Raw genomic sequence first — 57,671 nt, forward strand, 5'->3', positions numbered from 1 at the left:
CCAGTGAGAAATTCTTATAATTGATTGTATTCGTCAGGCCACCCACCCAGTCAGGGTTACGGTCACCAATACTTTGAAGAGTAGATTGTACCTGCGGATAGCCGTTATTAGCCAGTAGCAATTGGCCGGCAGTATTCCGCTTCCATACATTGCCATTAATGCCAAACAAACTACCATACAGGAAGGCGGCGCCTTGCGCTACGTTACCTGCTGCCCAGGCGTCGGACAACTCCACACGGTCCAATGCACCCGGCAATGACTCTACCGTAGCTGTATTCTTCGCAAAATTCAGGTCTACCGTCCAGGTAAGATCTTTATTCTTAATAGGCGTTCCGTTGATCATCAGCTCCACGCCCTTATTCCTAATGGATCCTCCATTCAGGTAAGCCAGGAAAGAACCGGAAGAAGGTGGCGTGCGGGTGGCCAGTATCTGGTCGTCGGAGAGCGTTCTGTAATACGTGAAATCAAGACCCAGCCGGTTATCCAGGAATCGTACCTCACCACCCAGCTCAAGGGAATTGGTGAACTCAGGACGCAGGGTAGGGTTACCAAAATAATCATTCGAGTTCAGGATAAATCCGCGTGGGTTGATCGTAAATGTATTGGTTACATTTGATAGGGTAGTGGCCAGCACATGGGGTGGCGCATCTTTACCTACCCTGGCCCAGGAGGCCCTGATCTTACCATATGACAGTACCTTACCCGTAACGGTTGAACCCAGTTCTTCCAGCAGGTCGGTCACTACAACAGAGGCACTGAATGCGGGATAAAAGAATGACCGCGCATTCACAGGCAGGGTAGACGACCAGTCATTCCGGCCGCGTACATTCACATAAGCAATGCCTTTCCAGTCGGCACTGAAATCACCAAACACACCAACGATCCTGCGCTGCTGGATGCTTTGTGAAACTGTTCTATCTGTTGTCAGCGTATTATTAATACTGGGGAAAGTAGGGTTGATGAAATTACGGCCGTACCAGAATTCTGTTTGCGATTTATATACTTCCACATTATTGCCCAACGTAAGGCTCAGGTTAATATCATTAATAGCGTGCTTGCCGGTTACCAGCAGCGTGGAAGTAGTGATCTGGTTGTTGCGGGTACTCTGGGAGATGGCTCCTCTTTCTTCCCCGATAATCGTAGTGCCAGCAGCACGCACACTGGAAAAATTATCCGTGTAATAATCTGTTCCCAGCCGGTAAGTAATATTCAGGAACTTGAAGGGGTCATAAATGGCATTACCTACAAAAATAAACCGGTCCACATCATCTGTGATAGGATTGTTTTCAATACCCCAATAGGGATTATCTGTCCCTACAATTGTTCTTTGTGTACCGTCCGGCTTCAGGTAATTGCGCATATCGTCATTCTTTGGCCAGAAGATCACGCCCAGCATCGTACCACCGCCACTCGTCGTGGTGGAGGTTGCTTCAGCAACACCTTTTCCCTGCAATACATAACGCCGGTCGGTCCTTGCATAACTGGCGCTGCCACCTACTTTAAATTTATCACTCACCCTTGTATCGGCCGATACACGGAATGATTTACGGGTGAAGTCGGTATTTTTCACAATACCATCCTGGTCAAAGAAAGAACCCGATGCATAAAAAGTAGTCTTATCATTGCCGCCGCTCACCGAAACATCATGCCGCTGGGTAAAGCCTGATTGAAAGAAATTACCCAGGTTATCATAAATGGGCTCTCCGGCAGTAAATGCCGGTCCCCAGGAACCGGTAGAAGCGGGGTTAAAAACACCTTGCTCTCCTTGTTTATACGTGCTTTGCATATCGGGCAACCGGCTCACATGATCAAAGGAGGCTGTACCTGAATAACTAATAACTGCTTTTCCGGCAACACCTTTCTTGGTAGTGATGACCACAGCGCCGGAGGCAGCGCGCAGGCCGTACAGGGCGGCCGCGGCCGGTCCTTTCAATACAGTAATGCTCTGTATATCTTCCGGGTTGAGGTCAATGGCGCGGTTGGAAGGAGGAGCCGACTGACCTACCAGGTTAGTGCCCTGGGTCACGGCCGTGCTGTTATCCATCGGGATGCCATCAATTATATACAGCGGCTGGTTATTACTGCTTAAGGAAGTACCACCCCTGATCAACATAATGGCCGAAGCGCCGGGAGCGCCGCCGGAATTGGTGATCTGTACACCGGCCACCTTGCCCTGCAGGGCATTCACCAGGTTGCTCTGGTGCGATTCTGTTAGTGCCTGTGCTTTCACTTCCTGCACGGAATAACCCAATGCCCGTTTTTGTTGTGTTACGCCAAAAGCAGTTACCACCACAGCAGTTTCTGTTTTCCCATCGTCTCCCTGCAACTGGATCGTTACCGTGGCAGGGCTATTGGCATTTACAGTCACAGATTCGGTGGTCATGGGATAACCTACATACGATACTTCCAGTGTGTACGTGCCGGCATTTACTTGGCTGAACGTGAACCTGCCGTCCTTGTTCGTAACAGTGCCCCGGCTGCCGGGTCTTAAAAAGACGGAAGCGCCCTCTACAGGCGCATTCTTTTCATCGAGAACAGTTCCGGTAATGTTTTGTGCTGCTGCATGCAGCATTCCTGCTAACAGGAAAATAGCGGTCATGCGCATAATCCGGAGCAGCCTTCTTTTTCCGGACCGTGCATAAGCATGCGGGCGTGTGTGGCAATTTTGCATACCTGAGTGATAGTTTTTGGTTAACAATAGAAACGGTGGTTTATACAAACCATCCTTTTCAGAACGGCCTGTCTGTTATAAACGCGTTAGTCCTTATATCAATGCCGGTTTTTGCAGTGGTTGCAATGGGTGTCGGTTCTTTTAGCTTTTCAGCCTGCAGGGTTGTGCAATTGTTTGTACGGCATTAGGCAGGGGGAATGCTTGTCAGGCTGAGCCTGTCGAAGCCGGATTGGTATACAATCTATTGTAAGACGAAAGTTACGTATAGATTGCTGCACCGGGAAGGGCAGCTTTTTATGGTTTACTCCTGCGGATAAACCAGCAACGTATGCTGGCTGGCTGTATGCAGATCGCGCCATACACGGTTGATCGCTGTGGAAGGATTGGCAGCGGTAAGGCCACAGAAAGGATACAAGGCATCTACCTGTTGCCGGGCAATCGTGGCCAGGCGCCGGCTGGTATGGCTCATCTCCTGTAATAAAATATCAGTTACAGTTTGTTGGGAAAACATCATTGCCCAGGACCGGGTAATGGCTGTATAGAATTGTGTTCTTGCCTGTTGAAGTGTTGCTGTTGCTTCCTGCAGCATAGCTGTCAAAGGCGGGAGGGGAGTGCTGCCATTGGGGTGGTTTATCTTCTCTGCAAATAAATCATGGCAAAGGTCCAGGAAACGTATGGCCATACCGGAATAATTAACGGCCAGCGTGGCTTCGGCAAACTGCAGGAAAGGAAAATGATAAACAGGGTCGGTTAAAACAGCCCGGCCTGGTTGAAGCACAAAACTTCTGTTGGCAGGAACGGTCAGCCTGTTTACGGCAAACCCATTACTGGCAGTAGCGATCATACCGGTAGGCTGCCAGTTTTCCCGGATCGTCACTTCTTCCCGGTGAAACCAGAAAGACTGCACCAGCGGACCACCTGCCAGGTCCTGCAGGGTAATGCCATCCTTTTCTATCACACAATTGGCAGTAAATACGGTGGCATGGGGTGTGCCGGTAGCATAGTTCCATTCGCCGGTGATCTCATAACCATGGGCGGTAACTTTGGCAACACCCGAAGCCTTGCCGCTTCCTGCCAGGCATACCTTACTGTTGTTATATACTTCCTGCGCTGCCGATGGTTCAAGGAAGCCGACAAACCAGTTGGCCCCGCTGCACAGGGTTACCGTCCATCCCGTGCTGCCATCTGTCCATGCCAGTGCTTCTTCTATGCGCAGGGCTTCCGGCAGGGGGAGAGCCAGTCCGCCATAGGCGGCAGGTACAAATAAATTAAACCAGCGCTGTGCATAAATAATCGCCAGTTGTTCATCATGCAGCCGGCCGGCCTTTTCTGCTTCGGCAGATAAATCACGGATGGCCTGTACCACTTCAGGAACTATAACAACAGATGGATGTGATGGTGTGCTCATAATAAATACAAAAATGTGAAACGTTAAACCTGTAGCCTCAAACGCGAAACCCTCAAACCTCTGCACTCAGGCTCCTGGCTTCCGGATGCTGAATCCTGGATTCTTTCTTCAATATCTTACTCCACTTCCTATATCCCAGTATCGCTACAATAAACAGGAAGGTAGTCAGCGCCGCATACAAAGGCAATTGTTTGTGCAGTAATAGGGGCACAGCAAAGGCATTTGATATATTCAGTAATATCCAGTTCTCGATCTTCCGTTTGGCCAGTAACCACATGCCTGCCCAGGCGGTACAGGTTACCCAGGCATCCCAAAAGGGTACTGTAGAACCGGTGAGGTGTTTCAGGGAGAGGGAAAACACCACAAAGCCAACCAGCACGATCAGCAATACGATCATCCATTCACGCCGGTTACAGCGCGAGATCTTTACCGGCGGTAAATGTTTCTTTTTCACCCAGTGCCACCAGCCATACACGCTCATCACAATATAATAGCCATTCAGCAGGCATTCGGCGTACAGACCGGCTTCAAACAAAATAAAAATAGAGAGGCTGGTAGCTGCAATACCGGTAGGGTACAGCCAGATCTTATTGGCTTTGGCAAAAAGTACTTCTGATACGCCAAGCGCCAGGGCCAGCCATTGTATAAAGGGAGTAGCGGCTAATTGTTGTCCCAGTAAAGTGAACCATTCTGATACGTTCATACAAAACAATTAAATAGTATGAACCCAAAGGGAGATGGTATGCGCATTAAACGCATTAGTAAGTATTATTCCTCATCCCTACGCCGGTATTATCCGGATCAGGTGTCTGAAAGAAGCATTGCTTCTTTCAATGGGTATAATCTCAGCCTTTCTTTCAGCCTCCCGTTTGTACCGCGAAGCAAGGCACCCCTTGAGTCGTAAGGGGGCAAAGATAAGGCTAAAAAGAAAAAATGGATTTTCTTTTATGGATTTAACCATGCTGTGCATCACAGCTCCCAATCAATACCCGGTGATATTTAAACCAATCGAATTATGATCTGTAAACCTGTTGTATCCTGTGTGATCAGTTTGTGTATGGCGCTTACCGTGATGGCGCAACCTTCCGCCCTTGACAAAAACAAAGTACAGAACCTTTTCGAGGAGCAGCAATACGAAGAGGCCATCAGCTACCTGCAGCCTGTTATCGGCAGTGATTCTGCCAATGCACAGGCCCTGCGCCTGTTGAGCTATGCCTATTATATGAATGAGGATATCCTACGGGCGCAGCAGTGTTATTGGAAGCTTTTTGATCTTGATTCTAACAATATTACTGCCAATCATTATCTCGCTACCATCTATTACAACAGGGATCCGGATATAGCCATGAACTTCCTGGGCCGCCTTATCCGGCTGCAGCCGGATAAGGCCCAGTACCATCGCGGACTGGGCGAGCTGCTCAGTCGTGCCAAAATGAAAGATTCCGCTTTACTATACCTGAATCAGGCCTATGCACTGGCGCCGGGTGATTACAAGAACCTTGTGTCATTGGCGGAAACACTCATTGATATTAAAAACTATACGAAGGCAGATAGTCTCCTCGAAATAGGACTGGCGCGCGACTCTTTGAATATGTCCGTGCTGAAATCCCGGATCAGGAGCGCCTATGAAGCCAAAGACTACAAAAGCATTCCGGTGCCGGGCGAAAGGTTAATACGGCTTCAGGAAGTAAGCTTAAACACCCTTACCAAAGTGGTGCTGGGCTACTACAACCTGCAGCAGTATGAAGATTGCATTCGTGTATGCGAGTACATGTTCAGCATGGAACTGAACGTGGAAGCTGTTTATTACTATGAGGCAAAAGCATTGGCCAAATTAAAAGACTATAAGAAGAGCAATGAGATGCTGGAAATATGCCTCGGGAAAGCCATCTCCAAAAATGCGGAAATGTATTATTTCGATCTCGGGCAAAACCATGAAGCCACCCGGCAATTCAAAAAAGCAGTGGCTGCCTATGATACCGCCTTCTATCTCTTTAAAGCACCGCTGGCGTTATACAATTGCGGCCGTATCTATGAGGCGGAACTCAAAAATGAAGCCCTCGCACGCCAGTACTATACCCGCTATCTGGCTCTCGCTAAGCCCGAAGCCCCCGACGAAAAAAGAGCCTATGCCTACGTAAAGGAACGGTGGGGCAAAAAGAAGCCGAAGAAATAATTTACCACCCACTTTGCCGCCCACTTATGCTTACCAGGAATTTTATTAAGTATTCATAATATGCTCATTTATACATTAATAGGTCTTGTGTGTAGGCAGGCGCCACAGTTTTTTACCACCCACTTTACCACCCAAGATCATGTTGTTGGTGGCGGTATTTGATTGATTAGCCACTTGCCCGATTTGTCTGATCCTTCTCTTGTAAGAAGGCCTAAGTTGCGCAATTTGGTAATATGATTATCTACAGAGGTCTTTCCTTGTCCAATTACATTTGATAATTGGGGTTTGGTAATTCTTTCCTGTTCTTGAATTGCCAGTAATATCTTAATAAGCGGAGTGTTTAAATGCAAACTCCAGCCTTCTAACCATTTTTCAAAGGCAACCGGGCGATAGAAAATGACGGTGAAAAAGCCGCCTATTTGAAAGGTAGGTTCTATCAGATTAACTTCTTTCATCGTATCCCGCATGCGCTTAATACCCGATCCTACTTTTTCAACCAGGGCAATCCGCTGCATTAACCCAAAAATTAACGGGTTTCTGGAAAAGCTTTTTGTCCCAAACTCCTCTGGTGTAATTGTACTTACTAACCCTCCCGGATTACTGATTTCCACCCTGTCGTCATATATCTCTACCATTGTTACACCTCCCTTATCATAATAGCTTCTATGGCAAAGTGCATTTGCCAACGCTTCTCTGAAAGCCGTTTCAGGAATTTCAAGTATTTCTTTGCGCGGGCCGCCGTCCTCGCTTTCTATATCGTATCGCAGGTTTAATTTTGAAATGATATATTTCAATGCCTCCTCATATTGCACTACAAGGTTGCCTGTAATCTCTTTACTATCGAGAATATATCGTTTGTCTGTCCCTTTGAAAAGAACACATCGGAGAATAGCATGGTCAATATGGTCTTGTACGTTTTTGGCAAAAAACAATACAGCAGCATTCGTGAACTTTTTATCAGGGGTAATAAGTTTCAGGTTTTCCAGTAATCTATGCTCATGAATATTAGTTGTAATGCCAGCTTTTTCGGTAAACTCTTTAAAATAATCAGAATCGAAATCCTCAGTATACCTGAAGGATGTACAGGGAGCTGTATCAAAAAATATACTATCAGAATGTTGAAAAAACTTTCGCATCTGTTCAATGGAAATTATTCTTTCAGAGTTCGGGCCATTGCGAACATAAATACTTCCCGATACAGCATAGGGTTTTTGTTCCCCGGCGGGACAATCAAAACAGAGTATAGTCTTGCCATTTACTGGTCGTTCCCACACCTTTATAGGAATAGCAGGATCGATTAAATTAATCACACCCTGTATCCTTGAGCGTTGCGTGTTATCCAGTGTAACACCTGTGATTTGCTGTTTGTCATTTACTCCTACGAGCAATACGCCTCCTGCGGCGTTGGCAAAAGCACATAACTCAGTTGCTAATTCACTAAGTTTGGAAGGAAATGATTGCTTATACTCAATAGTGTAGCCTTCTTTCTCTTGTATTAGTAATTCCAGTTCCCGTGATGTCATAATTATAAGCGTATGTGATGCTGCACTTATATCAGTACAGCCTGAGTTGTTATACCCGGTTTATAAAAGTATAGTTTATTAAAAAAAGATAGGGCTTACGCAGTGTGAGATCGTTATGCTAATAGACGATAGTGGAAATATCCAAATTACGAAAGTAACTTTTCCGGGAATAATTCTTTAGGTGGAATACTACATATCAACCCTGCTCCAATAAAAGGTACTTGAACACGCGTCACAGTTAAAAACCAGCGGCCCGCTTTTAAGCGGCCCGCTGTTTTTTAATATATACCCGGCAGAATCCTGCACGACAGCAAACGATTGCGTTAATTTATTATAAAGACTGTCTTTCCCTCCCATCCTGTTATATATTGCGTACTTTTCTGTAAATGAACCCTCTAGCAATGAAGAAATATATTCTCTTATCTTTTGCATCACTGCTGGCCGCTTATTCATGGGCGCAGCAAGCCAAATATGTAGTATTGATTACCATTGATGGCTTTCGTCCGGATTTTTATATGGATGCTTCCTGGGGTACGCCCAACCTGCGTATGATGAAAGACAGTGGTGTTTGCGCCCGGGGTGTGAACAGTGTTTTCCCCTCCGTTACCTATCCCAACCACACCACCATCATCACCGGCGCTACGCCTGCCCGGCATGGTGTGTATTACAATGCTCCTTTTGAGCCCAATGGAGCCAGCGGACAGTGGTACTTTAATTACGATGCAATCAAAACACCTACACTCTTTGATGCAGTACATAAGGCAGGTCGCAAATCGGCCAACGTAATATGGCCCGTAACAGTAGGAGGGCCTATTGATTACAATGTACCCGATGTATGGTCGCCCAAAATAAAGACCGACCGCCGGGAGATCACGGCCGCCAATACCACACCTGCCGGCCTGTGGCAGGAACTACAGGAAAAAGCTACCGGTGTATTGGAAGCTGCAGACTTTAATATGGTAAAGGAAGAAATGGTCATGGATGAGAATGTAGCCCGCATGGGCGCCTACATCATCAGAACCTACAAACCAGCGCTCACTGCCCTGCACTTCGCCTGTACAGATCACTACGAGCATGCACAGGGCCGGGATGGTTACCTCGTACGGCGTGCAGTAGCCGGGGCCGACAGGGCGCTGGGCACCATTATAGAGGCATTGGAGCGTGCCGGTATTAAAGACAGTACGGCCATCATCGTTACCGGTGATCATGGTTTTGTAAACATCAATACGGCTTTCAATCCCAATGTGCTGCTGGCGCAGAATGGCCTTATGAAAGATGTTAAGAAAGACGACTGGAAAGCGCAGTTCTATCCTTCAGGAGGCTCCGCCTTCCTGCACCTGAAAGATAAGAATGATGTGCAAACGCTTAACCAGGTGCGTCAATTGCTCAACAGTTTGCCGCAGGAACAAAAGGAGCTATTCAAAATAATAGAGCGCAAGCAACTGGATCAGGTGGGCGCCGATCCGCATGCGGCCCTGGCTATTGCAGCTGTAGGGAATGTTACCATTGGCGGCGCTGCCACAGGCGCCATCGTAAAACCTGCCAAGGGTGGCACGCATGGTTATTATCCCGATTTTAAAGAAATACAGACAGGCTTTGTGGCGTATGGCCCCGGTTTGTCAAAGGGAGTCATCATCAATGAAATGAACCTTACTGATATTGCCCCGGTGGTAGCACAACTGCTGGGCCTTGACTTCACTACTTCCTCCAAAGCCCCTGCCGGTATCCTGAAAAAGAATTAATCGTTTCAATCATAGTAAAAAGGTGGGTCGCCCTCCAAAGGTGGCTCACCTTTTTCGTTGTACATCTTTTTCCCCGCAGAGTCTCCCGCAGGGGACTCTGCGGCTATCGAAGCAAACGACCCGCAGCCCGAGCTCACAACTTCTCTTGTACATCTCATCGTTTCTCTTGTTAATACCCGGAAAGGGCCTCCTGCTATCAAAAAATCAAGGTAAATTTATCAGGTAAATCGCCGCACATGGAAGAATCTGACAAACTAAAAAGGGTAGTGGAAGCACGCATGAAACTCAAAGCCCGCTTTGAGGACAAAATACAATCAACTCCTTCTGTGGCAGATGATAGGCCCCTGGGGTCTGGTAAGCCCAATCGCCATGGCATGCCGGTGGTACCCATCGGGCAGGTCGTAACCAAAAAATGGCCCGTGCTCGACCTCGGCATTCAACCCGATATACCCTTACACGAATGGCGGCTCACACTGGACGGAGAGGTGGAACATCCTGTTCAACTAAACTGGGATGAATTCATGGCACTCCCCCAAACCGATGATACTTCCGACTTCCATTGCGTGACTACCTGGTCCAAACTGGACATGAACTGGCGAGGCGTGCGCCTGCTTGATCTGGCCGCCCTGGTACAACCCAAAGAAACAGCCACCCATATTTTATGTTATGGCTATGATGATTATACTACCAACGTTTCGCTCGAAGAAGCCCTGAAGCCTGATGTATTGCTGGCACATACTGTGGAAGGAAACCCATTACCCAAAGAACATGGCGGACCTGTACGCATGATCACACCGCAACTCTATGCCTGGAAGGGTTCCAAATGGATCAGCCGCATACAATTTCTGTCCCACAATGTATTGGGCTTTTGGGAAGAAAGAGGCTATTCCAATACAGCCTATCCCTGGCGCAATGACCGTTATAGTTAACTAATACCTGCTGGAATATTGACTAAAATCATTTAATCGGCCTGCTTCGTTTCCCTGTTAGCTTCATACTGCGTCAATTCTATCATATGTGCGTAAAAACAGTGGTTCTACGTTTGTATGTATTGTATTATACGCTTATATTAGTGTTGTAATTCTTCTGCTCTGTTAGTACAACCCCCTTATCCCATTCCCTCAATGAAAATAGATGTCACCATATCCTTTGTAAATGCGTTCATAGCATTTGCACGGGGAGCCTGTTAGCACAAGAGGACTGTTAACTACTAAACATCTATGTCCATCAACGACGTTATTAATGTATTCCTGACTGCCACCTTGCTTGTCATAAGCATAACGGCAAGCTTCATCCTGCTCATGAAGTACATAAAGAAAAACAAGAACAGCGCTGCACAGCAGGAGCTATATATTGGGAATGAAAAGGAAACACAATTGCTCAAAACCCAACTGGAGTTACAGGAACAAACTATTCAGAACATCAGCCAGGAAATTCATGACAACATCGGGCAGGCGCTGACCTTTGTGAAGCTCAACATCAATACCATTGACCTGCATAAGGTGGAGGAAACGCAGAATAAACTGGCCGAATCAAAAGAGCTCATCTCCAAAGCCATCATGGACCTGCGTCACCTTGCCAAAGCGCTCAACACCGATTTTATTAAAGAGGCCGGGCTGGCAGCCTGCATAGAATACCAGCTTCATTTCCTGGAGAAAACAGGATTATATACCACCCGCTTTCACATGTCAGAATCCTGGTGTAAGAGCCAGCCGGAAACAGAGCTGGTGTTGTTCCGGGTAGTGCAGGAATTGCTCAATAATATTGTAAAACATGCTGAAGCCTCTGTTATTGAGGTGGGTATGGATTGCCGGAAAGACAAATTGCTCGTTACCGTAACTGATAACGGGAAAGGCTTTGAGCAATCTGCCGCATCGCTAACCAGTGGCGACAAGGGGATGGGGCTGGGCAATATGAAAAAACGCATTGCCATCATACAGGGCAATATATCCATAGATAGCGCGCCGGGCAGGGGCACCAGCGTGTTCATAGAAGTTCCGCAGAAAACCTACAGTGCCAATAGTCAGCATACAGCCAACAAAAGCAGTGATATATACAACTATTTACCTGCCTGACCCGTATATCTTTGTGTTCGGATAGTTTTCTTTATTGATTACATAAATTTTCCTGTATGTCAGCAGAAGAACACATCGTGAAAATATTGGCGGCTGAATTTGTTACCCACAACGTACGACGCTTTACCCTGGAGAAACCTGTTGGCTATCGCTTTGAACCGGGACAGGCCACTGAAATAAGCATCAATAAGCCGGATTGGAAAAACGAGCGCCGGCCATTTACCTTTACCAGCCTCAATGAATGGGAGCATCTTGAGTTTACCATCAAAATATATTCCGATCGCCAGGGGGTGACCAATGAGCTGGGCAAGCTACAGCCCGATGATGAGCTTATCCTGCACGATGTGTGGGGTACCATTCACTACGAGGGGCCTGGCACCTTCATTGCCGGTGGGGCAGGGGTAACGCCTTTTATAGCCATCCTGCGGCAACTGTACAATACAGGCAAGCTGGGCAATAACCAGCTCATCTTTTCCAACCGTACTGAAAAAGACATCATCCTGAAAGAGGAGTTCACGGCCATGCTGGGCGATCGTTTCATCAACACCCTTACACAGGAGAAGACCACTCAATACGATAACCATAAAATTGATGCTGCCTATCTGCAGGAAGTAGTAAAAGACTTTAACCAATATTTCTACATCTGCGGCCCTGATGCTATGGTAGATGAACTGGAACAAACGCTTATCGGGCTGGGCGTGCCAAAGGAGAAAGTGGTGCGGGAGCAGTTTTGAGAAAGATGATAATTAACTCGATATTCAGGTAGTGTATTAAGCTGAATGCTTGTATTGATATGGCTTTAGCTTTAGCCGCTTTACCTTCTTCTCCGCCTGCTCCAGATCATAACTGGCCTGTAATCTCAACCATATATCTGCCGTACCACCAAAAACGGTAGCAAATCGTACAGCAAATTCAGGGGTAACTGCTGCCTTTTCATTTAACACGTTAGAAACAGCAACACGGGATAAACCCATTGCTTTTGCAATTTCCGTAATAGTCAATCCCCGTTCTTCAACCAATTCACTCTTTAAGATTTCTCCAGGATGAGTATGTGGTAAACCTCTTTTTAACATGTTGCAAAATTAGTGATAATCAATATAGTCCACATCATTAACATTAGTGCCATCCCACGTAAATATTATTCTCCAGTTCTCTTTAACAGTCAAAGACCAGTAACCTTTTAAATTCCCTACAAGTGGATGTATCCTGAACATTTGTAGGGATGTAAAATCTTGCGGAATAACCTTTGCCTCATCAAGAAGTTTCAAAATTTGAGATATCCGCTTTAGCTGATCTTTGGGCAATTTCGCCGTTTTTCCTTCTTCCCATAATTGTCGCAGGGCCTTGTGCCTGATACTTTTTATCATTTCTTCCGGTGTAAAGTTACGCTTTACAGCTTAAATATTTGTCTTTTTCATTTTCGGAAAAACTATCCAGTTTTTTCTGCCAATAGGCATGGTATCCCTTTAAAGTTTATATTGGTTAACCATGCCATTACGTAATCCATCCTTAAGGGAGATGTTGTATACCATGAGTTCGAGCATATAATATAATTTATTTAAAACTAATGAATAATGTATTGCCAGACAATACCTTGAAATGGGTATAAGTACGGAAAGAGGCTTGTTGCTGTTTTCTAACTGCAGGATGTAGTAAAACACTATAACCAGTATTTCTACATTTGTGGTCCCGATGTCATCATAGTGGATGAACTGGAACAACGCTTACCGAGCTGGGTGTGCCGAAGGAGAAAGCGGTGAGGGAGCAGTTTTTGGACCGGTACATTAATTTCTCTCCCAGGTTACCTTTCCTCTAAGAGCCAGAAGCTGTTTTTTCTTCATCCAAGCTACATAGTTTTTCAATGCTTCCTGCACTACCTCTTTTTTAGTCCTCAACTTGCTGAGCTTAATGGCCTGCTGAACAAGGGCATCATCTAATTCAATATTTGTTCGCATAAAACATTATTTAGGTGTAATGCCTATAAAAATCATAAACATTCGGAGTTCCCCTGAAGACATGCTGAGGAACTGGAACAAACGTTTACCGGGCTGGGCGTGCCAAAGGAGAAAGTGGTGCGGGAGCAGTTTTAAAAAGGATAAGCAATAAAGGGCAGTGGTAAGTAGTCCGTTTCCGGGGATACAATAGATTACTTCACTCTTTTTGTCTTCCTGTTTTGCTGTATCAGGTACGCAGCTTCTGTCAGGCTTTCCACATGCTCATACAGGAAAAGCAGGTTGCTGCGACTGCGGGCCGTTGTATAAGCGCCTTGATCATTAGTGAGGCCGGCTGTTAGCCATTCCCACAGTACTTCCCGGACTTCATTCAAGTGATAGGTATCAAAAAATGTATCCAGTACAGAGAGGGGATCTTCCTGCTCTTGCTTCGTTAGCCGTACAGGCTGGTTAGGCACTGCAACCTTTTTGTTGGTTTTTCTCATAGCTATTGTTTTTTAAAGTGATAATCTAAGATAAGAAAGATATTTCATAAATCATCCTTATAAGGATGATTTATTTATAAGATAATTCAGCACCTTATCTTTAATAGAAGATGGAGCCTGAAAAGTTAACATACCACTTAATGAGGTTTGGTCAACGCATGCGTGAAATTCGCAAGCACAAAAAGTTGACCCTTCAGGACTTGGAGGCCACTACTGGAATGCAGAATAGTAAAATCAGCAGAATTGAGAATGGGTTGACCAATGTGGAGTTTTTTACTATTGTACGTATGGCAGAAGCGCTGGACGTAGAAATTATGGATCTCTTCGATTACGACGGCCCGCTCCCCAAAAGCAAATAACTACTTAAAGCAGATGATGTCCAAACGATAGTGCTATTGTGTTGGTTCTTCAGACAGGTTGGGTGACTGCAGGTCAATTTCAGTAGGTAGCGTTGGTTCTTTTTGGACAAGAGGTTCAGGAGGGGGCAGTTCTTGTATATCCATAACAGTGTAGTGTGAAGCAACGTCTTGTTCAATCTGGTCAAGTATTTCCTTCTCCCGTTGTTCATTTCCGTTTGCATCCCTTTTGGCCATATATTTCAATCGGGCCATCTCATAGGCAAAAGATTTTTTCTGATTCTCCTGGATAACTTTTAAATCTTTACGGATATCATGCAATAATTCATATCTACCCTTATCCTCTTTTACAGCTTGGTCCTCCTCCTGTGGTTTTACATATGGAGGCATATCTTCCAAAATGTGCGCATATCTTCTTTTTACCGCATCAAGCAAAGTCTCGCTCTGCTTTGCAGGATCTTTCTCAGACTTTTGATTCTTAATGTGATTGTATCCCAACCCAGTGTCCTTAGCGATCTGGATCATAAAAATTCCATGGGCCCGTAATTGCCGAATTATATGATCAAGTTCGTTAACTGGTTCTGACTTAGCCACTAAAAAATAATTACAAAATGTTACAAAAAATGACAAAACATGTCTTATTTGCCCTATATTTGCCTTGTTATTAGCCTTTGACCGATCCAATACCATAGCCTCAATAAGGCTTGATAAGACTTTTTTTGTCCAAACAAACACACCCGGTACGGCGTAAACCTTCCCGCTGTATTGCAGTGTACAGAACAAACCATCTCCGTTACATCCGTAAAAACGAGTATAACGGCCCTCACCACTATGGTGAGCGGTTAATCTTGTCTGTATTATGACAAAGCTAACTTATGAAGAAATATCGGAAAAAAGACACTTCTGAGAAGTCGTAGCGGTAGGCACATAAAAAAAGCCGGTAGTTAACCGGCTCCTTTTTTGACATCTAATGGCTCACAGTTACCAGGATAATGATGTCAAGTGTAATACGAACACATTGTAGAATTACCGTGATGATCCGTAAAGTCTCGCGTGACTTGGCGGTTGTTTTCAGCGGTTCTGGTTCCATAGTAATCAAGCTGGCGCTTTTACAGAGGCGAACCTTCTCCCTGTGCCAGTATCTTTAGCTACTGCATAATCTAAGGACAAAACAATCCCATACCGGGCCATACATGGCATGTATAGCTCAATAGCATTCCTATGCCTGCTCAGGCATGGGATCTCTGTCTTTTATCACGTCGGGAAAATCAGCACTATGGGGATGCTGCTTGGAAGTACTTTTCTTTTATCACTAACAGGAGAGAGAAACAAAAAACATTGTTCTCAGGTAAATACACCAGCAAGATAAATAAAAAGCCATAAAAAAACGGCTCTTGGTGAGTCTTTTTTGACAGCCAGCCAAAAGACTGAAAAGGGAAAGTCATATTCGACCGGTCATTATAGGACATTACCGGACATAATAGGTCATATCAGGTCACTTCCGGACATTACTTTTTGAAAGACCTGCCTTCCTCTTCTTATGTTTGTGATGTCAATGCATCTCAAATAAGGGGAGATTGGATATATAGAGTGTATGGATAGTGTATGGATGGTGTATAGATGGTGTATGGATGGTGTATGGATAGTGTATGAAAATAGCACAAAAACAAAATCAGCGGTTTTGAATACAAATCAGTATTGGTTTACCATGTCAGGCTATACAATTCCGGCATTCCGTACAAGAAGCCGTCATCATAAATCAGTTCTTTGTCAGGCAGAACATATTCTCCACATGCAGGTATTAACATTTTCCGCCTTCCCGGCCTAAATCTCAAAATATTTCCTCCTTTGGTCACATTTTTGCTGATTGAGGTGTCTTACAAGGATTACTTTAAAAATGTCTGTTGTGAAGGATTATCAGCGTACTTTATTCTCTTATGCCTACAATATCCTTGGTTCTTCGGAAGATGCCAAAGATGCCATCCAGGATGTGCTCGTTAAATACATATCGGGTCCCAAAAAAGACCTGGAGAATGAAAAAGCCTACCTTATCCGGGGTGTCATCAACCAATCCATCAACCTCAAAAAGAAGAAACAACGCATAGCCGGCGATCCTATGTGGCTGCCCGAACCGGTAGCCACCGAAAAAGCCGATGCCGGCATCAACCGGGAGGAGATCATCTCTTACTCCATGATGGTACTGCTGGAAAACCTCAATCCCAAAGAAAGAGCAGCCTTCATCCTCAAGGAAGCCTACGACTATTCGCATGAAGACATTGCCCAGGCCCTTTCTATCACCGTAGAGAACTCCCGCAAGCTGCTCAGTCGCGCCAAAAATAAATTAGCTACACCGGCAAAATCAATGGAAGAAACCTCCTTGCAGGCGCCTGTCTACCTTGAAAATTACATAGCTGTCATAAAAAGCGGGGACATCAAATCCCTCGAAAAAATGCTGGCGCAGGATGTATCTGTAGCAACCGATGGCGGCGGGAAGATCAAGATCGTCCGGGAACTCACGGAAGGCTTCCAGGCTACTGCCGAACTCATCTTGTATGTATATCATCATTATCAGCAGCAACACAACATCAGGCTGTCCTTTGTGAATCACCAGCCTGCCCTGCTGTTTTATGATAAGGAGAAGATCTTTAACTGCCAGGTTTTTGAAATAGACCCCGCCACGGGGAAGATAACCCATATCTGGTCGATGGTAGATCCGGAAAAACTAAAAAATCTTTCATTGGGTTAAAGAATGGGTCACGTTTCACGGCGTCTTGCTGTTTTATTGATAGAAAATAGTAAACAATAAAACAAACGTTATGAAACAGACACCAGGTATGATCAGCGTAAAAGTAACTTACACCGTAAAGCCAGGATTTGCAGCAAAGAACAAGGAAAACATTCAACAGTTTATGAACGACTTCAAAACACTGGGCAATGATTTCCGGTATACCATATTTACCAGTGCGGATGGCCATACCTTCATTCACCTGTCGCAATACAAAAATGAAGACATTCAGAAAAAGCTCCTCGACGTGCCCTCTTTCAAATCATTCCAGCAGCAAAGGGATGACAGTGGCCTCGTAGTAGCGCCACAGATAGAGGTACTTACCTTCGTAGAAGCTTCACATAATAGCTTTTAAGTCGTCCGTAAAACGAACGGTCCACGTATCAAAACCGGACATCAGCATTGGCTGGACCATCTTTGCCCTGGCTGGATCGCTGGCTATTTTAATAGCCCTGGTAACCGTCAGTTTCCAATCCATCAAAGCTGCCCTTGCCAACCCGGTGAAGAGCTTGAGAGCGGAGTAGTTGGCTATTTCGTATATGTAATGAAGCGATGATACTGATCTTGTATCTCATTGCTTGTCAATTAAATAAACGAGTATGGGAAGTGGGTGGTTTTTTGTAAATTTGCTTAAATTCATTGTGTATATGATTGGCATTAATCTACCGCTTAATAACGTTCAGATGGAGCTTATGAAGCTTTTTAGTACCGGTTTAAGCGATAAAGATCTTACCGAATTGAAAAAGGTATTGGCAAAATTTTATAGTGACAAAGCTGTTGCCCAGGCAAACGAAATCTGGGATCAAAAGGGGCTTACCGATGAGGATATGGACAAATGGTTAAATCAAAAATCATAGCCTTTGCTGGCCGTCATAGACACAAATGTTCTTTTAGTCTCTATATCTGAACGATCAAAGTATCATTGGCTTTACAAAGCAATTGTTGAAAACCGCTATTCAATAGCGATTACCCATGATATTCTCATTGAATACGAAGAAAAAATAGGGCAACACTGGCATCCTGATGTTGCTGCAAATGTTATCCGTACACTTCTTGAACTTCCCAATGTAAAGCTGGCAACTTCTTATTTCTCCCTCAACATCATAACGGCAGACCCGGACGACAATAAATTCGTTGATTGTGCTTTTGCTTCAAATGCCGATTACATAGTTACAAATGATAGTGATTTTAATGCACTAAAAAAGATCAATTTTCCTGTGATCAAGGTGGTAAATATGGATGCTTTCAAAGATATAGTACAGCAGTTGTAATTATTTAATAGGATAATCGGTTTATTTCCGATTATCCTATTATTTTTTACATTTTTGGTGTGAATATTAATACAATCATCGAATGAGGATAACCGTCCCTGCCACAATCAGCAGGGCGCCGGCAATTGTTTTCCAGTCAACAGATTCTTTCAATAGCAAAACAGATAACCCGATCGCAATGGGTACGCTCAGCTTGTCAATGGGCGCTACTTTCGATACGGGGCCGGTTTCCAGGGCCTTGAAATAAAAGATCCAGGAAAGCCCCGTGGCTACACCGGATAAGATCAAGAACAGCAGGTTATGCCGGCTCAGGTTCTTTACTTCTCGCATCTGTCCGGCGGCCAGCACAATACCCCAGGATATAAATAAGATCACTACCGTACGTACGGCAGTGGCCAGGTTGCCACTGATACCTTTCAGGCCCATCTTCGCCAGGATGGCGGTAAGGCCGGCAAAGAAAGCCGACAGAACCGCATAGTACTTCCACATACTGTTATTATTTGGTTAAGGAACTATACCCCTACATACCTATAAGTTAACACAAATCAAGTACAGGATACTAAAGAAACTTTGAAGTAGTTGATAATCATCTCGCACACTTGCTGCATACGGTAATTAAGTTAAAAAGCGTATTGCCTGCACCGGTTTCCCCTTCAGTTTTTCTATAGAATCACGTTAGAGGTTTGTTGAGGAGGTTTCCCGTTTTTAGTCCTTCCCCTTACCACAAACAACAACCATGTTTAAATCGCCTACGCACCTCTTGCCTGTATTATTATTGGCCACGTTCTGCACGTATGGCCAGTCGTTGGATTCCACAAAAAACATATTGCCCGGGAAAGATACACTACCTGTTGCCGTAATAAGGTCCGTACAGCCGGTAAAAAGATCATTCCCGGTGAGTATGCTCATCATACCGGCTGCCTGCATTTCCTATGGCATTACTTCCCTGGAAAGTGATGGATTAAAATCAGTAAATGAGGGAATAAGGGAAGAATTGTGGGAAGAGGAAGAGCCGCATCCAAAAACAAAGATTGACAACTATTTGCAGTGGACCCCTGCTGCTGCTGTATATGTGCTGAATGCATTCGGTATAAAAGGAGCACATGATTTTGGTGACCGCACCATCATCTATGGACTTTCCACGGCGATTATGGGCGCCACCGTATATGTCACCAAAGACCTCAGTAAACAATGGCGGCCTGACATTTCCGACCGGCATTCTTTCCCTTCCGGCCATACGGCCACTGCTTTTGCGGCAGCAGAATTCCTGCGCAAAGAATACTGGCAGGTTTCGCCCTGGTATGGCATAGCGGGTTATGCGGTGGCTGCTACTACGGGTTACCTGCGTATGTACAACAACAAGCACTGGTTTAGCGATGTGGTGGCCGGTGCAGGCATCGGCATCCTGTCTACCGACCTCGCTTATTACCTGTATCCTACTGTTAAAAAACTGTTCGTTAAAAAGGGGAAGGGAACTACCGTAGCGGCTCCTTTTTATCAACAAGGGGCTATGGGGCTGTCCCTTGTACACCGGTTTTAATGGTCACCCCTCCACAAATTCCCAGGCGCTTTGCCAGGCATTCCGCTGCTCGGCATACGTAATAAAGTCGGCATAAAAGGGTAGCTGGGAAAGGGTGGCGCTGTCGCCAATGACTACCAGCTTTTTCCGTGCCCTTGTCATCGCTACATTCATGCGCCGTATATCGGAGAGGAAACCGATCTTACTGTCTGCATTACTGCGGGTCATACCGATATACACAATATCCCGCTCCTGTCCCTGGAAGCTGTCAATCGTATTCACGGAGATATTGCCATTATACCCCAGCAGGGTGGGGGAGTGCTGCAATTGTTCTTTTAGCAATTCCACCTGTTGTTTATAAGGAGAGATCACGGCAATAGTAGGAAAGGCGGCAGGCTCATACCGGGTAGACAATTCGGCTACCAGTTGTGTGAGGTGTTTAAACAGGAAAGCTGCTTCTTCGGGATTGGTGGTGCTGGTGCCATCCTGCTTTTCATCAAAGCCACAACCGGCCGTATCTATAAAAGTCAGTGGCTTGTCTGCATCAAACAATAAATGCCCCGCTACTGAGGCATGGGCCTTTAACCTGTTTTCATAAAATACACCGGAAGAATAACCCATGATCATTTCGTGCATACGGTATTGCTCTTCCAGTAAGGTTACTGTTTCCGGATGCAGTTGTACACACTTCTCCAGCAAGGTGGTGGCCAATCCTTTGTTTGCTGCTTCATTTGACTTGATAGTGGGGGGCAACTGGCAATGGTCGCCGGCCAGTATTACCTTTCTTGCTTTCAGAATAGGTATCCAGCACGCAGGTTCCAATGCCTGACCGGCCTCATCAATCACCACTGTTTTATACTTCAGGTGGCGTACCGTATAATGATTGGCGCCTACCAGCGTAGCGGTGATCACCTGCGCCCGCGCCAGCAGATCATTCACAATATATTGCTCCGTATTCTCCACCTCCTTCATGATCTTATGCGCTTCATCAAACAGTGCCTTGCGCTGTTCCCTTTCTGCCTTACCAAAATTCCGCTTGTACTTATGCGCCATATCTTTATAGGAGGCCGCCTGTTTTTTCAATCGCTTTATTTCCTTCATGCTGGGATGCTCTGATGCTTTGCTGTCCAGTGTGAGCGACATCAGCTTCTCCGATACACGGGCAGGGTTACCCACCCGTAATACATTCAGTCCTTCATCCGACAGCTTTTCACTCAGCAGGTCAACAGCAGTATTGCTCGGCGCTACTACCAGTATTTGCTGCGGCTCCTGTTTGATCAATGCTTTAATGGCCTGCACCAGCGTGGTGGTTTTGCCGGTACCCGGAGGGCCATGTACAATGGCCAGGTCATTGGCCGATAGTATTTTATGGACCGCTGCCTGCTGGGAAGCATTTAACCGGGGGATATTATACTGGAAAATATCGGACTCAAAAGTGGGGGACTGACCGCCGGTGAGTATTTGTATCAAACGTCCTTCTTCCTTTTTCTCACTGCGGGTAATGGCCAGTTTAAGGGCCTGTTGCATCTCCTCATAGCTGTTATCGTCAAACAGCAGGTCAATGCCCAACTTGCCATCACGTGCCCAGTCGGGCAGCTCATCGGTGCGTAAAGTGATCTTCAGCTTATTGCCTCCCTGGAAAGTGACGACGCCTTCTACACGGTCGTGCCGGGGATCATGGTTGGAGAACAGGGCGGCAGAAGCGCCAAACCGCAACTGGTGCACAACGTCCTGGTGGGTGGAGCGTTCCACCTCTACGGAAAGATAATCTCCCCGGGTCATTTCTGTATCCCGGATGGCGATGGGATACCAGGTAAGTCCATAGGCCCGGCGCTCAGATACCGACAGTGTTTCAGCCTGTTGCTGATACAGCTTCTTATCTTCTTCCTGCTCAATCTTCAGCAACTCCTGCAGCTTTTTGAAATATTCCATGCCTGCAAAGGTAATTATAGCGGGTCAATTGTTCCCTGCCTGTTAAAACGAAAAAAAGCCCGCCCGTGTTACCGGGAAGGCTTTCTGATAACCCTAACCTCGCCTTTATGAGAAGTGAAACGTATGTTTAAATGGTTAGTTATTGCATGGTGGTGAAGAAAGATACTTCGCCACTCATGTCTACCTGCAATACGATATCTTTAGTGCCTTGCTGCAATTCTACAAAGTAATTGTCTTCGTCGTCAAACTGGTGATTGTACAGCAGCATGTCTGTTTCATTGATCTCATTGTCATTAAACAGGATCACTTTCCCTACATGAGCATCTTTATATTTTTTGTTGATAAATTGCTGTGCTGTAGCCGGCAGGTTGGTAAATGACTTTACTTGCGTAGTTCCCACCAGTTCATTTTTGTAGTCATAAAAAGCGGTCATCTTTTGTCCGTCCTGAACAAAAGTGGCTTCATCGAAATACTTGGTACGCTTCCAGTGAACATCGGACGCTTTATCAAAGTCATCTTCAAAATGCTCCCTGGATTGATAGCTCGGTTGCGGACCTTCCAGCTTTCTCAGTGCCTTTCTTTCTTCTCTTTTTTCCTTTTTCGTAATGCCTCCTTCCTTATTGGCTTTTGCTACATCTTGTTTAACAGAAGCATATTCTTCCTGGGCTTGTATAGCGGCAGCTGAGAGTAAAATTGCCAGAGAGGCGATTATCAGCGTTTTCATTGTTAACTATTTTTAATGGTTATGAATTATTTGCTGATGTAAAGCTACCTCGTGTAAAAGCTTCCGTCAACAGCGTGTCGGCCAACAGGCAAAAATGATCGTTGGCCGGGCATAGGTGATACGTGTACTTATGGCAGGATGACTATAATGTAGTATAAAAATGGCGGGCTTCTTTCAGTGCGGGAATACAAATGTGCTGCACGGCGGTAATATTATTCCAGAGGGCTTCTTCATCCGTATCTATTTGCTCAAGCATATCCAGGTAAGGTTGCAGTTTCTCTGTAAGTCCCATTACGGATACGGATGTCTTCATATTGTGGGCCAGCACCCTTATCATAATAAAATCTTTTCTCCGCCAGGCAAGTTCCAGGCTCTTCAGGTCTTCCGGTATCATTTCCAGGAATTGCTCTGTTACTGTCTTTTCATATTCTTTATTGCCATTGCTAACTTCCTGCATATACCCCAGGTCAATATGCCGGTAGTTGCCGGGCGTGGGTTGATAGACAGGTTTTTGCAGCGGGACTGCCAACTGCTGATGACCGGTCAGTTTGCTGATCAGCCGGTATAATTCTTCTTCCTGTATGGGTTTGGATATATATTCATTCATGCCGGCGCTGAGGCATTTCTCCCGTTCACCTGCCAGCGCATGGGCTGTCATAGCAATAACAGGCGTATTCAGGTGCAGGGTATGTCTTATCTGTGCGGTAGCGGTATACCCATCCATGCCGGGCATCTGGATATCCATCAGGATCAGGTCGTAATGTTGGTCCTGCAGTTTAGTGATCGCTTCCTTGCCATTTCCCGCAAGATCAAATGATAGTTTCCAATAACTGAGAAGATGCTTCATCAGTTGCTGGTTGATCTCATTGTCTTCCACTACCAGTATCCGGATATGGTCAGGCACTGTATTTTTCAGCGCAGGACTATTCCACCGGGTCTGACTGTTAATCGCCTCATTGGTGATTTTATAGGGGATCGTCAGGCGGAACGTGCTGCCTTTATCAGGTTCGCTCATTACCTGTATAGTGCCACCCTGTAGCTCCACCAGGTCTTTTACGATCGAAAGACCAAGTCCGGTGCCACCGTACTTGCGGGTAATGGAATCTTCCGCCTGCCGGAACCGTTCAAAAATATCGGATAGTTTATCACTTTCAATACCGATACCGGTATCGCTTACCGTGATGGCCAGCAGGATCGTTTTTTCTTTAATGCCTTCATTGTTGACGATTACCGTAATGGCGCCCTGCTGGGTAAACTTCGCCGCATTGCCGATCAGGTTTACCAATACCTGGGTGAGCCGGGTTGCATCGCCGTTAAGGGTATCAGGAACGGTATCTTCTACCGTTGTGATCAATTGCAATCCTTTTTCTTTGATCTTTTCGAGGAACATGGTTTCAACTGAATAAAACAGTTCCCGCACACTGAAAGGAGTAGGCTCTATGCGCATCATGCCTGCTTCTATCTTGGAAAGATCGAGGATATCGTTAATGATCGTAAGCAGATTGTCGCCTGATCGTTGTATGGCCTGTACATAACCTTTGGATACTGTATCCATCTCGTGCTTTTGCAGCAGGCTGGTAAAGCCCAGGATGGCATTCATGGGTGTGCGTATTTCATGGCTCATATTGGCCATGAAGTTTTCTTTGATCCGGGCCGCCTCCCGCACCTTTTTCTCTGAGGCATCGAGGCGATGGATCAGTTGGTTTTGCTGTCCGATCCTGTTGATGATAAACCAGAATAACACAGCACCGCTGACCAATACCAGCATGATCAGCACCATTCCTGCCGTGCGGGCCTCGCGGCCATTTCTATCTACCTCATCGGTAAGTGTGGCCAGCAATTGCTGCCGGCTGCTGTCTATCTTCCGGGCTGTAGTGGAGATATCGAGGGTAAGCTGCCTGTTTTGTGTGGTGGCAAATAGCCTGGCGGCAGACGCCTTTCCGCGGTGGTGAAAAGTATCCAGTACCTGGTGGCTGAGTATCAGCTTTTGGTGCACCAGTGTATCCAGTTCATCAATGAACTTCACCGAGCTGTCGTCATCATTGATCTTTTGAAGCATACCCAGGTCTCTTTCCACTTCCGTTACCTGGCGCTCTATGCCTTCAATATCAACGGTATCTTTTGTAGTGATCGTGTGCAGTACCCCGTTTTCTATGGCCTGTACGCCCTTCTCCAATGCCCGTAATTCATTGTCAACCTTGAATTCGTTCATCAGCCGTTCATTGCCGGTAATGAGGCCATTGATACTTTTAGCGGAATTGTATTGTAGATAGATCAGCAATAAGTTACCTGCAATAAAGGCAGCCAGTATATAATAGATGATCTTTTTACTGGTCATTACTGATAAATATTATGCTAATGTAATTCAAAAAATGATCATGCCTGATCATGCTTTTTCTTGTCCCGTATCTTCTGGAACAGGTACGTTAGCGCAATCAGTAAAAGCGCATCTGCAAAGAATAATATGATAAAAAGCATCTTCATGGGTAAAAAAACAAGCCCCGGTAGAAACCGGGGCCGTAAACCAAAACTAACTGCTTATGAAAAAAGTAAGAAAAGAACTTGTGTATTTATTATGCTCTTGCTGATGTAAAGTTGCACCAGATTTCATGGCAAAAAAAGCCTCTCCCGGCGATTGGGGGAAATTCATCGGTGAAAAAGGAAATCCGGTCGGTGGGAACCATGTCAGTCGCCAGCCTCTGGCTGGTGACGGCTATTTCAAAGCCTCTGGCTTTGCTTTACTTCTCCGCAGTGTCTCCCGCAGGGGACGCTGCGGACATCAGGTTACAGAATATTCATACGCTTATTGAGGGCGCTGCGGTAGGCATCTGCCACGGGTAAAGGTTTTCCATTGATAATCAGGGCGCCATCCTGTATCGTCTCTATCTTGCTTACCGCCACAATATAGGAACGGTGTACCCGCAGGAATTTACCGGATGGCAATCTTTCCTCTACCGCTTTCAGGGTGGTATGGATGGCATAGAACTTACCGCGTGTGTGCAGCTTCACATAGTCGCCCATGGCTTCTGCAAACAAGATATCATCCAGGCCAAGCCTGCGCACAATATTGGAATCCCGGATGAATATAAATTCATCTTCCGAGAAGGTAACATCCTCTTTACCACTGTCCAGTATGTCGCGCACTTTATCAATGGCCTGTATAAAACGGGCCGGTGTTACCGGCTTTACAATATAGTCGGCTACATTCAGCTCAAAGGCTTCTGCCGCATACTCTTTTTTGGAGGTGGTGAATACAATAACAGGTCTTTTATTGCCGAGGTTGCGGGTCAGTTCAAGGCCGCTCATGCCCTGCATCTCTATATCCAGCAGGAGCAGGTCTACCGGCTGTTCCCGGATGAAATTCCAGGCTTCCATAGCATCGCTGCATTCGCCAATGACAGTAAGGTCTTTTACCTGGCTGGCCAGTTGTTTGAGGGTGGTCCGGGCTATCTTATTATCGTCAATGATCAGGCAGTTCATATAATAAATATAGCTATTTTCCCACCGTGGGGCCTTCACATATCCTTAACAATTCACCAGGCCGCAGGGCATGCCATCCGGTTCTACCTGGATGGTGGGGTGCTGAACATTTTGCGCCAGTATAATTTCGCGGGCTTTTTGCAGCAGGTTGCTGAGCCGGGAAGTATCAATAGGTTGTTTTACTACCAGGTGCAGGGAAAGGATATTCTTTTCGCCATCCATCGTCCAGCTATGCACATCATGCACACCGGTTACCTCAGGCAGCTTTTTAAGCTCAGTAACAATCGTTTCCTCATCCACCGATGCCGGTGCAGCCTGCAGGAAGATCTTTAAGGTGGCAATAATATTCCTGACTGCATTATAAAGAACGAATACGGCAATACCGACCGACAATAAAGGGTCTATCCAATACCATTGTGTAAAATACATGATCACAGCGCCAATCAGTACGGCTATCCAGCCCAGTGCATCTTCTACCAGGTGCAGCATCACGGCGCGTTGGTTCAATGACCGGCCCTGACCACCCCTGCGCAGCCTTAGTACAGCCAGGCCATTGAAAAGGACACCTGCTATTGCCAGCCACAATACGCCGGTGGTTTTCACCGGTTCTACGGCAAAAAAGCGCGGCACAGCTTCAGTTAAGATCACAACAGAACCGGTTACCAGTATCATGGAAGTGATCAGTGCTGCCAATGTGGAGAACCTCCTTTTGCCATAACTGAAAGTAGATGTTCTGCCCTGACCCGATTGTTTCTCCAGGAATAAAGCGGCCGCAATGGCAATACTGTCGCCCAGGTCATGGATAGCGTCTGAAAGAATGGCAACCGAATTGGTATACAGCCCGCCGGCAAATTCTATAATGGTGAAAAGCACGTTCAGGAGCAGTGCGGCACGCATATTGTTTACTACCGGGTGCACATGCAATGCGCCGCCGCCATCGTGGTGATGTTCCCCGTGCGTACAATTGCCATGCCCGTGTTCATGCTTATGATTATGATCATATCCTTTTTCTGTGGTTGGTGTCATAGCCTGATAAATTTAAGTGCCTGTAGTTCACACAGCAGAAGCTATACTTTTTCTCCTGCTATAGACATCTTCCGGTGCCGCAATCCCCACACGGCCATCGTATCCAGCACCATCGTGAGTGTCTTACCCGATTTGGTAAGTTCATATTCTACGGTGACGGGAATGGTATCATACACCGTACGTTTTACCATTCCATTCAGTTCCAGTTCCTTTAATTCTTTCGACAACATGCGGGCCGTGATGTTGGGAATACAACGTTCCAGCTCCTTAAAACGTTTCTTGCCAAACAATAAACCGCCTATGATGGGTAGTTTCCATTTGCCATTCAACACGTTGAGCGTATCATTGATAGCAAGGATAAACTCAGAAGAGCAATGTTTAACATTTTTTAACTCTTTTTCGTACGTAGACATGTTAACTTAATTTTGAAAGTAGCTATACTAAAGTATACCGGTATCCTTTTGTATAGTGCTTACTTTTGTATAGTAAAGGTACGTATTTTTGTTGGCAGAAATAAATACCTGAAAAAAGAGCTTACATTAAAAATCGATAAAAACAATCACCCATGTTTAAATCAATTACAGTTTTAGTAGCAGTTGCACTCTTATCCTTTACACTTCCTAACAGCTCCTGGAAATCAGACGCTGTGCATTCAAGATTTGGTTTCAGTGTTACCCATATGGGCATTGCCAGCGCCAATGGGCAGTTTAAAGATTACACCATCTCCATTACCAATACGGCTGCCGATTTTTCTGATGCAGTAGTAGAGCTGAATGCAAAAGTAGCCAGCATTGACACTTACAATGAAATGAGGAATGAGCACCTGAAGGGCGCTGATTTCTTTGATGCTGCCAAATACCCTGAGCTTACTTTCAAGAGCACTTCCTTCAAAAAGGTAAAGGACAAAACTTTCAAAGTAACCGGCGATCTTACCCTGCATGGCGTTACTAAGAAAATAGAATTGAATGCTGTACTGGTTGGTACTGCTGTTAACCCGCAAAGCAAAAAAGAACTGGTTGGCTTCAAAGTGACCGGAACTATCAAGCGTACTGATTTCGGTATCGCTACCGGTATGCCGGTTGCCATGCTGGCTGACGAAGTAGCCATCACGGGCGACTTTGAATTTGTTAAAGACTAATCCGGTAACAGATGAAGAAAATCGTTTTATCCTTTGCAACACTGCTTGTTCTTACAGCAGTGTTTGCTTTCTCTGTAGCCAAGAACTGGGACATCAAAAAAGATTATAGTATCAAATTCTCCGGGGAGGATGCTTCCGGCATATTTAAAACCTTTACCGGTACGATCGTTTTTGATGAGCAGAACCTGGCAACTTCCAAATTTACGGTGAGTATTGATGTGGCCTCTATTAATACCGGCAATGGCATGCAGAACAAACATGCCAAAGGCGCCGATTGGTTTGATGCCACCAAATACCCACAGATCACATTTACCTCTTCCAAAATCAGCAAGGCTGGCAGTAGCTGGCAAACCACCGGTACACTGGAAATGCATGGTGTAAAGAAAGAGATCACCATTCCTTTCTCCTTTGTACCCAAAGGCAATGAAGCGGTGTTTTCCGGTTCCTTCAGTGTGAACCGCAGCGATTATGGAATTGGAAAACCGGCAGCAGGTGCAGCAGGACAGGTGAAGATTGAAGTATATGTACCTGTTACCAAAAAATAAAAGGTACGTCCATGTTTAAAAGATCATTCTTATTAGGGCTTTTGGCCGGTGTTTTGGCCGGTGTGGCTTCCCTGATCTATGTCCGGGTATACACCTCATCGCTGGGCGCCGATTTCTCCACCGTAGCCAGCACTACTTCTATCATAGTAGGCTCGGTATTAGGTGGCGTATTGGCAGGAGTAGGATACTGGCTTTTGAACAAGCTCCTGAAAAACAAAGGAGAGATTGTATTCAACTTCTTATTGACCATATTGAGCTTTGCGAGCATATTGGCTCCGCTGGCCGCCCGGCTTCCGCTGGATGTGGAGATGCCGGAGCTGTTCCCGGGACTTACAGTGCCCATGCACTTCTTCCCGGCACTGGCCTGGTTCACGCTCAAGCCCCTGTTTATTCAACAGGTAACAAAGAATTATGATAAACCGGCAGGCATTTAATTGGTAGGCATTGTAGGTAAGATATATAAGGCTGCTCCGTAAAGGGCAGCCTTTTTGTTTATATATGTTTCTTTACCTGTAATATCACATACTTGGAAGTAGGCGTATTGCTTTTATCGGCCACGCTGCTAATAGGCACCAGTACATTGGTTTCAGGAAAGTACGTAGCGGTGCAACCGGCCGGAATAGGATAGGGCACTACAATAAACCGCCGGGCTACTCTTTCCACGCCATCATGGTAATTGAACAGGTCCACTACATCACCGCTTTGTAATCCCCGCTTATTCATATCGCCCTGGTTCATTAGTATTACCCGGCGCTCATGGTAAATGCCGCGATAGCGGTCGTCCAGTCCATAAATAGTGGTATTGAACTGGTCATGGCTGCGGATCGTCATCATCAGCAACTCATCGGGCGCTAATTGCAGAGTGAGTGGCGTAGCAATATTGAAATGTGCTTTCCGGCTGGCTGTGTCAAAATTCCCTTCCCGGTTGCAATTGGGCAGGTAAAATCCGCCCGGTATACGCACCCGTTCATTATATTGCTCAAAACCAGGAATGGTCCGTTCTATATCTTCCCGTATGCGATCATAATGCTGCAGATACTTATCCCAGTCTATGGTGCTGCGGTTGCCCAGCGTCGCTTTGGCGAGGCGGCAAACAATAACCGGTTCACTCAGCAGCTCATGGGATACAGGCGATAAAACGCCTTTGGAGGATTGAACAACGCCCATGGAGTTTTCACAACTCACAAATTGTTCTTCGCCATGCAGCATATCCTTATCGCTGCGTCCCAGGCAGGGGAGTATCAACGCTTCTTCTCCATGCACCAGGTGACTGCGGTTCAGTTTGGTAGATACCTGCACCGTCAACAGGCATTTTCGCAAAGCGGCTGCCGTGTATTGCGTGTCGGGCGTAGCAGACAGGAAATTACCGCCCATCGCAAAGAATACCTTCCCCTTCCCACCATACATAGCCTTGATAGCTTCCACCACATCCCATCCGGGCGCTGCCGGTGGCGTAAATCCAAAACTGTGCTGAATGGCCTGCAGGAAGCGCACAGAGGGTTTTTCATAAATGCCCATCGTTCTGTCGCCCTGTACATTGCTGTGTCCACGTACCGGGCAGGTGCCTGCTCCTTTTTTCCCGATACTTCCCTTGAGCAGTAATAAATTCACAATCTCCTTGATCGTATCTACGGCATTCTTATGTTGGGTGAGGCCCATGGCCCAGCATACGATCATCTTCTTTTTATACTTCAGCAAGCCGGCTACTTCCTGCAACTGTGGCAGGTCAATACCACAGGCTTGTACCAACGCTTCCATATCCTGCTGTTGCAGGTGTTGTGCAAACTCTGTATATCCTGTAGTACGGCTGCTGATAAAACCAGGGTCCAGCACCTTGCCCGGTTCCTGTGCTTCCGCCTGCAGCAATAGTTTTTCAAGCGCCTGCAGCAGGGCCATATCGCCATTGATCTTCACGGGCAGGAACACATCGGTAAGCGCCGTTCCCCTATTCAGCAGGCCTTTCAGTTGCTGCGGATTATTAAATCCCATCAATCCCGCTTCGGGCAGTGGATTCGCCGATATGATCAGCGCGCCATTGGCCTTTGCTTTCTGCAGGGCCGTAAGCATGCGTGGATGATTGGTGCCGGGATTTTGTCCCAGGATCATGATCACTTCCGCTTCATAAAAATCTTCCAGTTTTACCGATCCCTTGCCAATGCCCAGCGATTCCCCCAATGCTACGCCACTGCTTTCATGACACATATTGCTGCAATCGGGCAGGTTATTGGTGCCATAAGCGCGTACAAACAACTGGTAGAGGAAAGCCGCTTCATTACTGGTGCGTCCTGATGTATAAAAGATAGCTTCATTGGGCGAAGCAAGGCTGTTTAGCGCGACTGCTATCTTGTCAAAAGCAGCTTCCCAGGAAATAGGCTGGTAATGGGTAGCGCCTTGGGGAAGATACAGGGGCTGCGCTATGCGTCCCTGCCGTCCGATCTCATAATCGGTAAGTGCCGCCAATTCTGATACACTATGTTGAGAAAAGAATGCTGCTGTTAACTTCTTTGCTGTAGCTTCTTCGGCTACTGCCTTGGCGCCATTTTCACAATACTCTGCTATACCGCTGCGTTCATCATCCGGATCGGGCCAGGCGCAACTGGGACAGTCAAAGCCTCCCTTTTGGTTCAGTTGTGCCAACGCTTTCAGTCCACGCACAATCCCTGCCTCCCGGAATACGTGTTTGAAGCTGTTCAGTACAGCCGGCATACCGGCGGCTGTTGTTTTTACAGGCTCCAGTTTTAATCCTGTAAAAAGCTCAGGATTTTCTGCTCCCGGTATGGGTGATGTATGCTCATTCATAGCTGTATGCGTTTGGAGCCACAATAAATATTAAAACGTTCATTCCGTAAAAAGCCTATCAGCGTCATATCATATTCCTGTGCCAGTGATACGGCCAGGCTGGAAGGGGCGCCCACGGCCGCCACTACCTTAATGCCTGCCATTGCCGCCTTCTGTATCAGTTCAAAGCTGGCGCGACCGCTGAGTAACAGTATCCTGTTATGCAGCGGCAACTGGTCCTGCAGCAAAGCGGCACCGATCAGTTTGTCCAGCGCATTATGCCGGCCCACATCTTCCCGCAACATACAGAAATGGCCATCCGGTGTAAACAGGGCAGAAGCATGCAGGCCGCCTGTGCTGTCAAAGATTGCCTGTTGCTTCAACAGACTGGCATGCAAGCCATGCAATACAGCTTCTGTGATCAGCAGCTCATCGGGCAGGGTATTAAAAACTGTTACCGTTTTAATGGCATCAATACTGGCCTTGCCGCATACGCCGCAACTGGAGGTAGTATAAAAATTACGGTCGGCCTGCTGCAGCCGGGGCGTAATAGCAGGTTGGAGGATTACCTGTACCGTATTCATGCCCGGCAATACCTGTGGTATGCTTGCTATCTCCTGCCGGCTTTGAATAATCCCTTCTGTAAACAGGAAGCCGGCGGCCAGTTCTTCATCCTGTCCCGGCGTACGCATGGTAACGGATACATTCCGTTGTTTACGTTCAGCACCATATACTAATTGTAGCTCCAATGGTTCCTCAATAGCCAGCACATCATCTGACAATGATACCTGCCCGGCCTGCACTTTCCGGATGGTTAAGGTGGTAACTGCACTGATTTCCATAATTACCCTGTTAATTGATACCTGAAAGTTACCTCTATTTTAACACTTCAACCTTAGCGGGTTATCTTTGTTATGTCTTTCATGTCAGGCTGAGCCTGTCGAAGCCCGTGTAATAAGAAGAAAGTAATACCATGAATGCAGAACAGCAACGTTTAGAACAGCTTGAATGGAAAAGATGGGGATCGTATGTGTCCGACAGGCAATGGGGGACCGTACGGGAGGATTACAGCGCCAATGGCGATGCCTGGAACTATACCACCCACGATATGGCGCGCAGCAGGGCCTGGCGCTGGGGAGAAGAAGGCATTGCCGGCATCAGTGATGACAAGCAACTGTTGTGTTTTGCACTGGCGTTATGGAATAAAAGAGACCCCATTATAAAAGAACGTTTCTTTGGTCTTACCAATCAGCAAGGTAATCATGGGGAGGATGTAAAAGAGCTTTACTATTACCTCGATGCCACGCCTACCCACTCCTATATGAAGATGCTGTACAAGTACCCGCAGCAGGAATTTCCGTATGAATGGCTGGTACAGGAAAATGGCCGACGCTCTCGCCTGGAAGAAGAGTTTGAATTACTGGATACAGGCCTTTTCAATGAAGACAAATATTTTGATGTGTTGGTGGAATATGCCAAGACAGGTCCCGATGATATACTGGTAAAAATAACCATTCACAACCGGGGGCCGGAAACGGCCAGCCTGCATGTACTACCCACTGCCTGGTTTCGCAATACCTGGAGCTGGGGCCGGCAGGATTATAAACCCGTGTTGTATCAGGTAGATGATAATGCCATCGGTATTAAGCACAAAGATGTAGCGGTTTCTTTCCTGTACTATGAAGAAAAGGCCAATGCCTTGTTTTGTGAAAATGAAACCAATACCCTTCGCCTGTACAACTATGATAATAAGCATCCTTATCCCAAGGATGGCATTGCCGATCACCTCATACATGGCAAAGATTCCGTGAATCCTACCATGGAAGGCACCAAGGCGGCGATTGACTTTGACATCGTAGTACCTGCCAGGCAATCGCATACCATCAGACTCCGCCTTTGTGATCATAAAACAGCCACTCCCTTCAATGATTTTGATAAGCTGTTTGAAGAGCGGGTAAGGGAGGCTGATAGTTATTATGACCACTTGCAGCACACCATTAAGGATGCGGATGAGAAGCTGGTGCACCGGCAGGCCATTGCCGGCATGTTGTGGAACAAACAATTCTATTCCTATAAAGTACAGCAATGGCTGGATGGAGATCCTGCCATGCCACCTCCACCGGCCGAACGGTTGAAGGGACGCAATGCCGACTGGCGGCAGGTGAACAATGAGCACATTTTATCGGTACCCGACAAATGGGAGTTTCCCTGGTATGCAGCCTGGGACCTGGGTTTTCATTGCGTTACCCTTGGTATGGTAGATCCGGACTTTGCCAAGCACCAGTTACAATTGCTCACGGAAGAGTGGTACATGCAGCCCGCCGGCATGTTGCCGGCTTATGAGTGGGCGTTGGGTGACGTCAATCCTCCTATACATGCAGGCGCGGTGTACCGGGTATTCCGGCAGGATGCCCGGGCCAAAGGGAAAAAAGACTATGACTTTCTGGAGTCTCTCTTCCATAAATTGCTCATCAATTTTACCTGGTGGGTAAACCGGAAAGACAGGCAGGGAAGCAATATTTTCGAAGGCGGCTTCCTGGGCCTGGATAATATCGGGGTGTTTGACAGAAGCGCCCCCTTACCGGAAGGGGTAACGGCGGAACAGGCTGATGCCACCAGTTGGATGGCTTCGTATGCCCTCAACATGCTGCACATTTCACTGGAACTGTCTACCCACAACAAGGCCTATACCGGCATGGCCACCAAATTCTTTGAGCATTTCCTGTACATAGCGGGCGCCATGGCCAGCATGGGCCGGGGGAATACCGGTTTGTGGGATGAAGAAGACGAATTCTTTTATGACCAGATCCGCGTGCAGAACAAAAGCATCACGAAACTAAAGGTGAGGAGCATGGTGGGATTGATACCGTTGTTTGCCGTAGAAGTGATCACCGAAGAAACACTCCAGAACAATCCTGTATTTGCAGAACGCATGCAGTGGTTCCTCGATCACCGGCCCGATCTTGCTTTGCTGGTATCCCGCTGGTATGAAGATGGCAAAGGGGATGTGCACCTGCTGGGCCTGCTGCGTGGGTACCGTATGAAAAGATTGCTCAGCCGCATGCTGGATGAAACAGAGTTCCTGAGTGACTATGGCATACGGTCGTTGTCAAAAAAACATGGGGAACATCCATATAGCATTCATGTCAATGGTGGTGAGCTGAAAGTACAGTATGTGCCCGGGGAAAGTGACAGTGGTATGTATGGCGGCAATTCCAACTGGCGTGGGCCTATCTGGATGCAGATGAACTTTCTCATCATTGAAAGTCTGCGTAAATACCATTTTTATTATAGTGATGACTTCAAAATAGAGTATCCTACTGCGTCAGGCCAGTATATGACGCTCAAAGAGGTGGGCACTGAGCTGGCCAACCGGTTGTTGAAAATATTCCTGAAAGACGGGCAGGGCAGGAGGGCCGTTTTCGGCAACAATGAAAAGCTGCAGCAAGACCCTCACTTCAAAGACCATATCCTGTTCTATGAATACTTTCATGGCGATAGCGGCAAAGGCCTTGGCGCCTCCCATCAAACCGGCTGGACGGGCCTGATAGCCAACCTTATCATCATGAAAAACAGTTGAGGAGCTTTTTTGTAATTGATGACGGAAATTATTACTTTAGGCGCAGGCCTACAATATGACATCATCAACTAATACTGCTTTATGGGATCAGCTACGCCATGGTGATGAAAAAGCTTTGTATGCCTTGTACCAGTTACATTATGATGAATTGCTGCAATATGGCCTGAGGCTTTGTGGCAATATTAATGACAGCAAAGATTCCATCAACCTCGTATTTGCAGGCCTCTGGGCCAACCGCCATAAATTGCCCGAAGCCACACATCCCAAAGCCTACCTGTTTACCTGTTTTAAGAACAGGATGCTGCGCGCGATCCAAAAGCAGGACCATAAACTGGTACCCATTCACACCAACACCGAGAATTTTATTGCTTCCACTGCTTCCGTGGAAGAAACCCTCATTGAGCTACAGGAATATGAATTGCTCAAACAACGGGCCGCACAGCTTTTAAACCATCTTACCCTGCGGCAACAGGAGCTCATCAAACTCCGGTTTATAGAAGAAATGAGCTACGAGAAAATTGCCCTTCAACTGGATCTTTCCGTCCGCACCGTGTACAACAGCATCCACGAAAGCATCAAGGCCCTGAAGAAAATATTTGAGCAGTAGGCAAAAAAAACTTTCCCAAACGGCGGTAAAAACATTCCCTGCCCGGTATCTTATATAAATATAGGGGATGGTTTGCCGGTGTAGGCATGGCTTTTTACCCTATAACCTTTTGTATGCCTGATTATAAGAACTACACAACAGAAGACTATCTGTCCGACGGATCCTTTGTAAACTACCTGCTTCAGAACAATGAGGCCGATGTGGTGCAATGGAAAAACCGGAAGGATAGGGGCCAGGTGAACCAGGAAGTGTTTATGCAGGCCTCCCACCTCTTCTTTATACTGAAGGAGCAGCAGGCGATCAACGTCAATAAAGAGGTAGAGTTGGCAAAACTGCGGCAATTGATCAGCGCCGGAAGTGAACCGGTGCAGGTCCAGGCAATCATAGCCAATGCAAACCGGCGGAAACAACCGTTCTTGCGTTATGCATGGCCGGCTGCTGCCGCAGTATTCATCATAGCAGTAGCTACCTGGTTCTTCTTTCCCTCCTCCGGCGAACGCCGTACACCGGAGAAAGATTTTGTAGCATTCGCGGTTACACAGGGCGATATCAGGCATATTACCCTGCCCGACGGAAGTGAAGTAATATTAAATGGAAACTCTTCCATCAGCCTGGCGCCTGGCTTTAATAATAAGAACCGGGAAGTGTTGCTGAATGGAACTGCTTTTTTCCAGGTAACCAAAAATCCGGATAAGCCATTTACGGTTATCAGTGGCGAGGTGAATACGACGGCGCTGGGTACCTCCTTTTACATACATCAGTCTTCCAACGCGGCTCCTACTACCGTATCACTGCTCACCGGTAAGGTAAGGATTGACGTGAAAGGGCAATCATCTGTTCACCTGGTGCCTTATGAAAAGGCCATCTATGATCAGGAAAAACAATTGGTAAAATCAACATTCGATAAAGACGCGCTCGTTAACTGGACCAAAGGATTGATCATCTTCAGAAAAGCAAACTGGGAACAGGTAAAAAGCATCATTGAAGAGTATTTTGATAAAAAGCTCGTCATTACCGCCAACAACGTAAAGGACATCAGTTTTACAGGAGAGTTCAGGGCAGACCAACTGGAATCAATACTGTCGTCCCTGGAATTTACCTATGATCTAAAATATACGATCCAAAACCAAACCGTCAACATCGCCTTTTAACCAGGCTGCTTAAACAAAACTGCTTATGACCTACACAACCAAAGCTGTGGGCAAGGGCCTCCTTTTGCTCAGCGTCGCCGCCCTGTTTTTATTTTCATTGTTGCCTGTATCAGGCTTCTCCCAGGAGAGCCCCATGGTGCAGATCGGTTTTACAAATACACCGGTGGAAAAGGTCTTCAGTGAAATTACCCAAAAGGCAGGCGTTCGTTTTGCCTATGATGCAGGCAAAGTAAACCTCACCAAAAAGATCTCCCTGCCTGCGGCCAGTTACCGGTTAAAGGACCTGCTGGATAAAGTATGCGCCCTGGCAGGGTTTACCTATCAATTAAAGAACAATACCGTAACGGTAAAGGCCATCAGCGTGGATAGCCCTGAGATCAATACGGTATTGAAAGGTAAAGTGCTTACTGAAACAGGCGAACCACTGCCCTCGGTAAGTATTCATAATGCCAGATTAAAGATCACCGTTGTCTCTGATAAGGGGGGCGCTTTTGAAATACCGGCTGAATTAAGGACCCGGCTGGTGTTCACCTGTATTGGCTATGAAGATAAAATGATGCAGGTGGAATCGCTCAATCAGCCGGTAACGATCACGTTGGTATCTTCTGCAAAGAACCTGAGTGAAGTAGTGGTTACGGGGCTCGGTATTAAGCGGGAGAAAAAGGCCCTCAGCTATGCGGTAGGAGAAGTTAAAGGAGATGCCATTGACAAAGCCCGTGAGCCCAATGTGATCAATACATTGGCCGGCAGGGTTCCCGGTCTCATCATCAGCAATACGGCAGGCGGCCCCGGAGGCGCGGCCAAAGTACTCATAAGAGGGAATACTGATATTACCGGCAATAACCAGCCCCTGTATGTAGTGGATGGAGTGCCTATGGATAATTCCAACTACGGCGCTTCCAGCAATGATAAATATGCATCGGGTTTTGACCTGGGCGATGCCATCTCCGCCATTGACCCCAATGATGTAGAAACCATTTCCATACTCAAGGGGCCCGCCGCTTCTGCCCTCTATGGAAGCCGTGCAGGCCATGGTGTCATTATGATCACTACCAAAAAAGGATCAGCGCGTAAAACCCTGGGCGTGGAGATCAATTCAACCGCCACCTTTGAAACCCTGCTCACCCGCGCCGATGATAACCAGTATGAATACGGACAGGGCATGAATGGCAATATCCCTACCAGTCAGCTCATTTCCAGGAATACCTTATTCTCCAACTTCGGCGCCAGGCTCGATCGCAATCTTACCATTCCTTCCTTCGATGGAGGTACGGCTCCCTATGGCCTTGTAAAGAACAACATTGAAAACTTCTTCCGTACCGGCACCACTTTTGCCAATAATATTTCCCTCACCGGGGGTAATGAGAACAGCAGTTTCCGGTTCTCTTACAGCAACCTGTACAATAATGATATAGTACCCAAAAGCTACCTCAACCGTAACACCTTTACGCTACGGGGTACCAGTAAAATAGGTACGCAATTCAACATCGATGTACGGGCTACTTATATGAATGAATACGTTAAGAACAGGCCCGGCCTGGCCGATGACCCCAGTAACATAGGCTTCAATTTCGTGGGTCTTGCCAATAATGTTGATCAGCAGGTTTTTGAAAAAGGTTACCAGGATCAGTTTGGCCAATACGTAGAGTGGGGCGGTGGTCAATACCACCTCAATCCCTATTGGGTTATTAACCGTATGAGCAATGTCACCCGGAAAGACCGGCTCATGAGCATCATACAGCTCAACTATAACCCAACCTATTGGCTCTCTCTGCAAGGCAGGATCAATAATGACTTTACCTTCCTGGGCTTCCAGAAATTCAGTCCGCCCACTACACCCGGTGCATTGACCGGCCGGTTGGACGGCACAGATACCAGGTTCTCCTATACTTCAGCAGACATGTTGATCACTATGAAAAAGCAGGTTGGCCGTTTCGATGGCGCTGTTAATATTGGCGGAAGCATGGAGTTCTATAGGAACCGGGGTACCGCCAAGGCTGGCACCAATATGGTGGTCACGGATGCCGTAGCTTTCAACAGCTTCAAAACAAATACCGTTACTGAAACCAATATCAGGAAAAGGAACAATTCATTCTATTCAACCCTCAGCCTCGGCTATCATGGTTACCTGTTCCTGGATGCCACCATCAGGCGGGATATCTCTTCCTCCCTGCCTGTTGCCAACAATAGTTACTGGTATCCTTCACTGGGCGCCTCCTTCATTGTGTCGGATGCACTGGATATAAAGAGCAAATTCCTGAACTACCTGAAAGTACGGGCTTCTGCAGCGGAAGTAGGCAATGACACTGATCCTTACCAGCTAAACCTGAACTATGTATTAAATCCCCTGCAGCCTTCCTCCACCGTTATTGGTGCTATTGCCAATACGTCCAACCCCAACCCTTACCTGAGGCCTACCCGTACCCGCAGTTTTGAAGCCGGTACAGATATGAAATTCCTGGATAACAGGCTCGGACTGGAATTTACCTGGTATACGCAAAACTCCAGGGACCAGATCAACCAGATCAATATCCCCTTTTCCGGTGGATTTGCCACACGGATCATTAATGCCGGTAACATTACCAATACAGGCATTGAAATACTAATAACCGGTAAGCCGGTGGTTACCAAAAATTTTACCTGGGAGGTGGCAGCCAATGCTGCGCATAATAAGAATACCGTCAAATCACTCGCTGAGGGGGTTACCTATATTACCCTCTCCGATGCAAGATGGCTGGGTATTTCAGTGATCGCGGAACCCAACCTGCCGTATGGTACCATGCTGGGTTATGATTACCAGCGTACACCCACCGGACAGATCATTCTTGATCCCATTACCCTGCATCCATTGGCCGGCGATGAGCGCGTACCGGTGGGCAAAGGGACCTGGGACTGGACAGGCGGTCTCACCAATACATTCCGCTACAGGAACATTTCCCTGACCGCTGTAATTGATATAAAAACAGGCGCCGATCTGTTTTCCATGACCAACCTGTTTGCAGTAACACGCGGTCAGCATAAAATGACATTGGCAGGCAGGAAAGAATGGATCCAATCCGAAGAAGCAAGGCTGGCAGCAAATAAAACAATAGAGGAATGGATGGCATCGGGCAACGCACAGGGATACGTTCCCCAGGGCGTGGTACAAACAGGAACAGACCCGGATGGTAAACCAATCTATAGCACCAACACAAAACCCGTTGATCCCAATGTTTATTGGCCTCTTTACTACGGAGATGATAAAGGTATTGCCCCTCCGTTTGTCTACGATGCCAGCTACATCAAAATGCGGGAAATTGTACTCTCCTGTGTATTGCCCGCCCGGTGGTCAAAGAAAATAAGTGCCCAATCTATTTCGCTGGCTGTAGTAAGCCGCAATCCTTTCATCATTCATAAAAGCGTTCCCAACGTTGACCCTGATTCCAACTATAACAATGGTAACGGACAGGGGCTGGAATACGGCTCATTGCCGGGCAGAAGAAGCTGGGGCATCAACCTGAACGTAAAGTTTTAAAAGGAAGTCAACAACCAATAATAAACTGTTATGAAAAAATATATATGCCTCCTGGTATTTACAGTGATGTTGGTAACCTCCTGTAAGAAATTTGGCGACATCAATACAGACCCTACCAAATCTTCCAACCTTGATCCCGCTATTCAACTGGGTTATGTACAGCAGAAGTTCTCCGGAGATCTGAATGTACAGGAAAGACTGGGCGTAATACTTACGATGCCGTTGGTAGGACATATCGGCGGTGCATGGGTCAATCAATACGGCCAGTTCTATGTAAAGCAGGAACGCTATGCCTCCCTCTTGTGGGAAGATAATTATGTGAACGAGATCAAGAACATATTGGATGCCGAAGAGCGCAGCCGCAACAATAACACCGCGAAGAACCTCAATGGTATGTGCCGTGTAATGAAGGTGTACCTGTTTGCCCGCCTCACCGATCTGTATGGCGACATTCCTTATGCAGAAGCATCCGCCGCTTATTCAAAGGGAAAATCTTCTCCCCGGTATGATAAGCAGGAAGACATTTACAATGATTTTTTCAAACAACTGGATACCGCCGTTATCAAATTCAGCGAGGGGCAGGACCTGGTGAGCAACGACGCATTTTACCAGGGCAAAGTGGCCAAATGGAGAAAGTTCACCGCTTCCCTCCGCCTGCGCCTCGCTTTACGCCTGGCAAAACGGAACCCGGCTAAAGCAAAAGAAGAAGTGCAGAAGGCGTACAATGCAGGCGTAATGGATACACAGGATGATAACTGTCTGCTGCGGCATGATAATGTGCAGAATGATTACAGTGATCTTCGCGGCAATGGCTTATCCGCAGCCCTCAACCAGGGAGACCTCATTGGCTATAGAATGACCAGCACCTTTATTACCCACCTTCAAAACACCAACGACCCACGCCTCTATGTGATGGCGCGTAATTACCTCGACAAGCCATTCAAGCCTTTTGAGCGCGTTGATATTACAGAACAGGTAAAAGCACAGGTAGGTTCTTTTGGCGTACGGCCTGCTGACTTTATCTGGGACAACTGGCAAAACACCATTTATATCAATACACCCGATGCGCAGGGCGTACCGGTTTCCAATAACGAACAGTTTATACAGGTATCTAATTTCCTGATAGCGTCCAATGCGCCCTTTCTTCATTTGGGCTACGCGGAAACCGAACTATTGCTGGCAGATGCGTCAGTAAGGTTCAACATACAGTTGGGCGTAACAGCCGAAGAGCATTACAAAAATGGCCTGACTGCAGCTTGTCGCCAGTTGAGCATCTACCCCAATGCCCCCGCGATCAGCGACGACGCCATCACCCAATTCATAGCTGATAATGCCCTGCAGCCAGGTAAAGAGCTGCAGCAGATCAATACACAATTATGGATCGTCTATTTTATGAATGGCCCTGAAGCCTATGCCAACGTGCGGAGAAGCGGATTTCCTGTGCTGCCATCCGGATTCAAAAGTGGTTACTCTGATGCCCCCCAGATGCCGAGGCGTATGGAATATCCCATCTCCGAAAAATCACTCAATGCCACCAATGCCGGTGAAGCCATTACCCGCATGGGTGGTAAAGACGACTGGAGCAACAGGGTTTGGTGGGATATGCCATAAGTAATGAAGGCGACCCCCTCTGATAATAGTTCACATTTTTGAACATCATCAATCACAATAGTATGCGCATCATCAATAAAAAACTGCTGCCTTTTTTCACTCGGACCATTTTTGTGATCGTATGCATCACCTTGTTGCATGCCTGTAAAAAGAACATTGCAGATGATCCTGAATTTGGCGAGGGGGATTATCCAAGGATCTTTTATGCCCAGGGTAATTTTCCCCAGGCGATCATCATAGATCAGGATGATACGGCAAAATATGGTGGTATTACCTATTCTCCAGCCGGCAAAGTAAAGATCAGTTGGAAAGTAAATGACCAGGTAAAATCAACCGATACCAGTTTTGCCTTTGTGCCAACAGCGGGCGGAGAATACAATATAAAGCTGGAAGTGGAACACAATGGCCTGGTGTCTACCCGCAGCTCGCAGGTGGTGGTAAAGCCGGCGGCTTATACCCGTAAGCATTTCAATAAAGTGGTCATGGGTTATTTAAGTTATGACGGCCTGGGTACCGACGTAAAATGGCCTTTTATTACTCACCTCGCAGCGCAGATCGGTAGAATAAGTGCAGACGGAGCGCTGGATATTACCAGGGGCAATGCTAACCAGTTGACAGATGAACTGGTGGCCAGGGGGCATATCCGTGGTATACCTGTATTGCTTACCCTGTTTGGACGGCTTACGCCGGTGGATGGCTGGGCGCTCTATGAAAGTGATGATATGGGTACGGCGCTGCGTAATGCCACACTCCGGGGAGGGTTGGTAACACAGGTAAAAAACTACCTGGCAGCAACCAGGATGGACGGGGTGGATGTGATGATGACCGATTTCAATGGCTCACCCAATTATAGCGCCAACCTGGCGGCACTGGGTTTGTTTATTACAGAACTCAGGGCAGCCTTACCGGCCAATGCTATTATTACCATTACAGCAGGGACCGGATGGCAGCATTGGGAATATCCTGATCTTACGCCGCTTGACTGGGTGAATGTGCGGGCATTCGAAGACGGTACTCACGTTGGTCCGGGTGCACCCGTAGGACAAGCCTCTTCCCTCGACTATATGAAGACGGCCGCGGGTATATGGCAGCAGTTTCACCTGCCTGCAGAAAAGATCGTGGTGGGTCTTCCGGTATTTGGGTTAAGGTATAATGAGCTGGATGCAAATGGTAACTGCGCCAGTTGGGGCGCCTATGATTACGCCACCTACAAAAGTATATTGGCATTGGATGCGGCGGCCGATAACAAAGAATTTATCAACTCTTCAAAAGGCATCTACTACAACGGGGTGCCTTTAATTAAGGAGAAAGCCACCTTCATTAAAGGAAGTAATTACAAGGGTGTATATGGCTGGTACCTGGATGCCGACGCGGCCGATAGCACCAAATCATTATTCCGTGCCGCTTTCAGGGCATTGAATTAAACACATGGCCCATGAAGAATAATCCATGAGACAGGCATATATAGTAAAAATATTTTTTATTATTAAATCTCACTGTTTACCTCGCACGTAAGTTGTTAAAACTTTTATATGCAGATAATCAGGAGTATTCAGAACAGGATTTATGAAGTACGAGGTGAGCGGGTAATGCTGGACAGGGATCTGGCAGCCTTATATGAAACTGAAACTAAAATTCTAAACCTTGCTGTTAAACGGAATATTCAACGGTTTCCACAAGACTTTATGTTTCAGCTTACTAAAGAAGAAACCGAATGTCTAAGGTTTCAATTTGAAACCTTAGACAACGATAAAAAGCCTTTGAGGTTGCAAATTGAAACCTCAAAGAGTGGCAGGGGGCAATACAGCAAATATTTGCCCTATGCCTTTACCGAGCAGGGAATAGCAATGTTAAGCGGTATCCTTAATTCAGATAAGGCCATAAACATGAACATTGCTATTATGAGAGCTTTTGTGGAAATAAGGCGTATAACATTGATGCAGAATGATTTAAGGGCCCAGTTTCATGAAATAAAACAGCGTCTGGGGGAGCACGATGTTCAACTGTCTGCCATTTATGATGCTATTGAAAACTTATTAGATGAAAAAGTAGAACAAAAGAAATGGGAAGACCGGCAACGAATAGGATTTAAGAAATAGCAACGGAAATGACCAATAGTGTAAAGCTACTCAGAGCCGATCCTTACCCCTGTGAAAACACAGCAATAGCCGCGATAATCAGCAACACAACCAGGATGGTCAACACCACCTTGGTGGCGGAAACTGGCTTCTTGCCATGGATCTTGCCGGTTTGGCCGTTGATCAGGAAGTGATACGTTTTATTTTTGTAGGCATAAGTACAGAGCCAGATAGGCAAAAGAATATGCTTATACGTTTGATCGGAATAGGAAGTACTTACCTCCAATCCTTTATAGGTATCAATACGGAGCAGGTCGGCGCAGGCATCATGAATAGCATCATTCATCATAGCCTCCGCTTTTTCATAACCCTCATTCACAGCAATATCATATACATCCGCCTTCCAGCCTGATAAATACTTTGCATCAAAATTCACCAGTTCCCCTAATTGATAAGGGAAAACGCTCTCGTATTCCTCTTGTGATAATTCTGTAGCGCCACCGATCAGGATGTCATCAAAGAAATGATCATAGGTACCGGTGCGGTAGATCCAATCCGTTTTCTGCACCCGCCTTGACTGACGGTTGCCCTGTGCATCGGTATAATATTCTGTTTCGTAATAATAGCGTCCACCATAACCGCTCCACTCACTGTGGGTTTGCGCATCATAGGTCCAGAAGGGAAGATAAATGCCATGTAGGGCATCATGCCGGGCAAACTGCTGCAGGTCGCCGGGCGCCCACCAGCCTTTCCCGAGCCAGGTTTTGAAGATGTCAAGGGAATGCTGCCGGTCTACCACAAAAGGGACCATGCCCGATGGCTGTATAATCCGGGTCTTATAGGCCACGGGATTCACCGCCTCATAATTGCAAAAACTACAGGTAAAGGTGGGCATTTCGGTAGTAAACACGGATTGGGAACCACAGCGGCCGCACTTATATACCAGTTGCTCTACAGTAACCGTAGTATCTGTAGCGCCGGCAAATTGTTGCCGCAGGTTATTTTCCTTGATCAGGTCTGTTGCTTTATCAATAGCTACTTTGGTGCCGCAGTGTTCGCACTCCAGTTGTTGTGCCCGGGGATTGAAATACAATTGTGAGTTACAGCCGGGACAGGGAAAAAGTAAAAGGGGTTCTTGTGTCGATGTTTCCATGAATAGTGTTATCGTATCAATCCAGGATTAAATCCTCGCAAACCGTATTCAAATCAATGTAATCGGTGTTCAAATCTGCGTAATCTGCATTCAAGTCTGTGTAATCTGCGTTACAGCTTGCCCAGTATCTCTGCTTTCTTTTGGTTGAATTCATCTTCAGTTAAAACACCCTGGGCTTTTAATTCGCCCAATTGCTTCAGCAGGTCTACCAGCTTTTGCTTTTCATTGGGATCAGTAACGGGCGTATTATTGCTCTGTTGCTGTTGTGGCTGTAACAGGTTGGTTAAAATAACGCCTGCGCCAATACCTGCCGTGCTGGCTGCGCCGGGATTGTTTGACAGGTTTTCGATAGCGATGCCACCCTGCATTTGGTTGAACTGGTTCAGCTTGTCGCTCAGCATATTCAACTGGGTGGTCTTGTCCAGCATCTTCTCCACTTCTTCGGGCAGGGTTACATTCTCTATATAGAACTTACCCAGCTCAATGCCCCAGGTATCAAACTCTTTCTGGAAAACAGGTTTTAACTTCTCACCGATCTCGGTGAAGTTGGCAGCCAGGTCAAGTACCGAAATACCAGCTTCTGCCAGGCCTTCGGCCAGTTTGCTGACAATCGTATTCCTTAACTGTTCGCTTACGTCATCGATCCGTACCCAGGGGTTGGTGCCGGCAAACTCCTTAATAAACTTTTTGGGATCAATGATCCGCATGGTGTACGTACCAAAAGAACGCAGGCGCACCTGCTTAAACTCAGGATCACGTACAATGACAGGGTTGGAGGTGCCCCATTTCAGGTTGGTAAACTGTTTGGTGCTTACGTAGAAAATATCCACCTTGAAAGGCGAATTAAACAGGTATTTCCACGACTTCAGCGTAGTGGTGATGGGCATGTTCTGTGTGGTCAGTTCATGTCGGCCGGGAATATATACATCGCCAAACTCTCCTTCATTCATCAATACGGCTACCTGCGATTCGCGTACGGTGAGCTGTGCGCCATTCATGATCTTGTTACCCTTGTCAGGAAACTTGTAAATAACGGTGTCATTGGTATCATCTACCCATTCAATGACCTCAATAAACTCGTTCCTGATAAAATCAAACAGTCCCATAAAAAGTTGTTTTATACCGTGAAAGGTAAAATAATTTATACAGTTAGTAGCGGGGCGGAGGGAAAAATTACAGGAAAAGAGGAGGTATTATAAATTATTGATTGGCAAGGCTATTTCTCACTCCCCACTTACCACTAATATAGCGTTTCCCGCTGGCTGCTCATCCGTTAACCCAAATCCCGCATCCGTTAAGCGTCTATTGAACCAGCTTACCGCCCATACTAATTTCGGGGCTCCTTAAAACACCATTAGTATGAAAAAATTATACGTAGTATGTTTCGCGATGCTGCTGGGCTTTATCCACTGTACAGCTCAAGGCATTTACCAGTTCTGGGGCATCGCCGAAGAAGGCGGCTCTGATAACCAGGGTGTCCTGTTCTCTTCCAAATACGATGGCACCGGCGTAAGAACGCACAATGCGTTTGAGATAGAAACGCCAGGGGCTTCCCCGTCGCGCAATGGACTGGTATACTGCAATGGCCGGTTATATGGGGTAACACCCGAAGCTGGTCAGCTCAATATGGGATTGATCTATGAATACAACCCTGCTACCAATACCTATACTAAAAAGGTTGACTTCTACAGCATCGGTGGCCGCTACCCGCAGGGAAGCATGGTGGTATTTCAAAACCGGTTGTATGGTGTTGTAAGTGCCGGCGTCGCTAATAATGGCTATGGCATGTTGTATGAATATGATCCCGCTACCAACAGCCTGACGGTAAAGCATTATTTCCAGGATGGCAACGGTGAAAATCCCGCTGCAGGACTTGTGTTATACAACAATAAACTATATGGTACCGGCGGAGGAGCAGACGGCGAGATATTTTCTTATGACCCGGTGAATAACGTGTATGCAAAGCTGGCAGAATTGAACAGTACGGTGGGACATAGTGTACACAGCCCATTGTTGCCTTATAATAACCGGTTGTATGGTGTGGGTTTCGGTGGAGGATTGCTGGACGACGGTACTCTATTCGAGTTCAATCCCGTTACCAACACCGTGGTTAAAAAGGCAGATATGAATACAATAGACGCGGAGGGGCCGATGGGCGGACTGGTACTATTCAACAACAAACTATACGGTGGTACCCGGGCAAAAGGCGCCAATGGTGACGGTGTGATCTATGAATACAATCCGGCACAAAATACCCTCGTTAAAAAGATCGACCTTTCGGAAACGAACGGCTCGACCATCAGTACAGAAATGCTCTTGTACAATAACAAGCTTTACGGTGTTACGCTGCTTGGTGGTTCAAGTAGCGAGGGTGTCCTTTTTGAATATGATCCTGCTACCAATACTTACCTCAAAAAGGTCAACTTCAGTGGCCTTTCTATGGGTAAATATCCTCATGCCACACTGGTATTGCTGAATGATAAATTCTACGGCGTTACGAATCAAGGCGGGTTGAGGGGTTTCGGCACTTTGTTTGAATACAACCCGGCTGCCAATGGAATTATCAAAAAGAAAGACTTTAAGGTGGTCAATGACGGATATGAGCCGCTGGGCAAGCTCACCTATTACAGCGGTAAGCTGTATGGCATTACAGCGAAGGGAGGGGCCAATGATTGGGGAACTATCTTCTCTTATGACCTGGCCACCGGCACCTACGTGGTAAGGTATAATATGGCAGAAGCTACTGGTCGTATCGACAACCAGGGAGGGATGCTGTTGTACAATAATAAATTATATGGTGTTACCAGGTACGGTAATGGCGGTGACGGCGTATTGTATGAATTTGATCCATTGAACGACAATTATACCGTGAAGCATTATTTCAGCGAAGCTACCGGCAAGCAACCGACAGGTGTACCGGTATTCTACAACAATAAGCTGTATGGTACTACCACCCTTGGTGGGAGTAATGGTGCGGGCGTGTTGTATGAATATGATCCTGCTACCAATACGTATACTGTGCGGGTTCACTTCGGTGGTTCCTTTGGCAGGATTCCTGAGGCCACACTTACCCTACACAATGGGAGACTATATGGTACCTGCAATGCAGGAGGTACTAATGACAAGGGTACTTTGTTTGAGTACATACCGGCAGGTAATGGTTTTATCAAAAGGTTTGATTTTTCAACTGAGACTGGCTGGAGACCTTCGGGTACCATAGCAGTGTTCAATAATAAATTGTATGGTACAACGGTCTATGAGGGCGGCGCAGGGGTAGATGGTGTGTTGTATGAATACGACCTGGCTACCAATGCCTATACCCAAAAGCATCAATTCAAGATGCCTGGTGGCATTTCTCCGAATGGTGGTACGATACTGCACAATAACAAACTATATGGCGTAGCCAGTAATGGCGCCAGCCAGATATACGGGGGTGCCTTGTATGAGTACAACCCAGCTCTTAATACCTATAACGAGCAAACCATTTTTACTTCCCTCAATGGGTACAGGCCCACTACCACACATCTTATCACAGTGCCCGCGCTGGTAGCGCCTGGCACACCCGGCTCCTGCAGTAATATTGGTATTACGCCTATTACTGCGGCTAATGCCGGCCAGTGGGTACCCTTTACGGATGAAGGCGGCAACGCCGTCCTGGAGATCAATGCCAATGGCAATGTGCTGGGCAATGTGACTGTGCAGTTCTATACACACAACGGCGCTACCCGCAAAGATGCGGCCGGCCGCTTTTACCTCGACCGCAATATTACCATCACGGTCGACAATCAGCCGGTTACACCTGTAAGCATTCGCTTTTACATCCGTAAAACAGAATTTGAATCACTCAAAAATACGGCAGGCTCCGGCATCCTCAATGTGAGCGATATTACTCCCTTCAAAAGCAGCGCAGCCTGTTCCAACAGTGTAGGGGGCACGGCCCTGCCGCTTACCTCAGGCGCTACTACCTGGGGATTGGATTATGTGTATACAGCGCAGGTAAGTTCTTTCTCTACTTTTTATTTTGCCAGCAAGGCCTACTCGGCCCTACCCGTGAAGCTGGAATATTTTAAAGGTGTGGCAGAAGCTACGGCCAACAGGTTGCACTGGAATGCCTCCTGCACCGAAAACACTGATTTTATTGTAGAGCGCAGCACAGATGGTGTTCACTTCAGCCAGATAGGCATTGTATTGGCTACTGTAACCGACTGCGGCAAGCCTTTTCAGTTTCCCGATCAACACCCTGTGCCTGGTAAAACGTACTACCGCCTGCAAATGAAGGAAAGTAACGGCGCCATTACTTATTCGTCAATTATTACCCTGGAACGGGAACAAGGCCAGGCATTAAGTATACAATTGACACTTAATCCTGTAGCGGGCCCCGACGCTATATTTACCGTTTATTCCCCCGGCAGTAAAACAATTCCTATAGCTATTTATGATGCAACAGGCAGACTGATGATGCGTGCACAGTGGCAGGTTCAGCCAGGCAGCCAGGTAAGGCGGATTAATATGCAGCAAGCGCCGGCAGGCATATACCATGTTGTATTTCAGGGCACTGAAAAAGTGCAACCGGTACGGTTGATGCGCCAATAAGGCGGAAAGCTTCCTCATACCTGAAGGTTCCGTTTGCGTCGCAGGCAAAACCTGTCAGGTATGTTTCCGGTGAGTATATTTTACGGGATTGTCGTTGTTGTTTTCACGGGGGATGTTACCGGAGAATTAACGGGATTTTATATATATGTTATCAGATTGATTCCTGATCAATTTGTTTGTCGTAATTTTCAGGTTCATAACGCTTATCCCTATGAGCCTGATCACAAATAACGAAGTGAATAAATTCCTGGAAGTAGCCGCCACAGAAACTTCTACCCGCATGAAAGCAATAGCAGAAGTTAGAAAGGCACATCATGATTTTCACAGCCTCTATAAATTTGTAAGCAGCCAATACAACGATAATATACCTCCCGATGTATTGCAAATGCTGCAGGAGGAAGCCCACTATTTTGCTGCCAAATACAATTCCAATCCCGGCAAAAAATAGATTCGGCCTAACGGCCCATCGCATGACCGATGGCTTCAACACCTTGTGGAAAAAGGTGCTATAGTCAACATAACCTTACTTAATAATATGCAGCAGCCCCGCCTATACCAGGCGGGGCTTTTAGCTTATGGAGCCTTATTGATTACAATAGGATACAGCATAGATACAGCATATATCCAGCATAAGTACAACATAGATGCAGCTTCCCTATATAAATATGCTGCATCTATGCTGAAAAAGCGCTTAAAATATATTTGCTTTATATTTAAATTATTAATTATAGTTATATTTGGATAAGCTATGGCTTACCTATAGGTAGGCTGTCCTATAACCTTTAAATTTTATTACTATGGGAACAATTGATGGCGGCCTCGGAGAGGGGCTGCGCGGGAAATTTGACGGTCTTTCCTTCTACAAAATGAGGGGTGTGGATAAGACCATTGTCCGTAAAAGTGGCGGTCACTCCAAAGATAAAATTAAATATGATCCTGATCTTGACCAATTCCGGCGGGCAGGATCTGAATTTGGCGGCAGGGCTACGACAGCCAAATTCATTATGGGGGCGCTCTATTATCACAAGCCCCTGGCCGATTACAATATTGCAGGGCCATTGATCGCTTTGCTGAAGCCTGTGCAGGAGCGCGACCTGGTGAGTGAACTGGGAGCGCGCAATGTCTACCTCTCTGCCAATACTCATTACCTGAAAGGTTTTTCGCTCAACCGTCAACATCCTTTCGACTCTGTGATCAGGTACCCCGTGACGGGTACATTAAACAGGGAAGAGCTGAATGCCAGTGTGCAATTTCCGGAACTGATACCCCAGGTCAATTTCATTCCTCCTGTGACCCTTCCTTATTATTCTCTTCGGATAGGCCTTGGTGTCGTACCTGATATTGTACGTGACCCCAAACGCTATGTACCGGTTCACCCGGATTATTCGTCCATCTGCGCTGTTTATGCAGACACAGCCTGGCTTCCCCTGCTACAGGGGGCAGAAGCGAGGGAGGTAAAGATTCAATATGATCTGCGCCCGCCCGATAATAACTTTACACTGGTACTCACCGTGGGCATTCGCTATGGTATAGTAAAAGATATAAACCAGATCAGACAGGCTCCTTATGTGGGCAGCGCCAAAGTGCTGGAAGTGGGATAAGGTATTTCACGATTTGTCGCTCTTGTATAAACGAGGTACATTTATCTGTATGAAGCTGATAAAAGTACTGGCCTTGTTCATTGCCGCAAACATCAGTTGCATTGCACCTGCTCTTAGTCAGCCAACTAAGTCATCGCTGGCAATGACGGTATTGTTTGATCCGGAAATGGTACTGATCGGCGGGAAGCCCACTGTTTATTATGAACTTCATCTCACCAGCCAGACCAGCGATTCCCTGTTCCTGCAAAAACTCGATGTATTTACAGCCGATGGTGCTTTGGTAATGTCGGTTGATAAAAATGAATTCGCGAAAAAGTATGGCAGGAAAAAGGAAATACAGGGCGAACAGCAGTGCCTCCTTCTGCCCGGGGCAACAGGTATTATTTACATGGAGGTCATTTTGCCTGGTAATAAACCGGTTGGACTTAAGCACCGGCTTGTGTATGAAACATTGCATAAAAATACAACCTGGCCTGGATCTGTTGCAGGGGCCGTAATAAGCGATGTTCAGCAAACTCCCGTAATAGTGGGACCGCCGGTAGGAGGAGGTGCATGGGCTGCGGTGTATGATCCATCGTGGGAGCGCGGGCACCGCAGAGTTGTGTATGCTCCTGATGGTAAACAAAGAATACCCGGGCGCTTTGCCATCGACTTTATACTGCTCGACACGCTGGGCCGGTCTGCAGCCGGGGATAAAAACGAAATAAAGAACTGGTACGGGTATGGAGTCCCTATAATAGCAGTAGCAGATGGAGTAGTGGCCTCCACCCGGGATGATTTTCCGGAGAGTGCTACCTTATCCGGGCATCCGGCTTATCCTTCCGATAAAGCAACGGGCAATTACGTTTCAATAGACATCGGCAACGGCCGCATCGTATTTTATGAGCACCTGAAGCCGGGTAGCATTACCGTGAAAGCAGGGCAGGCGGTAAAAAAAGGAGAAGTGGTAGCTACGCTTGGCTTTACCGGCCAAACCACGGGGCCGCATCTTCACTTTCATATTGCCAATGCCAATTCCCCATTGGGCGCAGAAGGGATTCCCTTTGCCTTTGAGCGGTTTACCCTGCTGGGTAACTATCCCGATTTTAGTCAATTCGGAAAAGCGCCCTGGACGCCTGTATCACCCATTATAATAACCGGTGAGCGTCCTGCGCCCAATACCGTGATCAGGTTTGAGCGTTGAATGGTTGATTATTAATCGGGGGCGCTGGTTCAAGTCCAACAAGGGGAAGTAAACAGGCTCCCGCCCCCACAAACGCCACGGGTCGAAAAACGGATCATCCTTCAGTAGCTGAATGGATGCCATACGCACATGCTGTAAGATTTGCGAAACATGGCTAAGCTGATCCGTAGGCTTTGCCAAGATGATGGGAATGTCCCACATAACGTTATCACAGACTTTCGCCGCTTTGAGATCGTCTTCGGTGAACATTTTCGCCTGGAACATAATCAAGGCTCCGTATTTGTCGGCGGCTCCGACAACTTGTTCTTTTGTGACTGTTCTTTCGTTCATGGTATGTCAGTTAAGGTTTAATCGTCGTGCTGCGCTTCCAAGTTTCGTACACGGTCGAGGCGTGCCATTTGCAACCTTCATGAAATGATCCAATACGCTCCTTGTTCCATTTTTTCGCAATTTTCTCATAGCTATACCCTTCGTCATGCAATGCCTGAATGATTGGCCCTTTCTCCTGGGCGAATGCGTTGGCTAATGCTATGTTCTTCGCCGCTTGGATTTTGCCATACTTTCCTAATTCAACTCCTTTCGCGCTGGCCTCCCGTAAGCCATCCTTTGTCCGCCTACTAATATCTTCCCGTTCTTCTTGTACCCTGATGGCTTCCTTTAAATTTTCAAGCTCCGTGGCATAAGGTTTATCCGCTGCGATGAATGGAATTTTCTTTATCATCATGTCAGCGACAAGCAATGCATACCGTGACAAACGGCTCATGGTTGAAAAGATCAGTGTTGCGCCGATCCGCTTACAATAACGTATTGCCTTTCTAAGCTCCGGCCTGCGTACCTTTTTCCCGCTTTCCTTTTCGTAATAGGATTTTATGGCCGTCATGCCGGAAACTTTCAGGAAGTTTTCAACAAACCGCTTTTGAGCCTCCATGCCGTATATCTGGCTTTCGCGTGAAACTCTGAAATACAACACTGCCTTTTTCATGACGTAAATTCATTTTACGCTTCGGCAGTAAACGAACGATTATTTTTGAATAAATTTTTCAATTCGGCAGTAACGGAACGGTTGATATGATGGTGTTTTCATGAGCTGGTAGAACTCAAATCATTCGTATACTAACGTTCATATACATACGAACCAAATTTATTTTCTCCTAACTTAGTGATGACATTCATTTATCCATTAAACCATCACTTATGATGACACCTAAAAAAGAGCCATATTTGACGCTCTTTGCACTCCATCCGCCAGACTGCGCCGTTGATAGTGAAACGTATGATCCCATTGCTGTCTTTGAAGAATTGTTCGGTTATTACAATTTGGTTGATGTGCGAAACCATTTATATGAGATGTTCAAGATGGCATCCAGCCGACCGGACTTAGAAGAATGTTGTGACAGTGAAGACAACTTCTTCTTCACTTTTGAGTTCCTGAATGATGTAGTAACTGCTGCGTATATGATAGCCAGATCGAGGCATGACTCGAGCAACTTACTTCTTACTCAATAAACTTAGTGCTATGTATGTACATGATTGGGAATACAGAATAAAATGGTTCAAGGAAGTTAGCGGCGTTGGCCCCACAGATAACAAACCATTTGATATACTATACGATATATTCTGCCTGGATGGGTATGATCTGTATCAAATCCATGATGAAATCTACGGCATTCTGAAGCTGGCATTAGATGACGAAAACGTTTATGAGATCAAATCCCAACACCGGGTATTCGTCTATGAGATGCTGTGCGACATTACAACGGCAGCCTATTTGATTGCTAAAGATCATTTTTTAAGCAACCCTAAAAATCATGAAAGAAGCGCTGGAAAAAATCGCTCAAAAAATCGTCGAAAATTTATCCGAAAAACTGCCTGACCGTTTTTAGTCCGTGCCCTAATCTTAAAGCGGCTGTGAAGGAGTTTCCCAATTCTCCCAAACAGCCGCTTTTTCTATGGCGCCATTCATTTTTATTTTTTTAATGCGTCAGGGTTTTTGGGTATTTTTGCGCCTATCAATAATCTAAAACCTAAATCGTAGAAAAAAATGAAAAAGATTTTCATCAATTACATCCACACGGATAATGGCGTGGATCATGGTATTGCTGCATTGAATAAGACAGTTATTGAGAACATGCCGATCGTCTTTTCTCCGACGGTCGAAAACAACTTGAAAGTCATTATCTCGAATAACCCAGGGCAGAGCTTCTACTCCTTTACGCGTTTCTGCCAGTATGTAATGTACTTTCAATACCAGCCAGGGTTAGGAATTACGCTGAAATTCTCCGACTTCAAGAATGATATTGATCTCGCCCTCGATGAATATTCCACTTTAGGCGGCAAGCAATGGAAAAAGGAAGACCGCGATAAGATCATGAAGATTTTCGAAGACATTCGGAATAACCCTACCGAACTGGCCGAATTTGTGATTAAAGACCCAGTGGCTGCATAGCGATTCCGTCACTCTGTCATGTCGGGTAAATCTGCAAAAGCCTGTAAATCATCGATCAATTTATTCAATGCTTGTCTACTTGGGGGAAGCGAGTAAAGGCAGACAGTCAACTATTCCTTCTTAAACTTTTTAGGCGATACACCGATCGTATTCTTAAATACCCGCGAAAAGTGATATTGGTCATCATAGCCCAGGCTATGGGCGATGGTCTTTATATTATGCTGGCCATCCATGAGCAACTGGCAGGCCCTTTGCATTTTGAAGGAAGTGAAAAGATGAATGGGAGAGTACTTCATCCTGTTCCTGAAAACAGCGGATAAATGACTGGCTGATAAATTAACGGCTTTGCTCAGGTCTTCCAGCCGCAGGCTTTTGTGCAGGTTCTGTTTCATATAGGCAATACACTGCTGTATCAGGTCATTTTCATTGATGGAGATCTTCATTTCCGATACCTGGAAGGAAGAAAGGAAAGCATACAGGCAGCTATTGCTGTAAATGATGTTGTCATTATTATTCATCAGCTCCAGGTGTTGCAGGATATCTTCAAACAACATCAGCCTGGTGGCATTGGCAATGGCAACAGCCGGCGCCTGTGCCTGTGAGCCGGTTAACAGCTTGTGGTAAAACCCTGCCACCTTCCCCGTAAAATGCACCCAGTAAATGCTCCACGGATTGTCAACATCAGCTCCGTATTGATGGCCCACACCAGCCGGTATAATAAAGAACTGGTTGGCCCCCACCTGGTGTGTTTTATTATGGAGCGTGTACCATCCCTTGCCGCTTACGCAGTAGATCAGGATATACTGGGCACAGCCGTTTTTCCTTTCGCGGTTGTGCAGCGCCGCTGTAGGATAAAAGCCAATGTCCGTAATGTAGAGTTGCTGACAAAAAGGGTGTTTGGCGCAAAAGTTCCTTTTGGCATGGGTGAGGATGCAGGCTTTCTGCCCTTCAAAGCCTTCTTTTTTCCTGATGGTACCGGCAACAGGTTTCGTAATTTTATCCATGTAAATCCTCTTTAGGGAAGCAAACAAAAAGGGATACCGACTATTTAATTTTATAAATTTCGTAATAATATCCATCATTTGCATCTTTTTTTCCATTGTCCTTTGTATTTAATAAACTCATTTTTGTTATAACAACTGCTTGCTACCATGGAAATGACACGATACGCGTTTAAGCACGGATATATTCTGGCCATCTCTTTTATCTCGGCATTGGGTGGTTACTTATTTGGTTTTGACTTTGCCGTTATTTCCGGCGCACTTCCATTTTTGAAAGAGCAGTTTTCCTTTAATGAATACTGGGAAGGTTTTGCCACAGCATCACTGGCATTGGGCTGTGTGATCGGTTGCCTCGTGGCAGGAACGGCGGCGGATAAATATGGCCGCCGGCCAGGGCTCATGATCGCTGCGGCTATCTTCTTCGTTTCCTCACTGGCCATGGCCTTTTCAGCTACGCGGGGTTTATTCATTGGCGCCCGCCTGATGGCCGGCATTGGGGTAGGAATGGCATCTATGCTGTCGCCGCTTTATATCGCAGAGATTGCGCCTGCAAAGATCCGGGGAAGAATGGTGGCCATCAATCAACTGACCATTGTAATAGGTATCCTCATCACCAACCTGGTCAATTATTCACTCCGCAATGAGGGGGTGGATGCCTGGCGGTGGATGGTAGGACTTGGCGCGGTGCCTTCCCTGTTGTTCCTGGTGGGCGTAGCCTGGCTGCCGGAGAGTCCCCGCTGGTTATTGACCATGGGTCTTCACAAAAAGGCGGAAGGGATATTAACAAAGATAGGCGGCCCTGATTATGCAAAAGATACGGTAGCGGCTATTGCCAATACGGTGAAAAGCATTACGAAAGTGAATTATGCTTCTGTATTTGAGAAATCAGTATTGCCTGCTGTGATCATAGGAATTGGACTGGCAGTGTTCCAGCAATTCTGCGGCATCAATGTGGTATTCAATTTTGCCACTACCATTTTTGAAAGTGTTGGCTTCAGCCAGGATGACCAGTTAAAGCAAACGGTTTTTGTGGGACTGATCAACCTCGTTTTCACCTTCCTGGCCATGTGGCAGGTGGACAAGATCGGCAGGAAACCGTTGATGTTGTTTGGCGCCGGGGCGCTGGCCCTACTATACCTCATCAGTGCCTTTTTATTGCAGCAAAAATCGCCTGCGGCCGCATGGCCCCTGCTGGCAGCTATTGCCACCTATGCCATGTCGCTGGCGCCTGTAACCTGGGTATTGATATCAGAAATATTTCCCGATAAAGTAAGAGGCGTGGCCACCTCTGTGGCGGTTATTTCTTTATGGCTCTCTTACGCATTACTGGTATTTACTTTTCCCATACTGGCCAGGAATATGGGCGCCTTCACGCCCTTCTATATCTATGCAGGTATTTGCGTAGTGGGTTTTTGGTTCGTATGGCGCAAGATCAGGGAAACAAAAGGCAAATCACTGGAAGACCTGGAAAATATATTTACGGGACATTAGAGGTGCGCCAGCGGTTGTGCACCTACGGCGCACAATTGTTGTTAATGAATAATTCTACAAAGCGATAGCCCCGCTG

The 57,671-nt window shown here is 46.5% G+C and carries 52 protein-coding genes and 1 riboswitch (1 of these 53 cut by a window edge); of the genes, 29 read left to right on the top strand and 23 right to left on the bottom strand.

All coding sequences use genetic code 11. From position 1 onward, the window contains the following. The 3 genes from HB364_RS10055 to pnuC all read right to left on the bottom strand — a co-directional run. On the bottom strand, positions 1-2,671 hold the 5' portion of the coding sequence (locus HB364_RS10055) for a SusC/RagA family TonB-linked outer membrane protein (RefSeq protein WP_167287858.1). Its footprint begins 476 nt before the window's first position; 2,671 of the gene's 3,147 nt are visible here — the first part of the coding sequence; the start codon lies at positions 2,669-2,671; the stop codon falls past the left edge of the window. Positions 2,672-2,972: 301 nt separating this feature from the next. Continuing rightward, positions 2,973-4,079 (bottom strand): acyl-CoA dehydrogenase family protein, encoded by a 1,107-nt coding sequence (locus tag HB364_RS10060; protein ID WP_167287859.1) that lies wholly within the window; start codon positions 4,077-4,079, stop codon positions 2,973-2,975. 52 nt (positions 4,080-4,131) lie between these two features. Further along, positions 4,132-4,782 carry a nicotinamide riboside transporter PnuC gene (gene pnuC / locus HB364_RS10065; RefSeq protein WP_167287860.1) on the bottom strand — a complete coding sequence of 217 codons (651 nt, stop codon included), beginning with the start codon at positions 4,780-4,782 and terminating at the stop codon, positions 4,132-4,134. 58 nt (positions 4,783-4,840) lie between these two features. Then, positions 4,841-4,983: riboswitch (TPP riboswitch) on the bottom strand. Between the two features lie 111 nt (positions 4,984-5,094). On the opposite strand from pnuC, the gene HB364_RS10070 reads away from it, so the two are divergent. Next, positions 5,095-6,255 carry a tetratricopeptide repeat protein gene (locus HB364_RS10070; protein WP_167287861.1) on the top strand — a complete coding sequence of 387 codons (1,161 nt, stop codon included), beginning with the start codon at positions 5,095-5,097 and terminating at the stop codon, positions 6,253-6,255. 137 nt (positions 6,256-6,392) lie between these two features. Here HB364_RS10070 and HB364_RS10075 read toward each other — a convergent pair whose 3' ends face one another. Continuing rightward, complete coding sequence (locus HB364_RS10075; RefSeq protein ID WP_167287862.1) at positions 6,393-7,778, bottom strand: AlbA family DNA-binding domain-containing protein; 1,386 nt, start codon at positions 7,776-7,778, stop codon at positions 6,393-6,395. Between the two features lie 401 nt (positions 7,779-8,179). Here HB364_RS10075 and HB364_RS10080 point away from each other — a divergent pair, with 401 nt between their 5' ends. The 4 genes from HB364_RS10080 (at position 8,180) to HB364_RS10095 (ending at position 12,329) form a co-directional block, all read left to right on the top strand. Further along, positions 8,180-9,520, top strand: coding sequence for an alkaline phosphatase family protein (locus HB364_RS10080; RefSeq protein WP_167287863.1), 1,341 nt, complete (start codon positions 8,180-8,182; stop codon positions 9,518-9,520). Between the two features lie 236 nt (positions 9,521-9,756). Next, entirely contained in the window at positions 9,757-10,449 is a 693-nt protein-coding gene (locus HB364_RS10085) for a sulfite oxidase-like oxidoreductase (protein ID WP_167287864.1), read from the top strand. Between the two features lie 291 nt (positions 10,450-10,740). Beyond that, positions 10,741-11,595 (top strand): sensor histidine kinase, encoded by an 855-nt coding sequence (locus tag HB364_RS10090; RefSeq protein WP_167287865.1) that lies wholly within the window; start codon positions 10,741-10,743, stop codon positions 11,593-11,595. Between the two features lie 56 nt (positions 11,596-11,651). Continuing rightward, positions 11,652-12,329: an FAD-binding oxidoreductase gene (locus HB364_RS10095; protein ID WP_167287866.1), complete on the top strand. Its 678-nt coding sequence runs from the start codon at positions 11,652-11,654 to the stop codon at positions 12,327-12,329. Positions 12,330-12,365: 36 nt separating this feature from the next. Here the strand turns inward: HB364_RS10095 and HB364_RS10100 are convergent, their stop codons facing one another. The 4 genes from HB364_RS10100 to HB364_RS10115 form a co-directional block, all read right to left on the bottom strand. Then, positions 12,366-12,668, bottom strand: coding sequence for a HigA family addiction module antitoxin (locus HB364_RS10100; protein WP_167287867.1), 303 nt, complete (start codon positions 12,666-12,668; stop codon positions 12,366-12,368). 9 nt (positions 12,669-12,677) lie between these two features. Next, on the bottom strand, positions 12,678-12,962 hold the full coding sequence (locus tag HB364_RS10105; RefSeq protein ID WP_167287868.1) for a type II toxin-antitoxin system RelE/ParE family toxin: 285 nt from the start codon (positions 12,960-12,962) through the stop codon (positions 12,678-12,680). 417 nt (positions 12,963-13,379) lie between these two features. Further along, positions 13,380-13,550, bottom strand: coding sequence for a type II toxin-antitoxin system VapB family antitoxin (locus HB364_RS10110; RefSeq protein WP_167287869.1), 171 nt, complete (start codon positions 13,548-13,550; stop codon positions 13,380-13,382). Positions 13,551-13,741: 191 nt separating this feature from the next. Further along, complete coding sequence (locus tag HB364_RS10115) at positions 13,742-14,032, bottom strand: hypothetical protein (protein WP_167287870.1); 291 nt, start codon at positions 14,030-14,032, stop codon at positions 13,742-13,744. A gap of 140 nt (positions 14,033-14,172) precedes the next feature. Here HB364_RS10115 and HB364_RS10120 point away from each other — a divergent pair, with 140 nt between their 5' ends. Continuing rightward, positions 14,173-14,391, top strand: coding sequence for a helix-turn-helix domain-containing protein (locus HB364_RS10120; protein WP_262889791.1), 219 nt, complete (start codon positions 14,173-14,175; stop codon positions 14,389-14,391). Between the two features lie 33 nt (positions 14,392-14,424). Here the strand turns inward: HB364_RS10120 and HB364_RS10125 are convergent, their stop codons facing one another. After that, positions 14,425-15,171 carry a hypothetical protein gene (locus tag HB364_RS10125; protein WP_167287872.1) on the bottom strand — a complete coding sequence of 249 codons (747 nt, stop codon included), beginning with the start codon at positions 15,169-15,171 and terminating at the stop codon, positions 14,425-14,427. A 1,114-nt stretch (positions 15,172-16,285) separates the two neighbouring features. Between HB364_RS10125 and HB364_RS10130 the strand changes: the two genes are divergently transcribed. The 4 genes from HB364_RS10130 (at position 16,286) to HB364_RS10145 (ending at position 18,444) form a co-directional block, all read left to right on the top strand. Next, a complete protein-coding gene (locus HB364_RS10130) occupies positions 16,286-17,134 on the top strand; it encodes a sigma-70 family RNA polymerase sigma factor (RefSeq protein ID WP_167287873.1) in 849 nt (282 codons plus the stop codon). A gap of 70 nt (positions 17,135-17,204) precedes the next feature. After that, positions 17,205-17,528, top strand: a complete 324-nt coding sequence (locus HB364_RS10135; protein WP_246228464.1) for a hypothetical protein — start codon at positions 17,205-17,207, stop codon at positions 17,526-17,528. A gap of 244 nt (positions 17,529-17,772) precedes the next feature. Beyond that, entirely contained in the window at positions 17,773-18,030 is a 258-nt protein-coding gene (locus HB364_RS10140; RefSeq protein WP_208419928.1) for a hypothetical protein, read from the top strand. A 3-nt stretch (positions 18,031-18,033) separates the two neighbouring features. Beyond that, on the top strand, positions 18,034-18,444 hold the full coding sequence (locus HB364_RS10145; protein WP_167287874.1) for a putative toxin-antitoxin system toxin component, PIN family: 411 nt from the start codon (positions 18,034-18,036) through the stop codon (positions 18,442-18,444). Between the two features lie 75 nt (positions 18,445-18,519). Here the strand turns inward: HB364_RS10145 and HB364_RS10150 are convergent, their stop codons facing one another. Beyond that, the gene (locus tag HB364_RS10150) at positions 18,520-18,933 is read right to left on the bottom strand and encodes an EamA family transporter (RefSeq protein WP_167287875.1); all 414 of its coding nucleotides are present in this window, start codon (positions 18,931-18,933) and stop codon (positions 18,520-18,522) included. A gap of 247 nt (positions 18,934-19,180) precedes the next feature. Here HB364_RS10150 and HB364_RS10155 point away from each other — a divergent pair, with 247 nt between their 5' ends. Further along, on the top strand, positions 19,181-19,984 hold the full coding sequence (locus tag HB364_RS10155; RefSeq protein WP_167287876.1) for a phosphatase PAP2 family protein: 804 nt from the start codon (positions 19,181-19,183) through the stop codon (positions 19,982-19,984). A 3-nt stretch (positions 19,985-19,987) separates the two neighbouring features. On the opposite strand, the gene HB364_RS10160 is transcribed toward HB364_RS10155, so the two are convergent. The 6 genes from HB364_RS10160 to HB364_RS10185 form a co-directional block, all read right to left on the bottom strand. After that, a complete protein-coding gene (locus tag HB364_RS10160) occupies positions 19,988-21,895 on the bottom strand; it encodes an AAA domain-containing protein (RefSeq protein WP_167287877.1) in 1,908 nt (635 codons plus the stop codon). Positions 21,896-22,034: 139 nt separating this feature from the next. Then, on the bottom strand, positions 22,035-22,619 hold the full coding sequence (locus tag HB364_RS10165) for a hypothetical protein (RefSeq protein ID WP_167287878.1): 585 nt from the start codon (positions 22,617-22,619) through the stop codon (positions 22,035-22,037). Between the two features lie 142 nt (positions 22,620-22,761). Then, on the bottom strand, positions 22,762-24,957 hold the full coding sequence (locus tag HB364_RS10170; protein ID WP_167287879.1) for an ATP-binding protein: 2,196 nt from the start codon (positions 24,955-24,957) through the stop codon (positions 22,762-22,764). A 446-nt stretch (positions 24,958-25,403) separates the two neighbouring features. Then, complete coding sequence (locus tag HB364_RS10175; protein ID WP_167287880.1) at positions 25,404-26,099, bottom strand: LytR/AlgR family response regulator transcription factor; 696 nt, start codon at positions 26,097-26,099, stop codon at positions 25,404-25,406. Positions 26,100-26,144: 45 nt separating this feature from the next. Further along, a complete protein-coding gene (locus tag HB364_RS10180; protein WP_167287881.1) occupies positions 26,145-27,125 on the bottom strand; it encodes a cation diffusion facilitator family transporter in 981 nt (326 codons plus the stop codon). Between the two features lie 41 nt (positions 27,126-27,166). After that, on the bottom strand, positions 27,167-27,538 hold the full coding sequence (locus tag HB364_RS10185) for a winged helix-turn-helix transcriptional regulator (RefSeq protein ID WP_167287882.1): 372 nt from the start codon (positions 27,536-27,538) through the stop codon (positions 27,167-27,169). A gap of 152 nt (positions 27,539-27,690) precedes the next feature. On the opposite strand from HB364_RS10185, the gene HB364_RS10190 reads away from it, so the two are divergent. Genes HB364_RS10190 through HB364_RS10200 form a run of 3 tightly spaced genes read left to right on the top strand, consistent with a single transcriptional unit; the run spans position 27,691 to position 29,242 of the window. Continuing rightward, positions 27,691-28,263: a YceI family protein gene (locus tag HB364_RS10190; RefSeq protein ID WP_167287883.1), complete on the top strand. Its 573-nt coding sequence runs from the start codon at positions 27,691-27,693 to the stop codon at positions 28,261-28,263. A gap of 11 nt (positions 28,264-28,274) precedes the next feature. After that, the gene (locus HB364_RS10195; RefSeq protein WP_167287884.1) at positions 28,275-28,808 is read left to right on the top strand and encodes a YceI family protein; all 534 of its coding nucleotides are present in this window, start codon (positions 28,275-28,277) and stop codon (positions 28,806-28,808) included. Between the two features lie 11 nt (positions 28,809-28,819). After that, on the top strand, positions 28,820-29,242 hold the full coding sequence (locus HB364_RS10200) for a hypothetical protein (RefSeq protein WP_167287885.1): 423 nt from the start codon (positions 28,820-28,822) through the stop codon (positions 29,240-29,242). Positions 29,243-29,300: 58 nt separating this feature from the next. Here HB364_RS10200 and HB364_RS10205 read toward each other — a convergent pair whose 3' ends face one another. Continuing rightward, positions 29,301-31,607 carry an FdhF/YdeP family oxidoreductase gene (locus HB364_RS10205; protein WP_167287886.1) on the bottom strand — a complete coding sequence of 769 codons (2,307 nt, stop codon included), beginning with the start codon at positions 31,605-31,607 and terminating at the stop codon, positions 29,301-29,303. Further along, a complete protein-coding gene (gene fdhD / locus HB364_RS10210) occupies positions 31,604-32,428 on the bottom strand; it encodes a formate dehydrogenase accessory sulfurtransferase FdhD (RefSeq protein ID WP_167287887.1) in 825 nt (274 codons plus the stop codon). The genes HB364_RS10205 and fdhD overlap by 4 nt, the downstream gene beginning before the upstream one ends. Before the next feature lie 131 nt (positions 32,429-32,559). Between fdhD and HB364_RS10215 the strand changes: the two genes are divergently transcribed. From HB364_RS10215 to HB364_RS10245, 7 genes are all read left to right on the top strand, one after another. Next, positions 32,560-35,166 (top strand): MGH1-like glycoside hydrolase domain-containing protein, encoded by a 2,607-nt coding sequence (locus HB364_RS10215; protein ID WP_167287888.1) that lies wholly within the window; start codon positions 32,560-32,562, stop codon positions 35,164-35,166. Between the two features lie 55 nt (positions 35,167-35,221). After that, positions 35,222-35,773, top strand: coding sequence for an RNA polymerase sigma factor (locus tag HB364_RS10220; protein WP_167287889.1), 552 nt, complete (start codon positions 35,222-35,224; stop codon positions 35,771-35,773). Between the two features lie 113 nt (positions 35,774-35,886). Next, a complete protein-coding gene (locus HB364_RS10225) occupies positions 35,887-36,924 on the top strand; it encodes a FecR family protein (protein WP_167287890.1) in 1,038 nt (345 codons plus the stop codon). A gap of 25 nt (positions 36,925-36,949) precedes the next feature. After that, positions 36,950-40,438 carry a SusC/RagA family TonB-linked outer membrane protein gene (locus tag HB364_RS10230; protein WP_167287891.1) on the top strand — a complete coding sequence of 1,163 codons (3,489 nt, stop codon included), beginning with the start codon at positions 36,950-36,952 and terminating at the stop codon, positions 40,436-40,438. 30 nt (positions 40,439-40,468) lie between these two features. Beyond that, the gene (locus HB364_RS10235; protein ID WP_167287892.1) at positions 40,469-42,049 is read left to right on the top strand and encodes a SusD/RagB family nutrient-binding outer membrane lipoprotein; all 1,581 of its coding nucleotides are present in this window, start codon (positions 40,469-40,471) and stop codon (positions 42,047-42,049) included. A 62-nt stretch (positions 42,050-42,111) separates the two neighbouring features. After that, complete coding sequence (locus tag HB364_RS10240; protein ID WP_167287893.1) at positions 42,112-43,473, top strand: glycosyl hydrolase family 18 protein; 1,362 nt, start codon at positions 42,112-42,114, stop codon at positions 43,471-43,473. 108 nt (positions 43,474-43,581) lie between these two features. Beyond that, positions 43,582-44,148 carry an ORF6N domain-containing protein gene (locus HB364_RS10245; protein ID WP_167287894.1) on the top strand — a complete coding sequence of 189 codons (567 nt, stop codon included), beginning with the start codon at positions 43,582-43,584 and terminating at the stop codon, positions 44,146-44,148. 43 nt (positions 44,149-44,191) lie between these two features. Here HB364_RS10245 and HB364_RS10250 read toward each other — a convergent pair whose 3' ends face one another. Both HB364_RS10250 and HB364_RS10255 read right to left on the bottom strand, forming a co-directional pair. Beyond that, positions 44,192-45,280: a hypothetical protein gene (locus HB364_RS10250; RefSeq protein WP_167287895.1), complete on the bottom strand. Its 1,089-nt coding sequence runs from the start codon at positions 45,278-45,280 to the stop codon at positions 44,192-44,194. Positions 45,281-45,390: 110 nt separating this feature from the next. Then, positions 45,391-46,386 carry an SPFH domain-containing protein gene (locus HB364_RS10255; RefSeq protein ID WP_167287896.1) on the bottom strand — a complete coding sequence of 332 codons (996 nt, stop codon included), beginning with the start codon at positions 46,384-46,386 and terminating at the stop codon, positions 45,391-45,393. A 253-nt stretch (positions 46,387-46,639) separates the two neighbouring features. On the opposite strand from HB364_RS10255, the gene HB364_RS10260 reads away from it, so the two are divergent. The 4 genes from HB364_RS10260 (at position 46,640) to HB364_RS10275 (ending at position 52,657) form a co-directional block, all read left to right on the top strand. After that, positions 46,640-49,873 carry a choice-of-anchor tandem repeat GloVer-containing protein gene (locus HB364_RS10260; protein WP_167287897.1) on the top strand — a complete coding sequence of 1,078 codons (3,234 nt, stop codon included), beginning with the start codon at positions 46,640-46,642 and terminating at the stop codon, positions 49,871-49,873. A gap of 211 nt (positions 49,874-50,084) precedes the next feature. Continuing rightward, positions 50,085-50,321, top strand: coding sequence for a hypothetical protein (locus HB364_RS10265; protein ID WP_167287898.1), 237 nt, complete (start codon positions 50,085-50,087; stop codon positions 50,319-50,321). Between the two features lie 349 nt (positions 50,322-50,670). After that, positions 50,671-51,474, top strand: a complete 804-nt coding sequence (locus HB364_RS10270) for a hypothetical protein (protein ID WP_167287899.1) — start codon at positions 50,671-50,673, stop codon at positions 51,472-51,474. Between the two features lie 49 nt (positions 51,475-51,523). Then, entirely contained in the window at positions 51,524-52,657 is a 1,134-nt protein-coding gene (locus HB364_RS10275; RefSeq protein ID WP_167287900.1) for a M23 family metallopeptidase, read from the top strand. On the opposite strand, the gene HB364_RS10280 is transcribed toward HB364_RS10275, so the two are convergent. Both HB364_RS10280 and HB364_RS10285 read right to left on the bottom strand, forming a co-directional pair. Beyond that, the gene (locus HB364_RS10280; RefSeq protein WP_167287901.1) at positions 52,595-52,987 is read right to left on the bottom strand and encodes a hypothetical protein; all 393 of its coding nucleotides are present in this window, start codon (positions 52,985-52,987) and stop codon (positions 52,595-52,597) included. The genes HB364_RS10275 and HB364_RS10280 overlap by 63 nt on opposite strands. A gap of 10 nt (positions 52,988-52,997) precedes the next feature. Further along, positions 52,998-53,639: a recombinase family protein gene (locus tag HB364_RS10285; RefSeq protein WP_167287902.1), complete on the bottom strand. Its 642-nt coding sequence runs from the start codon at positions 53,637-53,639 to the stop codon at positions 52,998-53,000. 212 nt (positions 53,640-53,851) lie between these two features. On the opposite strand from HB364_RS10285, the gene HB364_RS10290 reads away from it, so the two are divergent. The 3 genes from HB364_RS10290 (at position 53,852) to HB364_RS10300 (ending at position 55,103) form a co-directional block, all read left to right on the top strand. After that, the gene (locus HB364_RS10290) at positions 53,852-54,163 is read left to right on the top strand and encodes a hypothetical protein (RefSeq protein WP_167287903.1); all 312 of its coding nucleotides are present in this window, start codon (positions 53,852-53,854) and stop codon (positions 54,161-54,163) included. Between the two features lie 10 nt (positions 54,164-54,173). Continuing rightward, positions 54,174-54,530 (top strand): hypothetical protein, encoded by a 357-nt coding sequence (locus HB364_RS10295; RefSeq protein ID WP_167287904.1) that lies wholly within the window; start codon positions 54,174-54,176, stop codon positions 54,528-54,530. A gap of 168 nt (positions 54,531-54,698) precedes the next feature. Then, positions 54,699-55,103: a hypothetical protein gene (locus HB364_RS10300; RefSeq protein ID WP_167287905.1), complete on the top strand. Its 405-nt coding sequence runs from the start codon at positions 54,699-54,701 to the stop codon at positions 55,101-55,103. A gap of 110 nt (positions 55,104-55,213) precedes the next feature. On the opposite strand, the gene HB364_RS10305 is transcribed toward HB364_RS10300, so the two are convergent. Beyond that, positions 55,214-56,107 (bottom strand): AraC family transcriptional regulator, encoded by an 894-nt coding sequence (locus HB364_RS10305; RefSeq protein ID WP_167287906.1) that lies wholly within the window; start codon positions 56,105-56,107, stop codon positions 55,214-55,216. A gap of 147 nt (positions 56,108-56,254) precedes the next feature. Here HB364_RS10305 and HB364_RS10310 point away from each other — a divergent pair, with 147 nt between their 5' ends. Further along, the gene (locus HB364_RS10310) at positions 56,255-57,595 is read left to right on the top strand and encodes a sugar porter family MFS transporter (RefSeq protein ID WP_246228465.1); all 1,341 of its coding nucleotides are present in this window, start codon (positions 56,255-56,257) and stop codon (positions 57,593-57,595) included. The last annotated feature ends 76 nt before the right edge of the window (positions 57,596-57,671 follow it).

Origin of the sequence: Paraflavitalea devenefica (genome assembly GCF_011759375.1) — a bacterium.
Lineage (GTDB): Bacteria > Bacteroidota > Bacteroidia > Chitinophagales > Chitinophagaceae > Paraflavitalea > Paraflavitalea devenefica.

Bases quoted from the DNA above. Each gene is read 5' to 3' on its own strand.
- HB364_RS10060 (WP_167287859.1), bottom strand. From the start codon at position 4,079: ATGAGCACACCATCACATCCATCTGTTGTTATAGTTCCTGAAGTGGTA.
- pnuC (WP_167287860.1), bottom strand. From the start codon at position 4,782: ATGAACGTATCAGAATGGTTCACTTTACTGGGACAACAATTAGCCGCT.
- HB364_RS10070 (WP_167287861.1), top strand. From the start codon at position 5,095: ATGATCTGTAAACCTGTTGTATCCTGTGTGATCAGTTTGTGTATGGCG.
- HB364_RS10075 (WP_167287862.1), bottom strand. From the start codon at position 7,778: ATGACATCACGGGAACTGGAATTACTAATACAAGAGAAAGAAGGCTAC.
- HB364_RS10080 (WP_167287863.1), top strand. From the start codon at position 8,180: ATGAAGAAATATATTCTCTTATCTTTTGCATCACTGCTGGCCGCTTAT.
- HB364_RS10085 (WP_167287864.1), top strand. From the start codon at position 9,757: ATGGAAGAATCTGACAAACTAAAAAGGGTAGTGGAAGCACGCATGAAA.
- HB364_RS10090 (WP_167287865.1), top strand. From the start codon at position 10,741: ATGTCCATCAACGACGTTATTAATGTATTCCTGACTGCCACCTTGCTT.
- HB364_RS10095 (WP_167287866.1), top strand. From the start codon at position 11,652: ATGTCAGCAGAAGAACACATCGTGAAAATATTGGCGGCTGAATTTGTT.
- HB364_RS10100 (WP_167287867.1), bottom strand. From the start codon at position 12,668: ATGTTAAAAAGAGGTTTACCACATACTCATCCTGGAGAAATCTTAAAG.
- HB364_RS10105 (WP_167287868.1), bottom strand. From the start codon at position 12,962: ATGATAAAAAGTATCAGGCACAAGGCCCTGCGACAATTATGGGAAGAA.
- HB364_RS10110 (WP_167287869.1), bottom strand. From the start codon at position 13,550: ATGCGAACAAATATTGAATTAGATGATGCCCTTGTTCAGCAGGCCATT.
- HB364_RS10115 (WP_167287870.1), bottom strand. From the start codon at position 14,032: ATGAGAAAAACCAACAAAAAGGTTGCAGTGCCTAACCAGCCTGTACGG.
- HB364_RS10120 (WP_262889791.1), top strand. From the start codon at position 14,173: ATGAGGTTTGGTCAACGCATGCGTGAAATTCGCAAGCACAAAAAGTTG.
- HB364_RS10130 (WP_167287873.1), top strand. From the start codon at position 16,286: ATGTCTGTTGTGAAGGATTATCAGCGTACTTTATTCTCTTATGCCTAC.
- HB364_RS10135 (WP_246228464.1), top strand. From the start codon at position 17,205: ATGAAACAGACACCAGGTATGATCAGCGTAAAAGTAACTTACACCGTA.
- HB364_RS10140 (WP_208419928.1), top strand. From the start codon at position 17,773: ATGGGAAGTGGGTGGTTTTTTGTAAATTTGCTTAAATTCATTGTGTAT.
- HB364_RS10150 (WP_167287875.1), bottom strand. From the start codon at position 18,933: ATGTGGAAGTACTATGCGGTTCTGTCGGCTTTCTTTGCCGGCCTTACC.
- HB364_RS10155 (WP_167287876.1), top strand. From the start codon at position 19,181: ATGTTTAAATCGCCTACGCACCTCTTGCCTGTATTATTATTGGCCACG.
- HB364_RS10160 (WP_167287877.1), bottom strand. From the start codon at position 21,895: ATGGAATATTTCAAAAAGCTGCAGGAGTTGCTGAAGATTGAGCAGGAA.
- HB364_RS10165 (WP_167287878.1), bottom strand. From the start codon at position 22,619: ATGAAAACGCTGATAATCGCCTCTCTGGCAATTTTACTCTCAGCTGCC.
- HB364_RS10170 (WP_167287879.1), bottom strand. From the start codon at position 24,957: ATGACCAGTAAAAAGATCATCTATTATATACTGGCTGCCTTTATTGCA.
- HB364_RS10175 (WP_167287880.1), bottom strand. From the start codon at position 26,099: ATGAACTGCCTGATCATTGACGATAATAAGATAGCCCGGACCACCCTC.
- HB364_RS10180 (WP_167287881.1), bottom strand. From the start codon at position 27,125: ATGACACCAACCACAGAAAAAGGATATGATCATAATCATAAGCATGAA.
- HB364_RS10185 (WP_167287882.1), bottom strand. From the start codon at position 27,538: ATGTCTACGTACGAAAAAGAGTTAAAAAATGTTAAACATTGCTCTTCT.
- HB364_RS10190 (WP_167287883.1), top strand. From the start codon at position 27,691: ATGTTTAAATCAATTACAGTTTTAGTAGCAGTTGCACTCTTATCCTTT.
- HB364_RS10195 (WP_167287884.1), top strand. From the start codon at position 28,275: ATGAAGAAAATCGTTTTATCCTTTGCAACACTGCTTGTTCTTACAGCA.
- HB364_RS10200 (WP_167287885.1), top strand. From the start codon at position 28,820: ATGTTTAAAAGATCATTCTTATTAGGGCTTTTGGCCGGTGTTTTGGCC.
- HB364_RS10205 (WP_167287886.1), bottom strand. From the start codon at position 31,607: ATGAATGAGCATACATCACCCATACCGGGAGCAGAAAATCCTGAGCTT.
- fdhD (WP_167287887.1), bottom strand. From the start codon at position 32,428: ATGGAAATCAGTGCAGTTACCACCTTAACCATCCGGAAAGTGCAGGCC.
- HB364_RS10215 (WP_167287888.1), top strand. From the start codon at position 32,560: ATGAATGCAGAACAGCAACGTTTAGAACAGCTTGAATGGAAAAGATGG.
- HB364_RS10220 (WP_167287889.1), top strand. From the start codon at position 35,222: ATGACATCATCAACTAATACTGCTTTATGGGATCAGCTACGCCATGGT.
- HB364_RS10225 (WP_167287890.1), top strand. From the start codon at position 35,887: ATGCCTGATTATAAGAACTACACAACAGAAGACTATCTGTCCGACGGA.
- HB364_RS10230 (WP_167287891.1), top strand. From the start codon at position 36,950: ATGACCTACACAACCAAAGCTGTGGGCAAGGGCCTCCTTTTGCTCAGC.
- HB364_RS10235 (WP_167287892.1), top strand. From the start codon at position 40,469: ATGAAAAAATATATATGCCTCCTGGTATTTACAGTGATGTTGGTAACC.
- HB364_RS10240 (WP_167287893.1), top strand. From the start codon at position 42,112: ATGCGCATCATCAATAAAAAACTGCTGCCTTTTTTCACTCGGACCATT.
- HB364_RS10245 (WP_167287894.1), top strand. From the start codon at position 43,582: ATGCAGATAATCAGGAGTATTCAGAACAGGATTTATGAAGTACGAGGT.
- HB364_RS10250 (WP_167287895.1), bottom strand. From the start codon at position 45,280: ATGGAAACATCGACACAAGAACCCCTTTTACTTTTTCCCTGTCCCGGC.
- HB364_RS10255 (WP_167287896.1), bottom strand. From the start codon at position 46,386: ATGGGACTGTTTGATTTTATCAGGAACGAGTTTATTGAGGTCATTGAA.
- HB364_RS10260 (WP_167287897.1), top strand. From the start codon at position 46,640: ATGAAAAAATTATACGTAGTATGTTTCGCGATGCTGCTGGGCTTTATC.
- HB364_RS10265 (WP_167287898.1), top strand. From the start codon at position 50,085: ATGAGCCTGATCACAAATAACGAAGTGAATAAATTCCTGGAAGTAGCC.
- HB364_RS10270 (WP_167287899.1), top strand. From the start codon at position 50,671: ATGGGAACAATTGATGGCGGCCTCGGAGAGGGGCTGCGCGGGAAATTT.
- HB364_RS10275 (WP_167287900.1), top strand. From the start codon at position 51,524: ATGAAGCTGATAAAAGTACTGGCCTTGTTCATTGCCGCAAACATCAGT.
- HB364_RS10280 (WP_167287901.1), bottom strand. From the start codon at position 52,987: ATGAACGAAAGAACAGTCACAAAAGAACAAGTTGTCGGAGCCGCCGAC.
- HB364_RS10285 (WP_167287902.1), bottom strand. From the start codon at position 53,639: ATGAAAAAGGCAGTGTTGTATTTCAGAGTTTCACGCGAAAGCCAGATA.
- HB364_RS10290 (WP_167287903.1), top strand. From the start codon at position 53,852: ATGATGACACCTAAAAAAGAGCCATATTTGACGCTCTTTGCACTCCAT.
- HB364_RS10295 (WP_167287904.1), top strand. From the start codon at position 54,174: ATGTATGTACATGATTGGGAATACAGAATAAAATGGTTCAAGGAAGTT.
- HB364_RS10300 (WP_167287905.1), top strand. From the start codon at position 54,699: ATGAAAAAGATTTTCATCAATTACATCCACACGGATAATGGCGTGGAT.
- HB364_RS10305 (WP_167287906.1), bottom strand. From the start codon at position 56,107: ATGGATAAAATTACGAAACCTGTTGCCGGTACCATCAGGAAAAAAGAA.
- HB364_RS10310 (WP_246228465.1), top strand. From the start codon at position 56,255: ATGGAAATGACACGATACGCGTTTAAGCACGGATATATTCTGGCCATC.